The organism is Streptomyces sp. PA03-3a (genome assembly GCF_033792735.1).
Lineage (GTDB): Bacteria > Actinomycetota > Actinomycetes > Streptomycetales > Streptomycetaceae > Actinacidiphila.
This window is the reverse complement of record NZ_JARAVM010000044.1, coordinates 1-55,137: the sequence shown is the minus strand read 5'-3', so window position 1 is coordinate 55,137 and position 55,137 is coordinate 1. Positions and strand designations below refer to the sequence as shown.

Annotated in this window: 50 protein-coding genes, 1 tRNA gene and 4 pseudogenes (1 of these 55 only partly in view); 31 read left to right on the top strand and 24 right to left on the bottom strand. The window is 72.4% G+C overall.

What is annotated here, in order from left to right; translation table 11 throughout:
* Positions 1-953, bottom strand: partial view of a M20/M25/M40 family metallo-hydrolase gene (locus PV342_RS35740; protein WP_386995241.1) — the 5' portion only. It extends 376 nt beyond the left edge of the window; the window shows 953 of its 1,329 coding nt (coding positions 1-953); it begins with the start codon at positions 951-953; its stop codon lies off the left edge, out of view.
* 173 nt (positions 954-1,126) lie between these two features.
* Here PV342_RS35740 and PV342_RS35735 point away from each other — a divergent pair.
* A tRNA-Leu gene (locus tag PV342_RS35735) sits at positions 1,127-1,214 on the top strand.
* A gap of 109 nt (positions 1,215-1,323) precedes the next feature.
* On the opposite strand, the gene PV342_RS35730 is transcribed toward PV342_RS35735, so the two are convergent.
* Positions 1,324-1,638, bottom strand: a complete 315-nt coding sequence (locus tag PV342_RS35730; protein WP_400807392.1) for an SHOCT domain-containing protein — start codon at positions 1,636-1,638, stop codon at positions 1,324-1,326.
* A 235-nt stretch (positions 1,639-1,873) separates the two neighbouring features.
* Between PV342_RS35730 and PV342_RS35725 the strand changes: the two genes are divergently transcribed.
* Complete coding sequence (locus PV342_RS35725) at positions 1,874-2,227, top strand: hypothetical protein (RefSeq protein WP_361009083.1); 354 nt, start codon at positions 1,874-1,876, stop codon at positions 2,225-2,227.
* 7 nt (positions 2,228-2,234) lie between these two features.
* Here PV342_RS35725 and PV342_RS35720 read toward each other — a convergent pair whose 3' ends face one another.
* Together PV342_RS35720 and PV342_RS35715 are read right to left on the bottom strand one after the other, a co-directional pair.
* A complete protein-coding gene (locus PV342_RS35720) occupies positions 2,235-2,660 on the bottom strand; it encodes a DUF6325 family protein (protein ID WP_037731620.1) in 426 nt (141 codons plus the stop codon).
* 145 nt (positions 2,661-2,805) lie between these two features.
* Positions 2,806-3,450 (bottom strand): GAP family protein, encoded by a 645-nt coding sequence (locus PV342_RS35715; protein ID WP_400807395.1) that lies wholly within the window; start codon positions 3,448-3,450, stop codon positions 2,806-2,808.
* Between the two features lie 201 nt (positions 3,451-3,651).
* Between PV342_RS35715 and PV342_RS35710 the strand changes: the two genes are divergently transcribed.
* On the top strand, positions 3,652-5,052 hold the full coding sequence (locus PV342_RS35710; RefSeq protein ID WP_500320318.1) for a DUF2252 domain-containing protein: 1,401 nt from the start codon (positions 3,652-3,654) through the stop codon (positions 5,050-5,052).
* 46 nt (positions 5,053-5,098) lie between these two features.
* On the opposite strand, the gene PV342_RS35705 is transcribed toward PV342_RS35710, so the two are convergent.
* Positions 5,099-6,421, bottom strand: a complete 1,323-nt coding sequence (locus tag PV342_RS35705; RefSeq protein WP_500320330.1) for a chloride channel protein — start codon at positions 6,419-6,421, stop codon at positions 5,099-5,101.
* A 196-nt stretch (positions 6,422-6,617) separates the two neighbouring features.
* Here PV342_RS35705 and fahA point away from each other — a divergent pair, with 196 nt between their 5' ends.
* The 3 genes from fahA to PV342_RS35690 all read left to right on the top strand — a co-directional run bounded on the left by fahA (position 6,618) and on the right by PV342_RS35690 (position 10,901).
* A complete protein-coding gene (gene fahA, locus PV342_RS35700) occupies positions 6,618-7,877 on the top strand; it encodes a fumarylacetoacetase (RefSeq protein ID WP_500320316.1) in 1,260 nt (419 codons plus the stop codon).
* Between the two features lie 137 nt (positions 7,878-8,014).
* Positions 8,015-9,433 (top strand): MFS transporter, encoded by a 1,419-nt coding sequence (locus tag PV342_RS35695; RefSeq protein ID WP_500320314.1) that lies wholly within the window; start codon positions 8,015-8,017, stop codon positions 9,431-9,433.
* A complete protein-coding gene (locus PV342_RS35690) occupies positions 9,423-10,901 on the top strand; it encodes a pyridoxal phosphate-dependent decarboxylase family protein (protein WP_500320312.1) in 1,479 nt (492 codons plus the stop codon). Before PV342_RS35695 ends, PV342_RS35690 begins: the two co-directional genes overlap by 11 nt.
* Positions 10,902-11,101: 200 nt before the next feature.
* On the opposite strand, the gene PV342_RS35685 is transcribed toward PV342_RS35690, so the two are convergent.
* From PV342_RS35685 to PV342_RS35670, 4 genes are all read right to left on the bottom strand, one after another.
* Complete coding sequence (locus tag PV342_RS35685; protein ID WP_500320311.1) at positions 11,102-12,070, bottom strand: pirin family protein; 969 nt, start codon at positions 12,068-12,070, stop codon at positions 11,102-11,104.
* A gap of 7 nt (positions 12,071-12,077) precedes the next feature.
* Positions 12,078-13,835: an acyclic terpene utilization AtuA family protein gene (locus PV342_RS35680; protein WP_400807407.1), complete on the bottom strand. Its 1,758-nt coding sequence runs from the start codon at positions 13,833-13,835 to the stop codon at positions 12,078-12,080.
* A 61-nt stretch (positions 13,836-13,896) separates the two neighbouring features.
* Positions 13,897-15,258: an NAD(P)/FAD-dependent oxidoreductase gene (locus PV342_RS35675; RefSeq protein WP_500320310.1), complete on the bottom strand. Its 1,362-nt coding sequence runs from the start codon at positions 15,256-15,258 to the stop codon at positions 13,897-13,899.
* 193 nt (positions 15,259-15,451) lie between these two features.
* Positions 15,452-16,828, bottom strand: coding sequence for a cytochrome P450 (locus tag PV342_RS35670; RefSeq protein ID WP_500320308.1), 1,377 nt, complete (start codon positions 16,826-16,828; stop codon positions 15,452-15,454).
* A gap of 134 nt (positions 16,829-16,962) precedes the next feature.
* Between PV342_RS35670 and PV342_RS35665 the strand changes: the two genes are divergently transcribed.
* On the top strand, positions 16,963-17,499 hold the full coding sequence (locus PV342_RS35665; protein WP_500320306.1) for an NUDIX hydrolase: 537 nt from the start codon (positions 16,963-16,965) through the stop codon (positions 17,497-17,499).
* On the opposite strand, the pseudogene PV342_RS35660 reads toward PV342_RS35665, so the two are convergent.
* Together PV342_RS35660 and PV342_RS35655 are read right to left on the bottom strand one after the other, a co-directional pair.
* Positions 17,447-18,220: pseudogene (locus PV342_RS35660) on the bottom strand (DUF817 domain-containing protein); the annotation flags it as partial. The gene PV342_RS35665 and the pseudogene PV342_RS35660 overlap by 53 nt on opposite strands.
* A 57-nt stretch (positions 18,221-18,277) precedes the next feature.
* Positions 18,278-18,853, bottom strand: a complete 576-nt coding sequence (locus tag PV342_RS35655; protein WP_400807416.1) for a TetR/AcrR family transcriptional regulator — start codon at positions 18,851-18,853, stop codon at positions 18,278-18,280.
* Between the two features lie 112 nt (positions 18,854-18,965).
* Between PV342_RS35655 and PV342_RS35650 the strand changes: the two genes are divergently transcribed.
* The 3 genes from PV342_RS35650 to PV342_RS35640 all read left to right on the top strand — a co-directional run bounded on the left by PV342_RS35650 (position 18,966) and on the right by PV342_RS35640 (position 20,229).
* A complete protein-coding gene (locus tag PV342_RS35650; protein ID WP_400807419.1) occupies positions 18,966-19,370 on the top strand; it encodes a YidH family protein in 405 nt (134 codons plus the stop codon).
* Positions 19,370-19,705 carry a DUF202 domain-containing protein gene (locus PV342_RS35645; RefSeq protein ID WP_400807421.1) on the top strand — a complete coding sequence of 112 codons (336 nt, stop codon included), beginning with the start codon at positions 19,370-19,372 and terminating at the stop codon, positions 19,703-19,705. The genes PV342_RS35650 and PV342_RS35645 overlap by 1 nt, the downstream gene beginning before the upstream one ends.
* Before the next feature lie 65 nt (positions 19,706-19,770).
* A complete protein-coding gene (locus PV342_RS35640) occupies positions 19,771-20,229 on the top strand; it encodes a MarR family winged helix-turn-helix transcriptional regulator (protein ID WP_391579429.1) in 459 nt (152 codons plus the stop codon).
* On the opposite strand, the gene PV342_RS35635 is transcribed toward PV342_RS35640, so the two are convergent.
* The gene (locus tag PV342_RS35635; protein ID WP_400807423.1) at positions 20,172-21,167 is read right to left on the bottom strand and encodes a hypothetical protein; all 996 of its coding nucleotides are present in this window, start codon (positions 21,165-21,167) and stop codon (positions 20,172-20,174) included. The genes PV342_RS35640 and PV342_RS35635 overlap by 58 nt on opposite strands.
* Before the next feature lie 154 nt (positions 21,168-21,321).
* Here PV342_RS35635 and PV342_RS35630 point away from each other — a divergent pair, with 154 nt between their 5' ends.
* A complete protein-coding gene (locus tag PV342_RS35630) occupies positions 21,322-21,858 on the top strand; it encodes an AAA family ATPase (RefSeq protein ID WP_386995272.1) in 537 nt (178 codons plus the stop codon).
* Positions 21,859-21,909: 51 nt separating this feature from the next.
* Here the strand turns inward: PV342_RS35630 and PV342_RS35625 are convergent, their stop codons facing one another.
* Entirely contained in the window at positions 21,910-22,617 is a 708-nt protein-coding gene (locus PV342_RS35625; protein WP_329188743.1) for a FadR/GntR family transcriptional regulator, read from the bottom strand.
* Between the two features lie 190 nt (positions 22,618-22,807).
* On the opposite strand from PV342_RS35625, the gene PV342_RS35620 reads away from it, so the two are divergent.
* From PV342_RS35620 to PV342_RS35610, 3 genes are all read left to right on the top strand, one after another.
* A complete protein-coding gene (locus PV342_RS35620; RefSeq protein WP_400807476.1) occupies positions 22,808-23,281 on the top strand; it encodes a gluconokinase in 474 nt (157 codons plus the stop codon).
* Positions 23,282-23,359: 78 nt separating this feature from the next.
* A complete protein-coding gene (locus PV342_RS35615) occupies positions 23,360-24,763 on the top strand; it encodes a GntP family permease (protein ID WP_400807430.1) in 1,404 nt (467 codons plus the stop codon).
* A gap of 75 nt (positions 24,764-24,838) precedes the next feature.
* On the top strand, positions 24,839-25,759 hold the full coding sequence (locus PV342_RS35610; RefSeq protein ID WP_386995276.1) for an MBL fold metallo-hydrolase: 921 nt from the start codon (positions 24,839-24,841) through the stop codon (positions 25,757-25,759).
* 12 nt (positions 25,760-25,771) lie between these two features.
* Here the strand turns inward: PV342_RS35610 and PV342_RS35605 are convergent, their stop codons facing one another.
* Entirely contained in the window at positions 25,772-27,061 is a 1,290-nt protein-coding gene (locus PV342_RS35605) for a glucarate dehydratase family protein (protein WP_500320302.1), read from the bottom strand.
* Positions 27,062-27,165: 104 nt separating this feature from the next.
* Positions 27,166-28,083 (bottom strand): ADP-ribosylglycohydrolase family protein, encoded by a 918-nt coding sequence (locus PV342_RS35600; RefSeq protein ID WP_386995279.1) that lies wholly within the window; start codon positions 28,081-28,083, stop codon positions 27,166-27,168.
* Positions 28,084-28,214: 131 nt separating this feature from the next.
* Here PV342_RS35600 and PV342_RS35595 point away from each other — a divergent pair, with 131 nt between their 5' ends.
* Positions 28,215-29,240: a phosphotransferase family protein gene (locus PV342_RS35595; RefSeq protein WP_500320300.1), complete on the top strand. Its 1,026-nt coding sequence runs from the start codon at positions 28,215-28,217 to the stop codon at positions 29,238-29,240.
* Positions 29,241-29,243: 3 nt separating this feature from the next.
* Positions 29,244-30,467: an acyl-CoA dehydrogenase family protein gene (locus PV342_RS35590; protein ID WP_386995284.1), complete on the top strand. Its 1,224-nt coding sequence runs from the start codon at positions 29,244-29,246 to the stop codon at positions 30,465-30,467.
* Between the two features lie 498 nt (positions 30,468-30,965).
* Here the strand turns inward: PV342_RS35590 and PV342_RS35585 are convergent, their stop codons facing one another.
* From PV342_RS35585 to PV342_RS35570, 4 genes are read right to left on the bottom strand one after another with little or no spacing between them, the layout of a single operon-like run.
* Positions 30,966-31,952 (bottom strand): NADPH:quinone oxidoreductase family protein, encoded by a 987-nt coding sequence (locus PV342_RS35585; RefSeq protein WP_400807435.1) that lies wholly within the window; start codon positions 31,950-31,952, stop codon positions 30,966-30,968.
* 21 nt (positions 31,953-31,973) lie between these two features.
* On the bottom strand, positions 31,974-32,582 hold the full coding sequence (locus tag PV342_RS35580; protein WP_500320298.1) for a TetR/AcrR family transcriptional regulator: 609 nt from the start codon (positions 32,580-32,582) through the stop codon (positions 31,974-31,976).
* Positions 32,583-32,638: 56 nt separating this feature from the next.
* Positions 32,639-34,294, bottom strand: coding sequence for an AMP-binding protein (locus PV342_RS35575; protein WP_500320296.1), 1,656 nt, complete (start codon positions 34,292-34,294; stop codon positions 32,639-32,641).
* Positions 34,291-35,058: an SDR family oxidoreductase gene (locus tag PV342_RS35570; RefSeq protein ID WP_500320294.1), complete on the bottom strand. Its 768-nt coding sequence runs from the start codon at positions 35,056-35,058 to the stop codon at positions 34,291-34,293. Before PV342_RS35570 ends, PV342_RS35575 begins: the two co-directional genes overlap by 4 nt.
* 182 nt (positions 35,059-35,240) lie before the next feature.
* Between PV342_RS35570 and PV342_RS35565 the strand changes: the two genes are divergently transcribed.
* A complete protein-coding gene (locus PV342_RS35565) occupies positions 35,241-36,545 on the top strand; it encodes a serine-threonine protein kinase (protein WP_400807440.1) in 1,305 nt (434 codons plus the stop codon).
* Between the two features lie 44 nt (positions 36,546-36,589).
* Here PV342_RS35565 and PV342_RS35560 read toward each other — a convergent pair whose 3' ends face one another.
* Positions 36,590-39,337 carry a penicillin acylase family protein gene (locus PV342_RS35560; RefSeq protein ID WP_500320292.1) on the bottom strand — a complete coding sequence of 916 codons (2,748 nt, stop codon included), beginning with the start codon at positions 39,335-39,337 and terminating at the stop codon, positions 36,590-36,592.
* A 188-nt stretch (positions 39,338-39,525) separates the two neighbouring features.
* Between PV342_RS35560 and PV342_RS35555 the strand changes: the two genes are divergently transcribed.
* Positions 39,526-40,125 carry a hypothetical protein gene (locus PV342_RS35555; RefSeq protein ID WP_018558986.1) on the top strand — a complete coding sequence of 200 codons (600 nt, stop codon included), beginning with the start codon at positions 39,526-39,528 and terminating at the stop codon, positions 40,123-40,125.
* A 51-nt stretch (positions 40,126-40,176) separates the two neighbouring features.
* Here PV342_RS35555 and PV342_RS35550 read toward each other — a convergent pair.
* Positions 40,177-41,428: pseudogene (locus PV342_RS35550) on the bottom strand (IS3 family transposase).
* A 51-nt stretch (positions 41,429-41,479) separates the two neighbouring features.
* On the opposite strand from PV342_RS35550, the gene PV342_RS35545 reads away from it, so the two are divergent.
* The gene (locus tag PV342_RS35545) at positions 41,480-41,887 is read left to right on the top strand and encodes a restriction endonuclease (RefSeq protein WP_500320328.1); all 408 of its coding nucleotides are present in this window, start codon (positions 41,480-41,482) and stop codon (positions 41,885-41,887) included.
* Between the two features lie 217 nt (positions 41,888-42,104).
* Here the strand turns inward: PV342_RS35545 and PV342_RS35540 are convergent, their stop codons facing one another.
* Positions 42,105-43,619: an MFS transporter gene (locus PV342_RS35540; RefSeq protein WP_400807441.1), complete on the bottom strand. Its 1,515-nt coding sequence runs from the start codon at positions 43,617-43,619 to the stop codon at positions 42,105-42,107.
* A 367-nt stretch (positions 43,620-43,986) separates the two neighbouring features.
* On the opposite strand from PV342_RS35540, the gene PV342_RS35535 reads away from it, so the two are divergent.
* A complete protein-coding gene (locus PV342_RS35535; protein WP_400807443.1) occupies positions 43,987-44,895 on the top strand; it encodes an NADP-dependent oxidoreductase in 909 nt (302 codons plus the stop codon).
* A gap of 296 nt (positions 44,896-45,191) precedes the next feature.
* On the opposite strand, the gene PV342_RS35530 is transcribed toward PV342_RS35535, so the two are convergent.
* Positions 45,192-45,758 (bottom strand): TetR/AcrR family transcriptional regulator, encoded by a 567-nt coding sequence (locus tag PV342_RS35530; protein WP_500320290.1) that lies wholly within the window; start codon positions 45,756-45,758, stop codon positions 45,192-45,194.
* A gap of 128 nt (positions 45,759-45,886) precedes the next feature.
* On the opposite strand from PV342_RS35530, the gene PV342_RS35525 reads away from it, so the two are divergent.
* The 10 genes and pseudogenes from PV342_RS35525 to PV342_RS35480 all read left to right on the top strand — a co-directional run bounded on the left by PV342_RS35525 (position 45,887) and on the right by PV342_RS35480 (position 53,895).
* The gene (locus PV342_RS35525) at positions 45,887-46,774 is read left to right on the top strand and encodes an NmrA/HSCARG family protein (RefSeq protein WP_500320288.1); all 888 of its coding nucleotides are present in this window, start codon (positions 45,887-45,889) and stop codon (positions 46,772-46,774) included.
* Between the two features lie 413 nt (positions 46,775-47,187).
* Complete coding sequence (locus PV342_RS35520) at positions 47,188-47,748, top strand: DoxX family protein (protein ID WP_500320286.1); 561 nt, start codon at positions 47,188-47,190, stop codon at positions 47,746-47,748.
* A gap of 81 nt (positions 47,749-47,829) precedes the next feature.
* Complete coding sequence (locus tag PV342_RS35515) at positions 47,830-48,744, top strand: zinc-binding dehydrogenase (protein WP_400807453.1); 915 nt, start codon at positions 47,830-47,832, stop codon at positions 48,742-48,744.
* A 282-nt stretch (positions 48,745-49,026) separates the two neighbouring features.
* Entirely contained in the window at positions 49,027-49,524 is a 498-nt protein-coding gene (locus tag PV342_RS35510) for a cupin domain-containing protein (protein ID WP_400807456.1), read from the top strand.
* A 66-nt stretch (positions 49,525-49,590) separates the two neighbouring features.
* A pseudogene (locus tag PV342_RS35505) lies at positions 49,591-50,284 on the top strand (SDR family NAD(P)-dependent oxidoreductase).
* Positions 50,285-50,418: 134 nt separating this feature from the next.
* Positions 50,419-50,940, top strand: coding sequence for a VOC family protein (locus PV342_RS35500; protein WP_400807461.1), 522 nt, complete (start codon positions 50,419-50,421; stop codon positions 50,938-50,940).
* Positions 50,941-51,063: 123 nt separating this feature from the next.
* On the top strand, positions 51,064-51,786 hold the full coding sequence (locus tag PV342_RS35495) for an SDR family NAD(P)-dependent oxidoreductase (RefSeq protein WP_400807462.1): 723 nt from the start codon (positions 51,064-51,066) through the stop codon (positions 51,784-51,786).
* A gap of 127 nt (positions 51,787-51,913) precedes the next feature.
* On the top strand, positions 51,914-53,014 hold the full coding sequence (locus PV342_RS35490) for an NADH:flavin oxidoreductase/NADH oxidase (protein WP_500320283.1): 1,101 nt from the start codon (positions 51,914-51,916) through the stop codon (positions 53,012-53,014).
* A 48-nt stretch (positions 53,015-53,062) separates the two neighbouring features.
* On the top strand, positions 53,063-53,593 hold the full coding sequence (locus tag PV342_RS35485) for an FAD-dependent monooxygenase (protein WP_400807467.1): 531 nt from the start codon (positions 53,063-53,065) through the stop codon (positions 53,591-53,593).
* Complete coding sequence (locus PV342_RS35480) at positions 53,488-53,895, top strand: aromatic-ring hydroxylase C-terminal domain-containing protein (protein WP_500320326.1); 408 nt, start codon at positions 53,488-53,490, stop codon at positions 53,893-53,895. Before PV342_RS35485 ends, PV342_RS35480 begins: the two co-directional genes overlap by 106 nt.
* Before the next feature lie 97 nt (positions 53,896-53,992).
* On the opposite strand, the gene PV342_RS35475 is transcribed toward PV342_RS35480, so the two are convergent.
* Positions 53,993-54,559, bottom strand: coding sequence for a TetR/AcrR family transcriptional regulator (locus tag PV342_RS35475; RefSeq protein ID WP_400807470.1), 567 nt, complete (start codon positions 54,557-54,559; stop codon positions 53,993-53,995).
* Positions 54,560-55,032: 473 nt separating this feature from the next.
* Between PV342_RS35475 and PV342_RS35470 the strand changes: the two are divergent.
* Positions 55,033-55,137 (top strand): annotated as a pseudogene (locus tag PV342_RS35470) (ketol-acid reductoisomerase); the annotation flags it as partial.

The window sequence follows — 55,137 nt, the reverse complement described above, 5'->3', positions numbered from 1 at the left end:
TCGACGTGCGCGGTGGCCTGGCCGGGAATGACGTTCACCTTGTAACCGGCGCCCAGCATCGTGGGGGCGGCGGTGTTGCGCAGCGTGGCCCCGATGATCTTCGCGATGCCGCCCAGCTTGGCCAGCGTCACCTCCATGTCCTCCGGGTCGAGCTCGGTACCGAGGGCGTCGCCCAGCTCGTCCAGGAAGCCGCGGACGGACTTGGTCACCCGGACCGGGAACTCGTGCCGGCCGAGCCTGCCGACCGCCTCGCAGAGCTCTGTGATGGCGTTGTCGGTGTTGGTCATGGAGCCGTGGCCGGCGGTGCCGTCCACGGTCAGCCGCATCCAGTGCATGCCCTTCTGGGCGGTCTCGATCAGGTACAGGCGGACGTCCTCGTTGACGGTGAAGGAGAAACCGCCGACCTCGCCGATGGCCTCCGTCACCCCCTCGAAGAGCCCGGGGTGCCGGTCGACCAGATGCCGCGCCCCGTAGACGCCGCCCGCCTCCTCGTCGGCGAGGAAGGCCAGCACGATGTCGCGGGGCGGACGGCGGCCGCTGCGCAGCATGTCGCGCACGACGGCCAGGGTCATGGCGTCCATGTCCTTCATGTCGACCGCACCGCGCCCCCACACGCACCCGTCGGCGATCTCGCCGGAGAAGGGGTGGTGGGTCCAGTCGTCCGCGTTCGCGGGGACGACGTCGGTGTGGCCGTGGATCAGCAGGGCCGGACGGGAGGGGTCCTCGCCGGCGATGCGCGCGACGGTGGAGGCCCGCCCCTTGTGCGACTCGAAGATCTGCGGCTCCAGGCCGACCTCGGCGAGCTTCTCCGCCACGTACTCGGCGGCGGCCCGCTCACCCGGCCCTGAGTGGTCGCCGTAGTTGCTGGTGTCGATCCGGATGAGGTCCCGGCAGAGGTCGACGACCTCGTCCTCTCCGGTGGTCGTACGGGCGGCCGAGCTCGACTCACTCACGCTGTCTCCTTCGTTCGTCGGTCCCGGCCATCCTCCCCCGCGTGCTCCGCGGCCCGCGAGGGCCCCGGGGCGGCCGTCACGTTTCCGCCTCGGGAAGCGTGTGATCGGGGACCTCCGGATGTTTGCTATTGTTTTCCACGTCGCCGGGCCGAGTGCCGGGCGGCGAACACCTTGTCCGGGTGGCGGAATGGCAGACGCGCTAGCTTGAGGTGCTAGTGCCCTTTATCGGGCGTGGGGGTTCAAGTCCCCCCTCGGACACCATGCAGACGCCTGTGGGCGGCACGACCGGGAGACCGGCGGTGCCGCCCACAGGCGTCTGTGGCGTCTTCGGGTCCTCCGCCGGGCTTCGGCTTCCGCGGGACCGGGGCCGTCAGGCGCCGAGGATGGCGCGTTTCTGCGTCTGGAACTCCTCCTCGGTGAGGATTCCCTGCTCCTTCAGCTCGCCGAGCTGCTTGAGCTGCTCCAGCTTGCCCGCCATGTCGGCCGTGGGGGCGGGCGGCGGCGGCGCGGCGGCGGGCGGCGCGGCGGCGGGCGGCGGCGCGGGCGCGGGCTCCTGGACCGGGGCCTGTCCGTAGTCCTGCTGGGCCCACCGGCCCTGCTGCCGTCGCGCCACACGTTGTGAGACCGCGGTGGCCGTGCCCGCGACGACGGCCGTGCGTACCGCTCCACGCAGTAGACCGGGCATGATGCCGTCCCCTTCCGGTGGCTCCTGGGCCTCCATTCGACCACCGCGCCGGGCGTGCCGCACGCCGTGCCGGGGCCGGCACGTGGCTCCGCCGGACCGGGCATCGGGAGGACCGTCGCGAGCGGGAGGGGGTGACGGGCGATTGCGCCGACTGGTCGCGCCCGGCATGACAGGGCCGGCGCTTCGGGGCAGCGTTGCCTTCGCACCGCTCTCCGCACAGACGAGGACGCTCACCATGGCAGATCTCCGGCGGCACGGCATCCGCGCCGGCGCCCTGTTCCTTCTGCTCGGCGCCGCGGGCTGCTCCGGCCTGACCCCCAAAGCGGTGGGCTCGCTGGTGTACACCACCCCCGACAACAAGGTGGTGCAGCTCGACAGTCCGTCGGTGGACGGCTGCCACCAGCTGCCGCCCACGGGTGCCCGGTCCGTCGCCAACAACACGCTCAGCGACGTGATCCTGCACACCGGCCCCGGGTGCACGAACCTGGAGGGCACGGAGAGCTACTACCTGGCGACGAAGACCAGCAACTCCGGCATCCCCGACGCGGAGCCGTGGATGAGCTTCACCGTCGTCGGCGGCAACGCCTGACCGGAGGTCACCGGGGCCCGGGCTCGCCGGCGTCCAGGGAGGCCAGCACGGCCTGCACGGGGATCCTGCCGCTGGCGACGAGCCTGCCCCCGCCTCGTCGAACCGCGACCGCGAGGGGCGCGGCCCACAGGTTCTCGTAGACCAGGACGGCGGCGGAGCTGCCCGGTTCGAGGACGGCGGCGGCGTCCGCGAGGTCGTCCTCGCCGAGCAGGCCCGAGGAGGCGCCCTGGAACACCTCGAGTTCACCGAGACCCTCGGCGGTGAGGTCGGCGATCTCCAGGCCGGCGACGCTCCCGTCCGCGTCCTTGCGGACGAAGGTGAGGTCGAGGATGCGGATGAGCCCGCGGTCCACCAGGTCGAGCAGGAGGGGGAAGGCCTCACCGGTCATGCGGTTGCCGGGGAACTCGATCACCACGTAGTCGATGGGGCCCATCTCGTCGATCGGGTCGCTCACGGCACCGCTCCCTTCCCCCTGCGCGATCCCCCGTGCCATTGGACCACCGGGACGGGTCCGGCGCACCTCGGCACGGGCCCCGCCCGGGAGCTGACGCGCCGCCAGTCGGCGCGCGCCCTCGGGCTCAGGCGGTGAGCTGGTACAGGCTCTTGGAGACCAGCACCAGCCCGATGACCAGGCACAGCCCGATGATCGCCTGGTCCTGGTGGCCGTCGAGCCAGGTGCGCAGGGCCCGCAGCCGGACGCGGGCTGAGTGCGGGGCGACGAGGGTGTAGACCTCCATCGTCAGCAGGCTGGAGCTGGCGATCAGGCAGTAGGCCAGCAGGGCCAGATAGGACTCGAGGTGGGACAGATCGGCCTCGACGACGGTCGCGGCGCCCGCCGCCACCAGGCCCCACGGCTGGAGAAGCACCGCGAGGCCCGCGGACGACCAGGCCGAGACCCGCTCCAGGCGGTTCGCCATGCGGGACGGCCGGTGGGGACGCGCCGCGCGGCGCCTGCGGTGCTCGGCGTAGCCCACCAGCCCGACGCCGACGGCGAGTTTGCCGGCGAGGGCTGCCGCCGACGGAGAGGACTTCGGCTGCGGCGGCTCGCCCCCGGTCAGCAGCAGCACCGCCGCGACGACCGCGACCAGGCAGGCGAGCCAGGCCACGATGAAGGCCAGGCCCTTCCAGACCCCGCCGCGGGTGCTCAGCACCAGCACGAACGCCATCAGCGGGAACGGGAACAAGGTGACGGCCAGCCCGATCAGGACGAGGTCAAGGACCATCGCCGCCCCCACCGGGAGTCGGGGGCACGGGGGAACGGCCGGCCGCGTCCATGCGGTCATGGTCACCGGGGCCGCCGGCGGGCACAACTCCACGGCTCCGGGTCCGACTCGCCGGGCCCATGGGGCGGGCTTACGTTTGAGGTGGCCGGCGCACCCGCTCACCCCCGGCGGGGCCGTGCGGCCCGGAGGACGGTGACCGCGATGACCGTGGACGCCCGGTGGCGATCCCCCGGGGAACGGGCCGCGCACGGCAAGGCGGCCCGCAAGAGGGCGCCGCGTTCCGCGCACGCCGGTTACGAGCCCGCGGCCGACCGGGCCGATCCGGTGGACGTCGTGGCGGAGCAGTCGGAGCGGCGCGTGCCGGAGCTGGTGCCGATCCGCTACGGCCGCATGATCGAGTCGCCGTTCCGCTTCTACCGCGGGGCGGCCGCCGTCATGGCCGGGGACCTGGCGCAGACGCCCCGCTCGGGTCTGCGGGCCCAGTTGTGCGGGGACGCGCACATGCTGAACTTCCGGCTGCTGGCGTCGCCGGAGCGGCGGTTGATGTTCGACATCAACGACTTCGACGAGACCCTGCCGGGCCCCTGGGAGTGGGACGTCAAGCGCCTGGCCGCCAGTCTGGTCATCGCGGGCCGCGCGAACGGCTTCTCGGCGGCCGAGCGCGCCCGGGTGGTGCGGGCCGCCGTCGGCGCCTACCGCCGCCGGATGCGCGGCTTCGCGGGGATGGGCAACCTGCAGGTCTGGTACACGCGTTTCGAGGCGGACCAGTTGCAGCAGCAGTTCGCGCCGATGCTGGGCGGCGAGGACGGGGCACGCTGGGAGCGCGCCCGGGCCCGGGCCCGGGCGCGCGACACGCTGCAGGCCTTCGACAAGCTGACGCGGGTGATCGGCGGCAGACGTCTGATCGCCCCCGATCCGCCGCTGTTGGTGCCGCTGCGCGACCTGCTCGACGGTGACGCCCGCGCCGCGCTGGAGAAGGAGATCGCCCGGCTCGTCGAACGGTACGGCCACACCCTGCAGCCCGACCGCCGCATCCTGCTGGAGCAGTACCGGCTCGCCGACTGCGCGCGCAAGGTCGTCGGGGTCGGCAGTGTGGGGACCCGCTGCTGGATCCTGCTCCTGCTCGGCAAGGACGACGAGGATCCGCTGTTCCTGCAGGCGAAGGAGGCCGAGGAGTCCGTCCTGGCCCCGTACGCGGGGCCGGGCCCGCACCGTACGCAGGGCGAGCGGGTGGTCGCCGGTCAGCGCCTGATGCAGGCGACCAGCGACATCTTCCTCGGCTGGGAGCGCCTGTACGGGGTGGACGGACGTCAGCGCGACTTCTACATACGGCAGTTGCGCGACTGGAAGGGCATCGTGGTGGCCGAGAACCTGAGCCCCGGCACGATGACGCTCTTCGGTGAGGTGTGCGGCGCCACGCTGGCCAGGGCGCACGCGCGGTCCGGGGACCGGATCGCGATCGCCGCCTATCTGGGGGGTTCGGACGTCTTCGACCGGGCGGTCGCCGGGTTCGCCGAGGCGTACGCGGACCAGAACGAGCGGGACCACCGTGCGCTCGTGGAGGCCGTCCGCGGCGGACGCCTCCGGGCGGAGAGCGCCTGACGCCCTCCCTGAGACCCATGAGACGCGGTCGCGCCTGCGGCGCCCGTCACGGCCGTGACGACGCGGGACGAGGTGCCCGCCCGGCCGGCGGACGTCCGCCGCCGAGCGGCGGCAGGGGTGGGATGTCCGGGCCCTGCGGCAGCAGTTCGGCCGCCACGAAGGCGACGACCACCGCGAGCACCACGACCGGCACCGACTCGATGTTGCCGAGCAGGAGCACCACGAGCACCACGCTGCTCACGGGCAGGCGCATCGCGGCGGCGGTGGCCGCCGCCATGCCCGCCGCCATCGCCGGCACGACCCCGAAGCCGGGCAGCGGGGCGGCCAGGAGCCCGGCGGCGCCGCCGAGCAAGAGCGAGGGGAAGATCGGGCCGCCGCGCAGGCCGCCCAGGCACAGCGCATAGCCGGCGCCTTTGCAGAGCAGCACCCCGACCAGGGCCCCGGCGGGCCACAGGTGCGGGTGGGCGGCCATCTGCGCCAGTGCCGTCTGCCCGGAGGAGGCGACCTCCTCCGGGCCGCGGCCGGTTGCCAGCGCGTACACGGCGGCGCAGGCTCCGGCGGCGAGCGCGCAGAGCACGGTGTGCGGCAGCGGCCTGCGGGAGACGAACACCGCCGCGGCCTTGCCGCAGGTGACGGTCAGGTGCACGCCCAGTCCGACCACGAGGGCCAGCAGAACGCCCCACACCACGTCGCCCGCGTCGAGCGTGGGCGGGCGGGGCAGGCCGATGTCGAGGTGGGACGTCTTCAGTCCCGTCCAGCGGCCGAAGCCGGTGAACACGATGTCGCCCACGCCGCTGGCGAGCAGGGCCGGCAGCATCACGGCGAACAGCTGCGGCCCGCCGACACCGGCCACCTCCATGAGGAGCACCGCGGCCACCACGGGGTTGCCGAAGATCGTGGCGATCGCCGCCGCGGAACCGGCCGCGCCCACCAGGGCGTTGCTCTGCGGGGTCGCCGGCGTGCGGACCAGGTCGCGGAAGAGCAGAGCCAGTCCGCCGCCGAAGGCGATGAGCGGGGCCTCGGGGCCGAGTACCGCGCCCAGGGGCAGCGCCGCCAGGGCGGCGATGACCACGCCGGGCAGGGCGGCGGGGGTGAGCCCCACGGTGTGCAGACCGCCCGCCGGGACGTGGCCGCCGCGGCCGGGAAGGCGGGTGACGACCAGGCCCACGATCGCACCGGCGAGGGTGAGCAGCGGCAGCGGCCACCACCACGGAGGCGCCTGCAGGCCGAACTGCCCCGGCAGCACCTGCCACAGCAGCCGCTCCAGTTCGTGCAGCGCGACGAGGAACCAGAAGGCCAGGAAAGACACCGGGATCCCGATCACCGCGGAGAACACGAGCGACCTGCGGTACGCCGGACGGCGCAGCAGTTCGCGCAGCTCGTCGGCTTCCTGGGGCTGGCTCCCGGGGTGGCTGATCGCCGGCCTCCTCGCTCGCGAATGGGGCGGAACGGGTGATGTCCGGCGAGACTACCGACGCGGGGCCGCACGGCGGCGCAGGCCACGCTGGACGTTAGGGTGAGCCGACCGCGCGAGGAAGCGCGGCCCCGACGTATCTGGAGGTGCCATGGCCGCCCCCACCTGGGTCGCCGTGCCGGACGACTCCCCCTTCGGCGTCCACAATCTGCCGTACGGGGTGTTCACCACCGCGGACCGTCCGCAGGAACGCCGGATCGGCGTCGCCATCGGAGACCACGTGCTCGACGTGGGCGCCGCCGCCCGCTCCGCCGGAGCGGGAACAGCCGGGCCCGAGGCAGGGCTTCTGACGGCGCCGACGCTCAACCCGCTGCTGGCGGCGGGGCGTTCGGCCTGGACGGCGGTGCGGTCGCTGATCACCGCGTGGCTGACCGACGAGGCCCACCGGGCGGCCGTCGAGCCGCACCTGCTGCCGCGCGACTCCGTCACGCTCCACCTCGCCTTCGACGTCGCCGACTACGTCGACTTCTACGCCTCGGAGCACCACGCCACCAACGTCGGCCGGATCTTCCGCCCGGACGGGGAGCCGCTGCCCCCCAACTGGAAGCACCTGCCCATCGGTTACCACGGCCGCAGCGGCACGGTCGTCGTGTCGGGGACGCCGGTGGTCCGCCCCAACGGGCAGCGCAGGGGCGCCGGCCTGTCCGCCCCGTCCTTCGGGCCGTGCGAACGGCTGGACTTCGAGGCCGAGATCGGCTTCGTCGTCGGCGGTCCGACGGCGCAGGGCGAGCCGGTGCCGCTGGCGGAGGCCGAGGAGCACGTCTTCGGGGTGTGCCTGCTCAACGACTGGTCCGCCCGCGACATCCAGGCCTGGGAGACGGTGCCGCTCGGCCCGTTCCTCGGGAAGTCCTTCGCGACGTCCGTCTCCCCGTGGATCGTGCCCCTCGACGCTCTGTCGGCTGCGCGCGTCGACCCCCCGCCGCACGACGTGGGGATCCTGCCCTACCTGGACGACCGGGGCGCGGGGACGCCGCCGCGCGGGCTCGACATCGCCGTGGAGGTCCGGCTGCGGGGCGAGGTCGTCTCGCGTCCGCCGTTCTCCACCATGTACTGGACGTACGCCCAGATGGTCACCCACATGACCGTGAACGGTGCCTCGTTGCGGGCGGGCGACCTCTTCGGCTCGGGCACCGTCAGCGGCCCGCGGCGCGAGCAGCGGGGCGCGCTGATCGAGCTGACGTGGAACGGCGAGGAGCCGCTCGTACTGGCGGACGGCACGAAGCGGACGTTCCTGGAGGACGGTGACGAGCTCGTCGTCTCGGCGACCGCCCCGGGGCCGGACGGCACCCGCATCGGCTTCGGCGAGGTCGCGGGCCGGGTGGTGGCGGGACCGGAGCTTTTCGTGAACTGACCTGCTCACAGGTCTGTCCGAGTCCCGGGTCGGCGTGATCTCCTACGCCTGACGGCGCGGCGTCCGGCCACGGCGCGCCGCGCCGTCGCGCAGGTACGCACGCCCGACCCGAGACGACCCGGACCCGCAGGGGGGCCATGTCCGAGACGCTGCCCTCCGCACCCGCCGAGGACGCCGGCCGCGCGTCCGCCCCGCCGCTGCCCCGGCAGGTGCGGATCGGCTACGGCCTGGGGTCGCTGGGCACCGGCACCTTCGGCACGGTGCCGGGGCTGATCCTGCTCTACTACCTCACCAATGTGCTGGCCGTCCCGGCGGCCGTGGCGGGCGCCGCCGTCTTCCTCCCCAAGGCGTGGGACGTGCTGATGAACCCCCTGGTGGGCGCGGCGGCCGACCGCAGCCGGCTGCAGGGCGGTTCGCGACGGCCGTTCCTGCTGGCCGGGGCGCTGACGCTGCCGCCGCTGTTCGCGCTGGTCTTCGCGGCACCGCCGCTGCGCGGGGCCGCGGCCGCCGGTTACGTGGCGGTGCTCTTCCTGCTGGCCGCCACCGCCTACGCGGTCTTCCAGGTGCCGTACGTGACGATGCCCGCGGAGATGACGGAGGACCCGGACGAGCGCGCCCGGGTACTCGGCTGGCGCGTGGGGTTCCTCGGGGTGGCGATCCTGCTGTCGGGGGCGCTGGCACCGGCGGTCGCCCACGAGAACGGCGACACCCCCGCGAGCTACCGGCTGATGGGGGCGGTCGTGGCGGTGCTGCTGCTGGCCGGGATGCTGGGCGCCTGGCGCTTCACCCGGCACGCCCCGTCGGTCGCCCGCAGCGAACCGGAACCCTCGCTGCGGGCGCAGTTGGCGGCGGCCCGCGACAACCGGCCGTTCCTCTTCCTGGTGGGGATGTGGACGCTGCAGGCGCTCGCCGTGGGGATCATGCTGGCCGGGGTGCAGTACTACGCGACGTACACCCTCGGCGCGGCCGGGGCCGTCACCCCGCTGTTCGTCTGCATGATCGGCCCGCTGGTGCTGGTGATGCCGCTGTGGAACCGGCTGGCCCGGGCGCGCGGCGTGAAGTACGCGCAGTGGTGCGCCTCGCTGCTCTTCGTCGTCGCGGCCGCCCTGCTGGCCCTCACCCCGTACGCGGGGCCGGGTCTCGGCTACCCGGCGGTCGCGGCCGTCGGGATCGCCTACGCGGGGCTGCAGTTGCTGCCGCTGACGATGCTCGCCGACACCCTGGCCGCGGACGCGGTCCGCACGGGGCGGCGGCGGGCGGCCACCTTCACGGGGCTGTGGACGGCGGCCGAGACCCTGGCGTTCGCGCTGGGCGCCGGGGCGTTCGCCCTGGTGCTGGCGGTGAGCGGGTTCCGTTCCTCGGACGCCGCGCACCACGCCGACCAGCCGGACTCGGCCCTGACCGGCATCAACGCCGGCATGAGCGTGCTGCCCGCGGTGCTCGCCGCCGCGAGCCTGTGGCTGCTCCACCGCTACCGGGAGGACCCCGCCGGTCCCGTCCCGCAGACCCCCGCCCGTACCGACCCGCCCGAGGACACCGACGACCATGCCCAGTGAGCCCGTTCCCTCTCCCGCCCTCCCGCAGGGCAGCCCCGCCGACGAGGTGCTGGCGCGGCTGGCCGGGCTGCGCGCCCAGGACGCCCCCACCCGCGGCGGCCGCACCTTCGCGTACGTCTACGACTCCGGGCTGTCCGGCGTCGACGAGCTGGCCGCTTCGGCGTACACGGAGTTCGCCACCGTCAACGGGCTGGACATGACGGTCTTCCCCAGCGTCGCGCGGCTGGAGAACGACCTGGTCGCCGCCGCCGTGGCGCTGCTGGGCACCCCCGGCGCCCAGGGCACCTTCACCAGCGGCGGCACCGAGTCGATCCTGCTGGCCGTGAAGACCGCCCGGGACCACGCCCGCGCGGTGCGCGGGGTGACCGCGCCCCAACTGGTCCTGCCCTCCACCGCGCACGCCGCCTTCCACAAGGCCGCCGCCTACCTGGGCCTGGAGACCGTGGTGGTGCCGGTGGACCGGGACACGTTGCGGGCCGACCCGGCGGCGACGGCGGCGGCGATCACCGACCGCACGGCGCTGGTGGTGGCCTCGGCGCCCTCGTACGCCCACGGGGTGGTCGACCCGGTCGCGGAGATCGCCGCCGCGGCGGCCGGCCGCGGTGTGCTGTGCCACGTCGACGCCTGCATCGGCGGCTGGCTCCTGCCCTACCTGCGGCGCGCCGGGCGGGACGTGCCGGACTTCGACCTGTCGGTGCCCGGGGTGACCTCGCTCTCGGTGGACCTGCACAAGTACGGGTACGCGGACAAGGGCGCCTCCGTGGTGCTCTACCGGGACGCCGCGCTCCGCCGCCACCAGTACTTCGCGCACGCGGGCTGGCCGGGCTACCCCGTGGTCAACCCCACGGTGCAGGGCACCAAGTCGGCCGGGCTGCTCGCCCAGGCGTGGGCGGTGCAGCGGCACATCGGCGACGACGGCTACCGGGCGCTCGCCGAGCGCACCGCGGCGGCCGCCGAGCGGCTGCTGCCGGGGCTGCGTGCCGTCGAGGGGGTGCGGGTGCTCGGCGATCCGCAGGCCGGGCTCGTCGCGTTCACGCTGGCCGGCGCCGGCGGCGCGCCGGATCTGAGCCTGCTGCTCCACCTCGCCGACGAGATGCGCGAACGCGGCTGGTACCTGCAGCCGCAGCTGTCCTTCGACGGGCTGCCGCCCAACCTGCACCTGACCCTGACCCCCGCGGCGGCCGGGCTGGTCGACGCGCTCCTCACCGACCTGGACGCGGCGCTGAAGGCGGCGCGCGCCCTGGAGCCGGTGGCGGTGGACCCGGCGATCGCGGAGTTCGCGGCCGGGCTCGACCCGGACACCCTGGGGCCGGAGGAGGTGGAGGCGGTACTGGCCTTCGCCGGTATGGGCGGGGGCACCGCGCTGCCGCGACGGATGGCGCCGGTGCTCGCACTGCTCGACGCGCTGCCCGTCCCGCTCAAGGAGCGGCTGCTCACGGAGTTCGTCGGGGCGGTCTTCCGCGTCTGACGTCGCGCGGCCGGGCCTGCCGGAAGCACCTCGGCCGTGGCCGACCCGGCCACCGCGGAAACCGCCGTCCACGGCGGCGGAGGACGGTGCCCCCGGCCCCGCGCCGCGACCGGCGGCCGCCCGAGGACGCCACGTGGCGCGCACCGCGCAGCGCGTGGGCGGCGGGCAGGGCCGGGGAACTCCGGCTCGGCGCGCAGCGGTCAGCGTTCGCGGCCGCGCGGCTTCAGGGGGGTCGCGGGCATCTCCGGGGCCAGGAGGCGGTCGCCGTCGTAGCCGTGCACGGTGCCGAAGGCACTTCCGGTGTTCCACTCCTCGCGGGCGCGGGCGATCTCCTCGCCGCTGCGGGCGACGAAGTTCCACCACATGACCAGCTTCTCCCCGAACGGCTCGCCGCCCAGCAGCATCAGGCCCGCGTCGGAGTCCGCGCGCAGGGGCAGTCCGGTCCGGCCGCAGCCCAGGTAGAGCATCGATCCGGCCTCCACGGGCACGCCGTCCACCTCGGCCCGGCCCGACATCGACAGCACCGCGTACTCGAAGTCCCGCTCCAGCGGCAGCGTCACGTCGGTGCCCGCGGCGAGGGCGAGGTCGGCGCCGACGATGGGCGTGTGGACGGTGCCGGGCGAGGCCGCGCCGTCCAGCCCGCCGAGGATCACGGTGGCGGTGAGGCCGCCCCCGCCCCGCAGGACCGGCAGGTCGGCGTGGTGCTCGAAGGCGGGCCCGCCGTGGCGTGCGGCCTCCGGGAGGGCGACCCACAGCTGGGCGCCGTGCAGGAGGCGGGCGTGCTCGCGCGGGGACTCCTCCGAGTGGGCGATGCCCCGGCCCGAGGTCATCAGGCCCAGTTCCCGCGGGCGCACGGTCTGCAGGCTGCCGAGGGTGTCGCGGTGCAGCACCTCGCCCTCGTGCAGCCAGCTGACGGTCTGCAGCCCGATGTGCGGGTGCGGGGGGACCTGCATTCCGGGCTGGTCTGCGATGTCGTCGGGACCGTAGTGGTCGACGAAGCACCAGGCGCCGACCATGCGGCGGCCGAGGTTGGGCAGCAGGCGCCGTACGGCGGTGCTCTCGCCGAGCGGCACGAGGCGTCCGGTGAGCAGGTCGCGGACGGGCTTGGCGGACACGTCCTCGCGCCCGCCGCACGTGGCGGGCACGGGATGGACATCGAGGTTGCTCATGGCGCGATCATGCCTCGTGGCGCTGCCCGGGGACGAGCACCGCGGGGATGTCGGTCTCCAGCCCGCGCAGGTACTCGCCGAGCCCCTTGGCCTGCGGGTCGGGGCGGGTGGAGGCGGCGACGCCCTCGCCGAGCAGGCCGTGGACGACGAAGTTGAGGGCCCGCAGGTTGGGCAGCTCATAGCGGCTGACGGGGAGTTTCGCGGCCTCGGGCAGCAGTGCGCGCAGCCGTTCGACGTCGAGCCAGTCGCGCAGCCAGCCGTAGGCGGCGTCGTCGCGGGCCCACAGGCCCACGTTGGCGTCGCCGCCCTTGTCGCCGGATCGGGCGCCGACGAGCAGGCCCAGGGGGGCGCGCACGGTGGGGCCCTCGACCGGACGGGCGGGCGGGGCCGGGGGCTGCGCGGGGACGCGTACCGGCGTGGCGGGCGGGCGCGGCACGGCGACGCGGGTGCCGTCCTGGAGCACGACCTCGGGGTGGACGAGGGCGGCGGGGACGAGGGCCGGCCAGTGCACGCCGTACTCGGTGGGTCTCGGCGAGAAGTGCTCCATGTGCAGCCCGGGGGCGGTGGACAGGCCCGTTCCGACGACGGCGCCGAACAGGGCGCGGCCGACCTTGTCCTTGTCGGCGTCCTTGACGGTGAGGGTGAGCCGGGCTCCGGTGGCGGTGGGCTCGGTGCGCAGGTCGTACGTCCCGAAGCCGGACGGGCCGCCGGTCGCGTCGAGCAGGGACGCCTCGGCGAACCGGGCCTTGGCCTCGATGTCGGGGCCGGTGAGCACGAAGGCGGCCGAATTGCGGTACCCGCCGTGGTGGTTGAGGCACACCTTGAGGGTGTCGGGGGCGGGTTCGCCCCGGGCGCCGCTGACCAGGACGCGGTCCGGGCCCTGCTGTTCCAGGGTCACGGTGTCGAAGCGGGTGACGACGTCGGGATTGAGGTAGGCGGGGCGGTCTATCTCGTACAGCAGTTGGGCGGTGACGGTGTCGACGGTGACCGCTCCCCCGGTGCCCTCGTGCTTGGTGATGACACTGGAGCCGTCGGCCCGCAGCTCGGCGATGGGGAAGCCGGGGCGCACGGGCCTCTCGATCTCGGTGAAGAAGGAGTAGTTGCCGCCGGTGGCCTGGGCTCCGCACTCGATGATGTGCCCGGCGGTGACGGCGCCGGCGAGCCGGTCCCAGTCGTCGGTGGCCCAGTCGAAGGCCCAGGCGGCGGGGCCGACGACGAGGGAGGCGTCGGTGACGCGGCCGCAGATGACGACGTCGGCCCCGGCGCGCAAGGCCTCGGTGATGCCCCAGGCGCCGAGGTAGGCGTTGGCCGTGAGCGGGCGCACGCCCGCGTCGGCGAGCGGGAGTCCGGTGGCCAGATGGGTGAACGGGTGGCCCTCGCGCTGGAGTTCGGGCAGCCGGTCGAGCAGGTCGTCGCCCTCCAGGTGGGCGACGGACGGGTTCAGCCCCGCCAGGGCGGCCAGTTCGCGGAGTCGGGCGGCCAGCCCGGCGGGGTTGAGCCCGCCCGCATTGACGACGATCTTGATGCCGCGGTCCAGGCAGGTGCCCAGGACGTCGCCCATCTGGGCGAGGAAGGAGAGTGCGTAGCCGGCCTCGGGGTCGCGCTGCCGGGCCTTCCAGAGCAGCAGCATCGTCAGCTCGGCGAGGTAGTCGCCGGTCAGTACGTCGATCGGGCCGCCCTCGACCATCTCTCGGGCGGCCGAGAGGCGGTCGCCGTAGAAGCCGGAGCAGTTGGCGATGCGCAGGGTCTCACGTCGCTGGGTCATGTCCCTCGCCGTCAGCGGTGTCGGTGTTCAGATGTGGGTGCGGTGGTGCTCGTGTGCGGGCTCAGGCGACCGTCGCGCGCAGCGACTCGACGTGGCGGCGGATCTCCTCGGGTGTGAGGTAGATGTCGGTGACCTCGAAGTCCTTCAGGGCGGCGGGCCTGCGGGCCTGGAACCCGGTGCGGACGAAGTCGTCCCCGGCGACGGCGTTGAGGAACCAGCCGGCGGCGGCCCGGAAGCGGGCGGGGAAGGTGCGCAGCGCGCCCAGGTGGTAGCCGCGGGCGACGACCTGGGCGGGGAGGCCGCTGAGCGGGATACCGAGCGGCTTGGAGACCGCCTCGACCCCGCCGAGGTCCACCACCAGACCGAGGTCCCGGTGCCGGTACGGCTGAAGGGGGCGACCGCGCAGCGCCGCGACGACGTTCTCGGCGACGGCCTTGCCCTGCCGCATGGCGTGCTGGGCGGTGGGCGGGCAGACCGCGCCGCCGCCCACATCGAGGTCGGGGACGGCGGCCGAGTCGCCGAGGGCGAAGACCCCGTCGGCGCCGGGGATGCGCATCTCGGGGTCGGTGACGAGCCGGCCCTTGACGGTCTCGGTGCCCAGCGTGGCCACCAGGGGACTGGAGACGACGCCGGCGGTCCAGATGAGCGTGCGACAGGGCAGCTTGCGCCCGTCGGTGAAGGTCACGGTGTCGGGGGTCACCTCCGCGACGGACACGCCGAGCGAGACCTCGACCCCGCGCTCGCTGACGATCTGCATCGCCTTCAGGCCGAGCTTCTCGCCGAGTTCGGGCATCAGGCGGGGCGCGATGTCGATCAGGTGCCACTTGATGAGGGCCGGGTCCAGGCGCGGGTAGCGCTTGGCCGCAGCCGTGGTCAGCCGCTGCAGGACGGCGGCCGTCTCGGTGCCGGCGTAGCCGCCGCCGACGACGACGAACTGCAGCCGCGACTCCCGCTCGGCCTGGTCCGTGGTGGCGGACGCCAGGTCCAGCTGGGCGATGACGTGGTCGCGGATGTACGCCGCCTCGGCCAGGGTCTTCATGCCGCGGCCGTACTCGGTGAGGCCGGGGATGTCGAAGGTGCGGGTCACGCTTCCGGGGGCCAGCACCAGGTAGTCGTACTCCCTGACGAGCTCCTCGTCGGTGATCTTCTTGATGACGACGGCCTTGGCGGCCGGGTCGACGCCGATCGCCCGCCCGGGTATGACCTCGCTGCGGTGCACCATGCGGCGCAGGGGGACGGCTACCGCCTGCGGGGTGAGCACACCGGCGGCGACATGCGGGAGCAGGGGCAGGTAGAGCTGGTGGCTCCAGGGCGTGACCAAGGTGATCTCGGCCTCGTCCTGGGTCAGCCGCCGCTCCAGCCGGTGCACGCACTCCATGCCCGCGAAGCCGCCGCCGACGACCAGGATCCTGGGTCGCTTCATCACTCGCCTCCCGTGGGACCGTTCGGGGCCCGATTCCCTACCCGCGGCGTGTGCGGATACGCCTCCGGCCACGCTCGCACACGCCTCGTCGCGGCGCGAACGGAGCGGGGGCGGCCGCGAGCGGCACGCTACCGGCCCTGGTGTGCGCGGATGAAGGATTCGGCGGGACCGGCCCGGGCGGCCGGGACGGAGGTCAGCCCGCCGGTCGCGCCGGGGCCCGGGGCGTGAGGCGGCAGCGGGCCGGTCCGCGCGCCTGGAGGGTGATGCCGGCGCCGAGCGGAACGTCCTGGTCGACGGCGGTCAGTTCGTGGCCGCGCAGCAGGACGGCGAGGGCGAGCACGGACTCCAGCAGGGAGAGGTGCCTGCCGATGCAGGCGCGGGGGCCGCCGCCGAAGGGCAGCCAGGCGTAGCGGTGGCGGGCGGCCTCCGCCTGCGGGGTGAAGCGGCCGGGGTCGAAGCGGCCGGGCTCCGTCCAGTGGCCGGGGTGGCGGTGGATCACCCAGGGGACGACGATGACGTCGGCGCCGGCCGGGACGAGGTGGCCGCCGATGCGGGTGGCGGCGACCGAGCGGCGACCGATGACGGGCGCGGCCGGGTAGAGGCGCATGGCCTCCTTGAGGACCGCCGTGAGGTGGGGCAGGGCGTCGAGGTCCGCGGCGCCCGGGACGCGTCCGCCGAGGACCCGGTCGATCTCCTCCCTGGCCAGCGACTGCGCCTCGGGGTGACGGGCGAGCAGGTGCAGGGCGAACGCGAGCGAGGTGGCGGTCGTCTCGTGCCCGGCGAGCAGGAAGATCAGCACCTGGTCGCGGATCTCGTCGGGGTCCAGGGGGCGGCCGTCCTCGTCCCGGGCCGAGGCGAGCAGGGAGAGCAGGTCCTGGCCGTCGCCGCCCTCCGCGCGGCGGCGCTCGATGATCCCGTCGCAGACCGCGTACAGCTCGGCGGTGGCGGCCGCCGCCCTCCGGTTGCCGGGGGTCGGCCAGTGGCGGGGTGTCCGCGCCGGGGCGAAGCCGCGCCGCCGGACGTGTTCGTCGACGACCGGCATGCAGCGGCCGACAGCCTCCACGGCCTGTTCCACGGCGCCGCCGAACAGCACGCGGGCGATCGTGCGGAGGGTGAGGCCGTGCATCTCCTCCAGGACGTCGACGGTGCCGTCGGGCGCGGCGTGCCAGGCCGCGGAGAGGGCGGCCGCCTCGGTGGTGACGGCGGTCGCGCAGCCGTCGACCTGGCGCGGGGTGAACAGCGGCTGCAGCAGCCTGCGCTGCCGCTGGTAGTCGGCGTCCTGGCTGGTGAGGAGCCCGTTGCCGAGGGACTGGCGGACCTCCTCGTAGAACGCGTTGTCCTTGCGGAAGCCGGCCGCCTCGGCCGCCAGCACCTGCTGGGCGCCCTCGGGCGAGAACACCGCGTGCACCTCGGCGCGGAGCCCCGGCGGGCCGACCGTGAAGCGGACGAGGTCGCCGTGGTCGCGCCGCGCGCGCTCGTAGGTGCCGAGGGGATCGCGCAGCAGGTCGAGCAGCGACCCGAGCAGCGGTGCGCCCGCCGGGCCCGGCACCTTCGTGTGAACGGTCGTCATGACTCGATTCTGCGCGCGGTGCGCCGGCGGCGGGGTCCGGGCCGGGGAGCTTGGCCGGAACCCGTGCCGGGGCCGATCATGGGTCGCTACGGGCACCGCGGCCCCCACGGGCCCCGGAACGGACGGGAGGGACCATGGAGGAGGCTCCGCGCTCGGCGGACGAGCTGCTGGACATCGTCGACGAACAGGACCGGGTGGTCGGCCGGACGACACGCGGCGAGGCCACCGCGCGCGGCCTGCGTCACCGCTGCGTCTTCATCCTCGCCAGGGACGGCGAGGGGCGGGTGTTCGTGCACCGCCGCACCGCGCAGAAGCTGGTCTTCCCCTCCCTCCACGACATGTTCGTGGGCGGTGTGGTGGGCGCGGGCGAGGCGTACGACGACGCGGCGCTGCGCGAGGCGGAGGAGGAGCTGGGGGTCTCGGGTCTGCCGCGTCCGACGGCGCTGTTCAGCTTTCTCTACGAGGGGACGGGGGCGGCGGCGGGTCACACCTGGTGGGCCCGGGTGTACGAGGTGCGCTGCGACCTGCCGGTCGTACCGCAGGCCGAGGAGGTCGCCTGGCACGACTTCGTGACGGAGGAGGAGCTGGAACGCCTCCTGCCGGAGCGGGAATGGGTGCCCGACGGCCTGGAGGCCTGGGAGCGGCTGCGCGACTGGCGACGACGAAGGTGACGCTGATCAGCAGCGCCCAGGCGCCGAACTTGGCGAGGGAGACCGGCACCCAGCCGTGCTCCTGGTCGGGGTAGCGCCAGGCGCCCACGTAGGTAGCGGCGTTCTCCGCGACCCACAGGAAGAAGCCGATGAGGACGAAGGAGAGCGCCAGCGGCATCCGCAGGCGCGCCCCGTCGACCGTGAAGTGCACCCAGGTGCCGGCGGTGGCCCACAGCAGCAGTACGGCCAGCAGCCACCGCGCGTCGGGCAGCCAGTGGTGGGTGAAGAAGTTGAGGTACACCGCCGCGGCCAGGATCGTCATGGCCCGGCGGCGGTAGCCGGTCAGGCCCAGTTCGAACAGCCGCCAGGCGGCGCACACGTAGCTGCCGACGGCGGCGTAGAGGAAGCCCCCGTACAGCGGGACGCCGCCGAACTTGGTGAGCGCGGGCTCGGGATAGCTCCAGGAGCCCAGGTGCACCTTGACGAGTTCGAAGAGCAGCCCGACGGCGTGGCACACCGCGATGACGGCCACGTCGCGGCCGCGTTCCCAGCCGCAGGCCCAGAACAGCGCGCTCAGCGCCACCCCGTAGCAGAGCAGGAGGTCGTAGCGGGCGACGGGCAGCGGGGGCAGCAGCCGCGAGCCGGCCACGCCTGCCATCAGCGCGACCGCGAAGGCGCAGCAGCGCGCCTCCGTCCAGCCGAAGAGCACGAGTCTGCGGATGCCGGTGACGATCGGTCCCATGGGGAGGGGGACACCATCGGACACCGCCCCGGTTCCGGGCGGCGGGGCGCGACGCGATCAGTCCAGGGAGCGCAGGGCGGTGTCGACGGCGTCCTCGACGAAGGCCCTGCCGAGGCGGGCCCGGCCGACGACGCGCAGGCCCTGGACGAAGGTGGTGAGAAAGCGTGCGAGTGCCACCGGCTCCTTGTCGTTGGACAGCTCCCCGCGGGCCCTCGCCTTCTCCAGCGCCGCCGCGAGGGAGGACTCCAGCAGGCGCAGGGTGATCGCGACGCGGTCCACGGTGCCGGGGTCGTCTCCGCGCTCGGTGGCGGCGTTGACCAGCAGGCAGCCCCGCTCCGGGTCCTCCAGGTCCGCCTCGACCATCTGCGTCAGCGCGGCGCGGACGGCGGGGCGGATCTCGTCCGCGTTCTCCAGCAGTTCGACGAGTCCGCCGGCGTACTGGGAGCAGTAGCGCTCCAGGGCGCGGGCGTAGAGCTTGTCCTTGGAGCCGAAGGCCGCGTACAGGCTGCCGCTGCCGATGGAGAGCTCGGTCAGCAGGTCCTGGAGGGACGTCGCCGCGTAGCCGCGGCGCCAGAACAGGTCCATCGCACGGTCGAGGGCCTGGTCGAGGTCGAACTCCCTGGTGCGCGCCATGGCGCGAGCATACCATTTCTGGATCAATTGATACACTATGGATCCCCCGGACCGCCCCTGGCGGGGCCGCCCACGGCGCGCCCGGCCGGAGGCCGCTCGGTACTGTGGGGTCGTGATCAAGCATGCGCGGGCCGCGGCCGGGGCGGTCGCCCTGTGGTTCGCCCCGGCACGGGTGCGGGCCGAGGGGACGACGCCCGACTACCGCTTCTCGCTCGCCAACGAGCGGACCTTCCTCGCCTGGCTGCGTACCGCGCTCGCGCTGGTCGGCGGCGGCTTCGCGGTCGACCAGTTCCTCCGGGACCTGCGCCGGCCGGTCCGGGTGACGCTCGCGGTGGTGCTGGTGGTCGGCGGAGCGATGTGCGCGGTCCGCGCGGTGAACCACTGGGTGCGCTGCGAACAGGCGATGCGGCGCGGGGACGATCTGCCGGTCTCGCGCTTCCCCGCCGCGCTGGCCGTGCTGGTGGCCCTGGTGGCGGCGGCCCTGCTGCTCACGGTGACGCTGGGGTGGGCGGGTTGATGACCGCCCCGGGCGGCGACTCGCCCCGGGATCCGGGACTGCAGCCGGAGCGGACCCGGCTGGCCTGGCGGCGCACCACGCTGGCCTTCGCGGTGGCCGCGCTGCTGGCCGGGCGCGAGGCGGTGCTGCACGGGGTGTCGCCGGCCGGGCTGCTGGGGCTGTCGCTCTGCGCGTCGGCCTGGCTGGCGTTCACCGTCCTCACCCAGCGGCGGATCGCCGCCCTCGGCTCGGCACAGCCCTCCGCGATGGCGGGCGGGACGGCGGCCGGGGCGGTGCTGTGCGTGCTGGTACTGGCCGTCGCGGGCGCGCTGCTGGTCTTCCTCGGCCCGCACTGAAACCGACGCTTGAAGACTTCAAGCTAATGATTTACCATCTCAAGCTTTTGCGTACACTCGCAGACATGAGCGCCCCGACCGCCGCGACGACCACGCAGCCCACCAAGATCGAACTACTGGAGCTGCTCGCCGCCATCGGCACCGCCCAGTGGCAGGACTTCGCCGCCGCCGCGGCCCGGCACGGGCTGACCTCCATGCAGGCCAAGGTGCTCGCCCAGCTGGGCGGCCCGGTGCCGATGCGCGGCCTGGCCGAGCGGCTGGTGTGCGACGCGTCCAACGTCACCGGCATCGTCGACCGGCTCGAGGCGCACGGCTTCGTCCGCCGCGAGGTGAGCGCCGCCGACCGGCGGGTCAAGAACGTCGTGGCCACCGACCTTGGACGCGAGACCATCCGCCGCGTCCGCGACGAGATGCAGGCCACCCACGGGGCGCTGGACACCCTGGACGAGAACGAGCAGGCGGCTCTCTACGCGCTGCTGGAGCGGCTGCGCCCGGTCATGGAGGCCCGCGGCAGGGAGCGCTGACGCGAGCCGGACCGGCCGCGGGAGACCGCACCGGGACGGGAACGGGACGGCGCCAGGCCGCGCAGCGGGGCGACGAGGGCGCGGACCTCGCGGTCCGCGAAACCGGGCTCTCGCGCGATCACCCGCACCAGCTCCGCGCGCACGGACCGGCCGCGCCCCGCCTCGACCAGGGCGAGCGACTCGGCCAGCGCCGCGGGGAGGTCCGGTCCGTGCCAGGGTTCCGCGGCGTACGCGTCGAACCAGCGCGGCGGCGGGAAGGACGGCTGCAGCTTGGCCTGTTCGTCGCCGAAGTACGACCACACCCGCGGATGCAGGGACACCCCCGCGACATGCCCCGACGGCAGGGAACGCGCCCAGCCGCCCGCGGTGTTCTGCTGCCAGCGCCAGGTGTTCGGGCTGGTCCGCCGGCGGTGCGTGACGCCCACGAAGCGCAGCTTGCGGCGGATCGCCGGCCACGGCTCGCGGCTCTCGCGCACCCAGTCGGCGAGTGCGGCGAACAGCGTGTCGTAGGTGCCGCCTTCGGAGACCAGGTCGACCAGCGCCACCGGACGGGTACGGCGGGCCAGGGCGTGCGGCGCGAGTCCGGCCGCGGCGAGGTGCTCGCGCAGCCGGGCCGTGTGGGCGGGCGCCGGGTGCCGGAACAGGCGCAGCGACAGCGGCAGGCGCAGCGGCGGCCCCTCCCGGGAGGAGCCCTCGAAGGCGCCGGTCAGCAGGTCGTACATGCTGTCCAGGGAGCGGCCGACGAAGCACAGGTCGGCGCCGCCCGAGCGGGCGAGCACCTTCCCGGTGCACACGGTCAGTTCGGGCAGGTACCACAGGCTGGGGCGCGCGGCGCCCTCGGTCAGCGCGCCCAGCCGGTCCGGCGGCGCCCCTCCTCGGGCACGCGACAGCGACCAGCGGTACGGCTGGGGCGGCGCGGCCGCCGGTGTGGTCGTCATGATCCCCAGTGCAGCATCCCGACTCCGCGCCGGTCACCTGGTTTTCGGTCCGCCGAAACGTTCCGCTTGACGTGTCTCGAACATAGAGTCGCCCTGGGCGCCGCGCGGTGTCCGGCGGGGTGAGGGAGAGGCCACACGCGGTGAGGTGCGAGCGATGTTCCTGATCACCGGGATCCCCGCGTCGGGGAAGTCGACCGTGGCGCAGGCACTGGCCGAGCGGCTGCCCCGCTCGGCGCACGTCCGGGGCGACGCGTTCCGGCGGATGATCGTCGGCGGGCGGGCCGAGGCGCTGCCAGGCGACGGCACGGGGGACGTCGCGGCACTGACGGAGGAGGCGTTGCGGCAACTGCGGCTGCGGCACTCCCTGGCGGCGGCGAGCGCGGACGCGTACGCGGCGTCCGGGTTCACCCCCGTCCTGCAGGACGTCATCCTCGGCGACGAACTGCCCCGCACGATCGCCCTGTTGCGCACCCGGCCGCTGCACGTCGTGGTCCTCGTCCCCTCCCCCGAGGCGATCGCCGCCCGCGAGGCCGGCCGGAAGAAGCGGGCCTACGGCGCGTGGACGCCCGCCGACCTCGACCGCGCCCTGCGGGCGGGCACCCCGCGGATCGGCCTCTGGCTGGACACCTCCCGCCAGACCCCGCAGGAGACCGTGGACGCGATCCTGCGCCACGCAGGACCCACCGGCTGACCTCCAGGCCCCGCCCCCGCTCCCGCCCTGGCCGTACGGCGGGGCGCGCGGTCAGGGGGCCAGTACGTCGAGTTCGCGCAGCGCGCCGAGGCAGATCTCGCGCATCAGGCGCTCCGCGGACTCCGCGTCGCGGGCGCGGACGGCCTCGGCGACGCGGACGTGGAGGGTGACCGCCTCGGGGTCGGGGGCGCTGAACATGACGTGGTGCTCGGTGCGCCCGGTGAGCACCTCCGCGACGACCTCGCCGAGGCGGGCGAACATCTCGTTGCCGGAGGCGGTGAGCATCACCCGGTGGAAGGCCACATCGTGCACCAGGTACTCGTCGAGGTCCGCGGCCCGGCCGGCGGCCGCCATCTCGGCGGCGAGAACGGTCAGTTCGCGGCACTGCCCCGGAGTCGCGGCCGCCGCCGCGAGACCGGCGGCCACGGGTTCGACGGCGGTCCGGAGCATGGTGAGCGAGCGCAACTGCCGGGGCCGGTCCGCCCCGGCCAGGCGCCAGCGGATGACGGCCGGGTCGAAGACGTTCCACTCCTCGGTGCGGCGCACCGTGATGCCGACCCGGCGCCGGGACTCGACGAGGTGCATGGCCTCCAGGACCCGTACGGCCTCACGGACGACGGTGCGGGAGACGCCGTACCGCCGCTCCAGCTCGTCGATGCGCAGCACCGTGCCGGGCGGGTGCGCGCCCGAGGCGATGGCGGGGCCGAGTTCCGCCAGGACACGGGCGTGCAGGCCGCCGTGCTCTCCCTGCCGATCCATGGGCCGATCCATGGGCGACAGCCTATGCGGGAATCGCTTCGTATGACGATTTCATTTCGGGGCCTTGAATAAGTAGTACCTATGGCGTTTCCTGGGTCGGTCACGAAGCAGGGCCAGGCACACGCACAAGGAGGTACCCGTGGTGACCGAGGCAGGCCCGGAGGCCCCGCACCACCCCCTGGTGGTGGTGATGGGCGTGTCCGGCTCGGGCAAGTCCACCGTCGGGGGGCTGCTCGCCGAGCGGCTGGACGTCCCCTACGCCGAGGCGGACGACTTCCACCCGCCCGCCAACATCGCCAAGATGTCGGCCGGGCACCCGCTGGACGACGAGGACCGGGCCCCCTGGCTGGACGCCATCGCGGCGTGGATCGTCGAGCGCGGCGACCGCGGCGGAGTGGTCAGCTGCTCGGCGCTGCGGCGCCGCTACCGTGACCGGCTCCGGCGGGACACCCCCGGGCTGTTCTTCCTCCACCTCGACGGGTCCGAGGAGCTGATCGCCTCGCGCCTGGCGGCGCGGATGCAGCACTTCATGCCCGCCGGCCTGCTGCGCTCCCAGTTCGAGGCGCTCGAACCGCTGGAGTCCGACGAGGCCGGTGCCGTGGTCGCGATCGACGGCGGCCCCCACCAGATCACCGAACGCGCTCTGGCGGCGCTCGCTCACTGAGCCCGCCTTCCCCCCTCCCCTCACACACAGTCCCCCCACGCACAGTCCCCCCACCCCTCCTCCCCCACGGAGTAGAACGTGTCTGCACTCAGCGCCGAGTTGCTGGCCGCGGCCCCCGCGGCGACGGAACCGATCACCAGCGCGGGCGACACCCAGCTGGCCGTCGCCGCCCTCGCCGGCATCGCGGTGATCGTCCTGCTGATCACCCGCTGGAAGATGCACGCCTTCCTCGCCCTCACCATCGGCACCGGAGTCCTCGGTGCCGTCGCGGGCGCGCCCCTCGCCAAGACCGTCGCCAGCTTCACCACCGGCCTCGGCACGACCGTCGCGGGTGTGGGCGTCCTCATCGCGCTCGGCGCGATCCTCGGCAAGCTGCTCGCGGACTCCGGCGGCGCCGACCAGATCGTCGACACGGTCCTCGCCAGGACGAGCGAACGGCGGCTGCCGTGGGCGATGGCGCTCATCGCCGGCCTGATCGGGCTCCCGCTCTTCTTCGAGGTCGGCATCGTGCTGCTGATCCCGGTCGTGCTGCTGGTGGCCCGGCGCGGCAACCACTCCCTGATCCGGATCGGCGTCCCGGCGCTCGCCGGTCTGTCCGTGATGCACGGCCTGGTGCCGCCGCACCCCGGCCCGCTCGCCGCGATCGACTCCATCCACGCCGACCTCGGCACCACCCTCGCGCTCGGCGTGCTCGTCGCGCTGCCCACCGTCGCGATAGCCGGCCCGCTCTTCGGGCGGTTCGCCGACCGCTGGGTGAAGGTCACCCCGCCCGAGCACCTCACCCCCACCCGGGCGTCCGACGAACTGGAGAAGCGTCCGGGCTTCACCGCCACGGTGGCCACGATGCTGCTGCCGGTGGTGCTGATGCTCGGCAAGGCGCTCGTGGACGTCCTCGTCGACGACCAGGGCAGCCTGGTCTTCCGGATCTTCGACGTCATCGGCTCGCCGCTGATCGCCCTGCTGTCCGCCGTCGTCCTGGGCATGTTCACCCTGGGCAGGGCGGCCGGCTTCACCAAGGAGCGGATCTCCACGACGGTGGAGAAGTCCCTCGGCCCGATCGCCGGCATCCTGCTGATCGTCGGTGCGGGCGGCGGCTTCAAGCAGACCCTCATCGACGCCGGCATCGGCAACATGATCCTCGGCTGGTCGGACGGCTGGAACATCTCGCCGCTGCTCCTGGCCTGGCTGATCGCCGTCCTCATCCGGGTCGCGACCGGCTCCGCCACCGTGGCCACCATCTCCGCCGCGGGCCTGGTCGCCCCCCTGGCCGAGGGCATGACCCCCACGCACGCCTCGCTGCTGGTGCTCGCCGTCGGCGCCGGCTCGCTGTTCTTCTCGCACGTCAACGACGCGGGCTTCTGGCTGGTGAAGGAGTACTTCGGGATGAACGTCCCGCAGACCCTGAAGTCCTGGTCCGCCATGGAGACCGTGATCTCCGTGGTCGGGATCGTCTTCGTCCTGCTGCTCTCGCTCGTCTTGTAGGCGACGCCCCCGCTTCGCCGACCGTACGCCCTTCCCTGGTACGTTCCATGCGTCTGACCAGGGAAGGGCATCAAAATGTCACAGCTGCACACCGAGCACCCGTTCACCGAGGAAGTCGCTCCCGGGGTTCACGCCTACGTCCAGCCGGACGGGGGCTGGTGCCTCAACAACGCGGGCTGGGTGAGCGACGGGAGCAGCACGCTGCTGATCGACACCGCCGCCACCGAGCGCCGGGCGCTGATGCTGCGCGAGGCCCTCGCCGCCTCCGGCGCGCCGATGCCCGCACACGTGGTCAACACCCACCACCACGGCGACCACACCTACGGCAACAGCGTCTTCGCGGAAGGGGCCCGGATCGTCGGCCACACCGCGTGCGTCACCGAGCAGGTCGCGGCCGGGCACCAGCTGCACGCGATCTGGCCGGACGTGGAGTACGGCGAGGTGCCGGTGGTCCCGGCGACGGTCACCTACGAGGACCGCCTGACCCTCCACGTCGGCGAGGAGGAGGTGCAGCTCCTGCACCCCGGCGTGGCCCACACCCTCGGCGACACGATCGTCTGGCTCCCGGGGCGCCGGGTCGTCTTCACCGGCGACCTGGTCTTCAACGGGGGCGCGCCGTTCGTCCCCATGGGATCGCTCGAGGGCTCGCTGCGCGCCCTGGAGGTGCTGCGCTCGCTGGACGCCGAGGTCGTCGTGCCGGGTCACGGCGGCATCTGCGACCCCTCGGTGTACGCCACCGTCGAGGGCTACCTGCGCTTCGTGGCCGAGCTGGCGGCCGAGGGCCACAAGGCGGGCCGGACCCCGATGGAGGTGGCGCGGGCGGCCGACCTCGGCGAGTTCGCGACGCTGCGCGAGCCGGAGCGGCTGGTCGCCAATCTGCACCGCGCGTACGCGGAGCTGGACGGCCTGCCCCTCGGCTCGCCGCTGGACCTGCTCCCCGTGATCACCGACATGGCCGTGCTCAACGGCGGCCGGATCCCGGAGTGCCTGGCCTGATCCCCGCCCGGGTCACCAGCGGCGGGTGACCCAGCCGGGCTCGGCCTTGCGCATGGCGGCGGCGTCGTCCCGCTCGTGGAAGGTGCCGTCATCCTCCAGCCAGCGCCGGTGCAGCACGTCCAGAGCCGCCCGGTCGAGCTCCACCCCGAGGCCCGGGGCGTCGGAGACGTGCAGCCGGCCGCCCCGGAACTCGTGGCGGCGGGTGATGACGTCCTCGGCCTGCCAGGGGTAGTGCGAGTCGCAGGCGTGGTGCAGACCGGGCACCGTGGCGGCGACGTGCGTCATGGCGGCCAGGCTGATGCCCAGGTGGGTGTTGGAGTGCATCGACAGGCCGACCCCGAAGGTGCGGCAGATCGCGGCCAGTTCGCGGGTGTTGCGCAGCCCGCCCCAGTAGTGGTGGTCGGAGAGCACGATCTGGACCGCGTCCTTGGCGAAGGCCTCCGCGATCTCCGGGAAGGTCGTCACGCACATGTTGGTGGCGAGCGGTACGTCCGTGCCGGCGGACACCTCGGCCATCAGGGCGGTGCCCGCGGCGGGGTCCTCCAGGTACTCCAGGACGTCGCCGAGTTCCCGCGCCACGTGCAGAGAGGTCTCCACCGACCAGGCGCCGTTGGGGTCCAGCCGCAGCGGCTGCTCGGGGAAGGCCGCCGCGAGGGCCCGTACGGCGGCGATCTCCTGCTCCGGAGCGAACACCCCGCCCTTCAGCTTGAACGACGTGAAGCCGTGCTCGCGCACCAGCCTGCGGGCCTGCGCGACCACCCCGGCCGGGTCCAGAGCGTCACCCCAGTCGTCCTTCTCGCCCCGGCCGTCGGGGTGCTCGGCCCAGCGGTAGAAGAGGTAGGCGCTGTAGTCGACGGTGTCGCGGACCTTCCCGCCGAGCAGGGCGTGCACGGGCAGCCCGAGCGTCTTGCCGAGGGCGTCCAGGCAGGCCACCTCGAAGGCCGAGACCACGGAGAGCAGCAGCTTGTCGGCGGTCTGGACGCCGCGCAGACCACCGGCGTCCACCGCGTCGGAGGTCTCCTCGGGCACCGCGCAGACCAGCGCCGCGAGGGCCGGCAGGTTGTTGAGGTCGTCGACTCGGCAGCCCTGCAGGGCGTCCGCCAGCGGCCTCGCGAGTTCCAGGTAGCGGGTGTCGCCGTAGGTCTCGCCGACGCCGCTCGCGCCGCCCGCGGTGGTCACCTCGACGATCAGGCGGGGGGTGTAGGGCTGGTGCACGCCCTGGGTGTTGAGCAGCGGCGGGTCGGAGATGAGAACGGGGGTGAGCCTCACCCCGGTGATCGTCAGATCCCTCTGCTGTGCCACTGCACGCCACCCTTCGCGTTCACATATGTGAATACCATGCGTCCACCAGAACGCGACCCTAGGTGGCGTCCGGATGCCCGTCAAGAACGCGCAGGTCGGCGGCGTTACGCCGTTTCACCGGACGGCCCCGGCACCCAGTCGGGCAGCGGCTCCAACGCCGCCCGCCAGGCGGGCGGCAACTCGTCGATCCCGGTGCGGGCGGCGATGACCCCGCCGGCGATGGCACAGGTGGTGTCCATGTCACCGAGCCCGGCGACGGTCTCCCACAGACCGCCCTCCAGGTCGTCCAGGTGCCGCGCGGCGCACCACAGGGCGAAGGGGACGGTGTCCGGCGCGGAGACCCCGTAGCCGGAGCCCAGGACCTCGGCCGCATGCCGGACGGAGGTGCCCTCGGGGAAGCGGCCCGCGGTGCGCAGGCCGGAGCGCACGTCGCTGTCGGGAACCCGGTCGGCCACCGCCGCCAGCAGGTCCCGCGGGGCCGGGCCGCCGCGGCTGCGGGCCGCGAAGGCGGCGGCGAGCGCCACGGCGACCGCTCCGGCCGCGGCCTCGGGATGGTGGTGGGACACGGCGGCCTGCGCGGCTGCGGCCTCGGCGGCACCCTCCGGGTCGGCGGCGAGCCACGCCCCCAGCGGCGCCACCCGCATCGCGGCGCCGTTGCCGTACGATCCCTGCCCGCCGAACTGCTCGGCCACGACGTCCGCCCAGGGCTCCCCGGCGCCGACGCGGCGCAGGACGTCGTGCATGGAGGGGCCGTACTTGCGGTAGGGGTCGGCGGCGTAGGCCCCGGCGAGGCCGGCGGCGAGTGCGTCCTGTCCGACGGAACCGCCGTTCGCCGTCAGGTGCCCGAAGAGCACCAGCGCCTGGGCGGTGTCGTCGGTCCAGTACCAGGGGACGTCCCGGGGGGTGACCCGGTGCGCGATGGCGCCCTCCCGCTCCTCCCGCGAGGCGAAGAACCAGCGGTCGCCGAAGGCGTCGCCGTGCGCCAGTCCGTACAGCGAGTCGAGGGCGGCGGGCGGGATCATGGCGTCAGTCTCGCAGCGCCGGGACTACCGGTCACCTGCTTTTCCGGTCGCGGGCGGGGCGGCGGACTGGACGACATACCGACTGGTCGGCATGATAGCCGGGACAGCTACGGCGGCGGCGAGGAGCAAGGATGAGCGGGACGCAGAACCCACCGGGACTCGACCTGGAGCGGCTGCGGCGGCACCTCGACGCCGAGCGGCCAGGACTGCCGGCGGGCGCGCTTCGGGGTGAGCTCATCGAGGGCGGCCGGTCGAACCTGACCTACGCGGTGACCGACGGCGTCTCCCGCTGGGTCGTCCGGCGCCCCCCGCTCGGCCACGTCCTGGCGACGGCGCACGACATGGCCCGCGAGCACCGCGTCATCAGCGCCCTGCGCGACACCCCCGTCCCCGTCCCCGGGGCGGTGCTGCTCTGCGAGGACTCCGAGGTCATCGGCGCCCCCTTCTACGTCATGGACTTCGTCGAGGGCACGCCCTACCGCACCGAGGGGCAGCTCACGGAGCTCGGTCCGGAGCGCACCCGGGACATCGTGCTGCGGCTGGTGGACACCCTGGTCGCGCTGCACGCCGTGGACCCGCGGGCGGTGGGGCTCGAGGACTTCGGCAGGCCCGAGGGCTTCCTGGAGCGGCAACTGCGCCGCTGGGGCAAGCAGCTCGACGCCTCGCGCAGCCGCGAACTGGCCGGGATCGACGAACTCGCGGCGCTCCTCGGCACGCGCCTGCCCGCCTCGGCGCCCGCGGCGGTCGTGCACGGCGACTACCGGCTCGACAACGTCCTCATCGGCGCCGACGACACCGTCCGGGCCATCCTCGACTGGGAGATGTCCACCCTCGGCGACCCGCTCACCGACCTCGGGCTGCTGCTCATGTACGGCGAGCTGCGCCCCACCCCGGGCACCCCCGTCTCCGTCACCGGGGGCGCGCCCGGCCACCCCTCCCCCGCCGAGCTGATCGAGCGTTACGCGGCGGGCTCCGGCCGCGACGTGTCCTCGGTCGCCTGGTACACGGCCTTCGCCTACTTCAAGCTCGCGGTGATCCTCGAGGGCATCCATTACCGCTACACCCTCGGCCAGACCGTCGGCGCCGGCTTCGACCGGATCGGCGCCGTGGTCCCGGCCTTCATCGACAACGGCCTGCGCACGCTTCAGGAAGGCTGAGCCATGGATTTCGCGTACGACGCCAGGACCGAGGAACTGCGCGGGCGGCTGCTCGCGTTCATGGACGAGCACGTGTACCCCGCGGAACCGGTCTTCCACCGGCAGCGCGAGGCCGCGGAGGGCGAGGCCGTGTGGTCCGCGCCGCCGGTCGTCGAGGAGCTGAAGGCGAAGGCGCGCGAGCGCGGGCTGTGGAACCTCTTCCTCCCCGGTGAGCGCGGCGCCGGGCTGACCAACCTGCAGTACGCGCCGCTGGCCGAGATCACCGGCCGCAGCCCGCACCTCGCCCCGCCGGCCCTCAACTGCGCCGCGCCGGACACCGGGAACATGGAGGTGCTCAGCGAGTTCGGCAGCGAGCGGCAGCGCAAGACCTGGCTGGAGCCGCTGCTCGCGGGCGAGATCCGCTCGGCCTTCGCGATGACCGAACCCGATGTCGCCTCCTCCGACGCGACCAACATCGAGACGCGGATCGAGCGCGCCGGCGACGAGTACGTCGTCAACGGCCGCAAGTGGTACATCTCCGGGGCGATGAACCCGCGGTGCCAGATCTTCATCGTCATGGGCAAGACCGACCCGGCAGCCGAGCGCCACCGCCAGCAGAGCATGCTCCTGGTGCCGCGCGACACCCCCGGCCTCGAAGTGCGCCGCGGCATGCGGGTGTTCGGCTACGACGACGGGGACCACGGCGGCCACGCGGAGGTCGTCTTCCACGACGTGCGGGTCCCCGCGGAGAACCTGGTCGGCGAGGAGGGCGGCGGCTTCGCCATCGCCCAGGCACGCCTGGGGCCGGGCCGCATCCACCACTGCATGCGGCTGATCGGCATGGCCGAGCGGGCGGTGGAGCTGATGTGCCGGCGCGCCACGGGACGGGTCGCCTTCGGCAAGCCGCTGGCGGAGCAGGGTGTCGTCCAGCAGTGGATCGCCGAGGCCCGGGTGGAGATCGAGCAGTTGCGGCTGCTGGTGCTCAAGACCGCCTGGCTGATGGACACCGTGGGCAACCGGGGTGCCCACACGGAGATCCAGGCCATCAAGATCGCGACTCCGGAGAAGGTCGGGCTGATCCTCGACCGCGCCATCCAGTTGCACGGCGCGGGTGGCGTCAGCCAGGACTTCCCGCTGGCGGAGCTGTACGCGGCGGCCCGCACGCTGCGGCTGGCCGACGGCCCCGACGAGGTCCACAAGCGCTCCCTGGCACGGCGCGAGCTGAAGCGGTACGCCCGGGAGGGCTGACCCACGGCCTGCCGCGGCGCCTCCCCGGCCAGGTGCGCGGGGAGGCGCTTCGGCGCGCGCCCGCCGAGGCGGGCCGTGCGGAACCGGTCGACACGCCCCGGACGGTGTTCCCGTCGCCGGGCCAGCCCGGCGACGAGCCGAGGCGCACACGATGAGCGCGCCGGCGGCCGCGCGGCCCGGCTGTGGCCTGCCGAGGCGGGCGGCGCGCTCAAGCTGTTCGCAGAGGGCGGGTCCCACGCGACCGGCGTCGCGTCCGCCGGGCGGACGCGCGGATCACGGGGGTGGCACACCGATCGCCGACGCCGGACGCGGGCCGGGAGGAGCGGGATCCGCCGCAGGCACCGGGTGGTGCGGGCCGGAGGCCACCCGGGCGGCGCCCTTCCACGACCGCTCCGGCGAGCTGGGGCGCCGCTGCCGCCCGCGACGTCCGGGCGCGTACCCCGTGGTGCCACCGCGGTGCGACGGCCCGCCCCTCCACCGCGTGGAGCCCGTACGCGGTCAGCCGGGCACGACCACCAGGCGGCCGGTCGTCGTGCCGTCGGCGACCCGCTGGACGGCGTCGGCGGCGCCCTCCAGCGGAACGCGCTCACTGACGAGGGGCCTGATCGCGCCCTCCGCGGCGAGGCGGGTGAGCTCGTCGTGGCAGCGGCGCACGGCGGCGGGGTCGTGGGTGTTGTACAGGCCCCAGTGCAGGCCGACGACGGAGTAGTTCTTGACCAGGGCGTGGTTGAGGCCGGGGCTGGGGATCGTGCCGCTGGTGAAGCCGACGACCAGGATGCGGCCCTCGAAGGCTATGCACTTGGTCGACCGGGTGTAGGCGTCGCCGCCCACCGGGTCGTACACGACGTCGGCGCCGCGTCCGCCGGTGGCCTCCTTGACGACGGCCACGAAGTCCTCGCAGGTCCGGTCGACGACGACGTCGGCGCCCAGCTCCCGCGCCGTCTTCGCCTTGTCGGGCCCGCCGACGACGCCGATCACCGTGGCGCCCGCCGCCTTGCCGAGCTGGACGGCTGCGCTGCCGACACCGCCCGCCGCGGCGTGCACGAGCAGGGTCTCGCCCTCGCTGAGCCCCGCCCGCCGGTGCAGCCCGAACCAGCCGGTCTGGTAGCCGATGTGGAGGGCCGCGGCCTCGGCGTCGTCCAGCGCGGGAGGAGCGGGAAACACGCCCGCGGCGGGGACGACGGCGAGTTCGGCGAAGGCGCCGCCGGGCAGCGCCGCCGGGGTGACGACCCGGTCGCCCGCCGCGTGCCCGGTGACCCCCTCGCCGACCGCGACGACCTCGCCGCAGAACTCGACACCCGGGGTGAACGGCAGGGGCGGCCGCACCTGGTAGTGCCCGCGGCAGAGCAGCGCGTCGGGGAAGTTGACGTTCGCGGCGCGGACCTTCAGGAGCAGTTCACCGGGGCCCGGCTGCGGGTCGGGGACCTCGTCCAGGCGCATCGCCGCGCGCGGCTCCCCGTTCTCGTGCACTCGCCATGCCTTCATGCGGTCTGCTCCCGGTTCGGTTCAGGGCTGCCGCACGGAGTGCAGCAGCATGTCTGCGAAGTCGGCGGCGACCTGGCCGGCGGACAGCGGCCCGTCCTCCCGGTACCAGGTGCCGAGGTGGTGGACGGCGCCGAAGAAGAAGTCGACGACGAGATCCGGCCGGACCTCCTGCCGGAACAAGCCCTCGCGCTGCCCCTCCTCGACCAGTGCGCGGAAATTCTCGTGGTAGCGGCGGCGGTCGGCCCGCACCGCCTTCTGCTTCTCCGGGCTGAGCTGGTGCATCGACCGGAAGAAGATCTTGGTGTCGTCGAGGTTGCCGATGCTGGTGACGACGACGTCGGCGGCGGCCTCGACCAGGCGCTCCGCCACCGGCGTCGCCTCCTTGCCGGCGATCGCCTCCAGGCGCTGCATCTGCAGCCGCAGCACGCGCCCGTAGATCTCGTGCAGGAGGTCGTCCTTGCTGCCGAAGTAGTGGTAGAGCGCGCCCTTGGTGACGCCGGCGGCCTCGACGATCTCCTGCACCGACGTCCGGTCGTATCCGCGCTCGGCGAAGAGGCGGGTGGCCTCGGCGAGCAGCCGCTGGGGTACCGCGGCCGCGGTCGCCTTGGGTGGGGTGGTGCTCCGTGCCATGGCCTGCCCTCTCTCCGTACCGGTGCGCCCCGACAGCATACCGACCGGTATGTGACTCACTCCCGCCGTGCGCGCAGCTCCCTGCGGAGGATCTTGCCGGTGGGCGTCTTCGGCAGTTCGGGCAGGATCTCGATCTCGCGCGGGTACTTGTACGCCGCGAGGCGTTCCCTGCAGTGCCCGATCAGCTCGGACGGCTGCGCCGCGGCCCCCGGCCGGAGGCTGACGAAGGCCTTCACCGACTCCCCCCGGTAGGCGTCGGGGACCCCGACCACGGCGGCCTCGCGCACCGCGGGGTGCGTGTACAGGACGTCCTCGACCTCGCGCGGCCACACCTTGAAGCCGGACGCGTTGATCATGTCCTTCTTGCGGTCGACGACGTAGAGCCAGCCCTCCTCGTCCATGAAGCCGATGTCGCCGGTGCGCAGTTCGCCGCCGGGCAGCGCCTCCTCGGTGGCCTCGGGCCGGTTCCAGTAGCCGGGCACCACCATGGGTCCGCGGACGGCGATCTCGCCGTGCTCGCCGAAGGGCACGTCGGCGCCCTTGTCGTCCACGATGCGCACCATCGTGCCGGGGCCGGGGACGCCGACCGAGAGCGTCCCGGAGACGGGGTCGACCGGGGCCTCCAGCCCGGCGGGCACGGCGGCGCAGGGCGCGGTGCACTCGGTGAGGCCGTAGCCGTTGCGCAGGTAGTGGCCGAAGCGCTCGCGGAAGGCGGCGACCAGCGCGGGCGGCACGGGCGCGCCGCCGGAGTAGAGCAGACGGAAGGAGGAGAAGTCCTCGGCTGTGGCGTCCGGCCGGGCCATGAGCGCCATGTAGGCGGTCGAGGGGCCGACCATGTACGCCGGGCGGTGCTCGCGCAGGGCGTCGAGGACGACGCCTGACTCGAAGCGGTACGCGAGCGCGACGGTGGAGCCCGCGACGATGCCGGCGGCCAGCTGGCAGACCATGCCGGTGATATGGAACAGCGGGGCGAGCGCGAAGAGCGTGGCGCCGTCGGGCAGGACGCTGTGCGCGCGCTGCCGATCGGCGTTGTAGCTGATGTTGCCATGGGTGTTCATCGCGCCCTTGGGAACGCCGCTGGTGCCCGAGGTGTAGCTGATCAGCGCGATGTCGTCGGCGGTCAGGCCGGGATCGGGCGGCGGCGGGCCGGGGGTGCCCTCCCTGGCGGCGGCCAGCAGGTCGTCCGCGTCCTCGGACGGGGTGCGCCGCCCGGGCAGCACGCGCTCGTCGTCCCTGGTCTGCAGGTCGAGTTCACTGGTCGTCAGCGGGATCCGCACCGGCGAGCCGGCCGCGGTGGCGCGGATGTGCGCGTCCCAGGCACGGTCGGAGCAGACGAGGGCGGTGACCCCGGCGTCCTCCAGCACGTGGGCGAGTTCGCGCTCCTTGTACATGGGGTTGACCGGCACGACCGTGCCGCCGGCCTTCCAGGCGCCGAGCAGCGCGACCGCGAACTGCGGCACGTTCTGCAGGACGATCGCCAGCCGGTCGCCGCGCGCGAAGCCGCGGGCGGCGAGGTACCGGGCGAGCCCGTCGGACAGCTCGTCGAGCTCGCGGTAGTCCACGCGGCCGTCGAAGTACGCGAGCGCGGTGCGGTCGGGGACGCGGGCGACGACCTCGCGGAACGCGTGCAGGAGCGTGACCGGCGGGTCGGGGAGGGTCTGCAGCTCCTCGTCGAAGTGCCGCAGCCACGGTTTGCTCTCGTACGGGCTCACGCGCCGGACCCCTCCTCCAGCCTCCGCTGCACCCGGTTCATGCCGCCGATCCATCGTTCGGTGTCCCCGGCGCGGGCGGCGTAGTAGGCGCCCGTCCCGGGGTGCGGCAGGATCAGGAAGCGCTCGTCGGAGATGCCCTGGAACACGGCCTCGGCGACGTCCTCCGGCTCGATGGCGTTGGGGGCGAGCACGAGGTCGCCGGCGGGCCCGGCCGCGCGCAGCATGTCGGTGCGCACGCCCTCCGGGCAGACGGCGTGCACGCGCACGCCCCGGTGGCGGTAGGTGACGGCGAGCCACTCGGCGAAGGCCAGGGCGCCGTGCTTGGTGACCGAGTACGGGGCGTCGCCGACCATGGTCAGCAGCCCGGCGGCGGAGACGGTGGCGACGAAGCGGCCCTCGCCGCGCTCCAGCCACTCCGGGAGCAGCGCGCGGGCGGCGCGCACATGCGCCATGACGTTGACGTCCCAGACCCGCTCCCAGACGGCGTCCTCGGCCTCGGCCCCGGCCATGGCGCCGATGCCGGCGTTGGCGCAGAACACGTCGACGCCCCCGCCGAGTGCCGCGCGGGCCGGCTCGACGACCGCCGAGGCGTCGCCTGGGACGCAGATGCCCCCGATCTCGTCGGCGACGGTCTTGGCGGCGCCCTCGTCCAGGTCGTTGACGACGACGCGCGCGCCCTGCGCCGCGAATCTCCGGGCCAGCGCCGCCCCGATCCCGCCTCCGGCACCGGTGACGACCACCCGGGCATCGCGCAGCGCTTCCATCGCGTCTCCTTCGGCTCGGAACGGGCTCCCGTCGGCATACTAAGCAGTCGGTCAGGGCTTGGGAAGGGCACGCCGGGGAGGCGGCGGAATTCCCCCCGCGCGGTGTATGGCCGCATCCGCGGCGGATTGGGATGATGCGACGGCATCGGTCCGGGAGAACCAGGGGGACGGTCATGCCGGGGATGAGTGTCGAGCCGTACTGGGAGATCACCTTCGACGCGGACGGCGACCCCGACCTGGCGCAGCGCGACCGGCTCACGGCGGGCGTCGGCGCCAGGGGCGTCACCGACCTGCTGGTCTTCTCCCACGGCTGGAACAGCGACCGCTCCGGCGCGACCGCCCTGTACGACCGTTTCCTCGCCCCCGTCCCCGGACTGCTCGCCGGGCGCGCCCGGCCCGGGACGGTCATGGGCTACGCGGGGGTGCTGTGGCCCTCCATGCGCTTCTCGGACGAGCCCATCCCCGACTTCGGGACGCTGCTGCCCGGCCCGGAGCCGCTGCGGCCCGAGCCGGCGCTCGACGCGGTCACCCGTGACGCGCTCGTGGCGGTCTTCCCCGGGCACGAGGACGACGTCCGGCGGATCGCCGGGCTGCTGGAGGAACGCCCTGACGGTGAGGAGCCGTTCGCGGAGTTCGCCGCGCTGGTGCGGCGGCTGACCGGGGTACCGCCGGAGGCCGTGGCCGGGCTGTGCGCGGACGACACCTCGGACTCGGCGCCGGGGGCGGAACCGGCCGTCCTGTGCGGCGACCCCGTGGCCGCCTGCGAGGAGTACGCGGCGGCCCTGGAGGGCGGCACCGGGCTGCCGCCGGCGGGCGGCGGCTGGACACGGCTGTGGAACGGCGCCAAGGAGATGCTGCGCCAGGCGACGTACTACGCGATGAAGCGGCGGGCCGGCGCGGTCGGCGAGCGCGGGCTCGGCCCCCTCCTCGGCGGGCTCGCCCGCGCCCACCCCTCGCTCTCCGTCCACCTGGTCGGGCACAGCTTCGGCGGCCGGCTGGTCTCCTACGCGCTGCGCGGACTGCCCGACGGGGTACGTGCCGTGAAGTCGGTGACCCTGCTCCAGGGCGCCTTCTCGCACTACGCGTTCGCGTCCCGGCTTCCCCACGACGGAGCGCACGGCGGCGCGTTGGGAAGCGCCCGGCTCAAGGTCGCGGGCCCCGTGGTGTCCTGCTACTCCCGCCACGACACGGCGCTCGGCACGATGTACCCGATCGCCTCCCGGCTGGCGGGCGACGACCGCGGCTTTGGACCGGACCTCGGCGACCGCTGGGGGGCCACCGGCCACGACGGCATCAAGGCGGTCGACGACACGATGGACATGCCGCTGGCCGAGGCGCTGCGCGGGGCGTTCCCCCGGGCCGGGTGCGTGAGCGTGGACGCCTCGGCCGTGGTGGCCCGCGGGGGGCCGCCCTCCGGGGCGCACAGCGACATCTGCCACCCCGAACTGGCGCGGATCGTGTTGCGCGCGGGCCGGCTCCTGGCCTGAGGCCGTGGGCCGGTCGCCGGCCCGCGCGGGCCGTGCACGACGGGTCAGCGGTGGGCGGGGAACTCCACGACCTGCTGGTAGGTCGGGCGGTTCTGCCAGCTGATCTTGCCGTGCTTGATGCCGCCGAGGGTGCGGTGGATGACCGTGTCGGCGCACCACTGATCGCCGGCCGAGCAGTTCTCGTCACCCGGGTACACCTGGGCGGCGATCCTCGCGGCGGCCTGCTTGAGGGTGCCGGTCAGCACGTCCCGGCAGGCCGCGAGGTCTCCGCCGCCGCAGTAGGTGCGGGCGAGGCCGCCCCGCACGGGTTCGCCGAGCACCGCCCGTATGTCCTTGTCGACATAGGACCACCAGCCGTACTGGAAGGCGCTGCCGGCGTGCGAGCCGGTCGGGCCGTGTGCGGCCGACGGCGCCTCGTCCACCGTGAGGTTGGCGGTCAGCGCCCCGTACAGCTCGCTGCCCAGGCCCGGTTCGAACTGGGCCCTGACCAGCAGCGGCCACCACGCGTCCATGATCCGCACCGCGTCGGCGTTGGCGTAGGTGTGCGAACCCGGCGAGGTCTCCCGGCGCTTGGCACCGGCGGTGGCCCAGTCGGAGAGCTTGGTGACGGCCGCAGACACCGCGGGGTCGGAGACCGTACCGCTGCGCAGCACCTTGAGCAGGTCGGGCAGCACGTCCTCGCCGCGCAGGTCGGTCAGCGCCGCGTCGGCCATCGCCCCGGTGAGCTGGGCCCGTGTGACACCGCCCGCCGCGACCAGCTTCTTCACCCGGTCGTCCAGGAGGTTGCCGCGGTGCACCGAGCCGTTGCCGAACCCGGCCGCGTCGTACTCCTTCGCCTGCCGGTTGTTCCAGGACACGTAGTAGTCCTGGCCGACGGACTGCGGGTGCTCCGAGGCGGGCGTGTAGTCGGCGGTGTTGTGGGCGGGGTCGAAGCCGCTCCACTCGTAGGCGGGCTCGGCCCGCACCGGGAAGGTGGGGTCGACGTCGGCGGCGCGCACCGGGTTGGCGCCGCTGTTGAAGTAGGCGGCCTCCCGGGAGTCGGCGTAGAACCAGTTGAAGGTGTAGTTGATGTGCTGGACCGCCCGCTGGAACGAGGCCGCGTCGTTGACGGCGGCCGGGTCGTTGAGCATCTGGAAGCCGACGACCGAGTCGGCCTCGTGCATGTAGGAGCTGCGCAGCGCCACGTAGGCGACCTTCTTGCCGCCGACCGTCGCCCGGTGCGTCACCGGGCCGTACTTGGTGCGGTGGATCTGCATCCGGTAGGAGCCGGCGGCGGTTCCGTCCGCGGTGGTGGGCTTCCAGGAGTTGCTGCGCTCCAGCTTCTCCATGGCCGTGCAGGTGCCGCGGTAGAGGTAGTGCACGTCGTCCTGGCACAGCTCCACCGTGTAGGTGTCGGTGATGTCCTGGGCCGAGGTGGTCGCGCTCCACGCGTAGTCCTGGCCGCGGCCCAGCTCCACGTACATGCTCAGGCCGGCGAAGGAGGCGCCGCGGGCACTGATCCCGGGGCCCTGGATCTCCTGGAGCATGAGCAGCTGTGGCGCGAAGTAGCCGGTCTGCGGGCCGAAGACGGCGATCGGGTGGCCGCTCGCGGTGTGCGCGCCGCTCACCAGCAGGGCGTTGGACATGCCCCGGGTGTTCGCGGAGAGCGCGCTCGTGGTGGCGCTCTTCGAGGCCGCGGACGCCTTCGCGTTGCCGGCGCTGCCGGTGCGGTCGTGGACCAGCGGCTCCACCGTCACGCTCCCGGCGTCGGGCAGTGCCAGCCCCCGCGGGTTCTCCGGCCGGACCGCGTAGGGGAAGCTCTCACCGTCGTGGACGGTCAGGACCGCCTCGGGGTCGTTGCGCTCGCGGAAGGACTCCCAGACCCGGGTGCCCTCGGTGACGCCGTACTTCTGCTGGGCGGCCAGCAGGGACAGGGCGTTGGTCACCTCGCCGCCGCCCCCGGTCCCGAACAGCGCGCCGATCACGGACGCCAGGGCGATCAGGTCGGTGGACTTGAACCGCTCGATGGTGCCGGCGTTGGTGATGGCGTCCTTGTGGCCGGTCAGCACGTACTCACCGGGGAAGTAGCGGCCGCTGTCGGAGGCCGCGATGTAGGCGTTGATCCCGTCGACGTAGGCGTTGACGTCGGCCAGCGCCTGCCGGCCGCGCTCCCCGTTCTGCGTGGCGATCCAGTCGATCTGGGCCTGCAGGTCCTCCTCGGTGTACGGCGCGGCGCGCCAGAACTCCTGCTCCAGACCCTGGTTGGCGGGGGCGCCGCCGGCGAACGAGGTCAACTGGCCGCGTCCCACGTGCCGGAACAGGTCCATCAGCCACAGCCGGTCCTGCGCCGCGGCGTACCCGGCGCCGAACTCCGTCCCGTACCGGGTGGTGCCGGAGATGTGCGGCACGCCGGTCTTCTTGTCCCGGGTGATCGTCACGTCGCTGCGGGGGGAGGTCGTCGAGGCGACCTGTCCGGCCGGGACCCCGAAGGAGGCGTCGTTGAAGAAGTTGTTGATCGTGGCGTCGGTGAGGTTCTGGTACCCGCCGGCCAGGTTCGCGTACGGCCCGAGCTGGTCCTCCGCGTGCTCCGGCTGGGTGCCGAAGATCTGGTTCAGCAGGATCTGGGCGAGGGTGGCGTTGCCGTTCTCGCCCGGCGGCAGGATGTCCGAGCACCGCCCCTGGCAGTAGTCGGTGACGGGGGCGGCGTGCGCCGCCATGGGCAGCGGCGCGACGAGGCTCGCACCCAGCGCGAGGACGGCCGCCGCGGCGCCCGTCCTTATTCTTGTTCTGAACCTGCCAAATTTCGATCGCATGACCACTCCTCCCGAAGCGCGGTGTGACGCAGGTTACTTCGAGATATGACCGCCGAGTAAGGTGAACATGCGTCACGTTTCAGCTACGCCATCCCGGCTGGAAGTCGCCGCCCCGGGGATGGATCCGGAACGCCGTCCGTTACGTCCATTCGAGAGCGATGCGACACCGACGACGAAGGTGGCACACCATGGCCGGATTCCGGAGCCTCGCCAGACAGGTGCGCGATCCCAGGCGCTCCCCCACCCAGCGCCGCACCTACCTGCGCAGGTGCCTCGAACGCTTCGCGCCCTACGGGCACCGCGCGACCTGGGACCACCTGTGCACCGGCGCGGGGATCGCGCCCGACGACCGCGAGCCGGACCCGGTCCGGCTCGTCACGGCCCTCGCGGAACTGGAGGAGGCGCGGGCGGTCTGGCTCACCTACGAGCGGGAGTTCGCGGCCCGCCGCAAAGAGGAGAAGTTCTACGGCATCCGGCAGCCCGGCGCCCTCGACGACTGGCACCGGCGCACCTGGGGCGGCAACGGCGTCGCCTGGTGCGAGGACCCTCGCGTCCACCCGGACGACCGGCTGGCGGACGTGCTGCGGCGCCTCATCGCGGCGATCGACGCGGGGCCCGGGGCGGGGTGCCCGGTCTGCGGCGAGGAACGTCTACGGTGGCGGAACGGGCTCAACCACTACCCCGGGGCGGGGCCCGTGTGCGGGCGGTGCGGGATCGTGGTGCCGGTGCCGGTGCTTTGCGAGTCCGCGTTGGCGGGGGCGCGGGGGGCGCTCGTCCCTTCGGGGTGAGTCCGTGGGGGGCCGCGTGGCGGGTGAACCGTTCCGGGTTCGGTAGAGATCTCAGTTGTTGGTTGTGACCTGGGTTTTCGTGGCGTTCAGGTAGTGGTTGGCTTCGTATTCGGCGGGCGGGATGTGCCCTATCTCACCGTGGAGCCGGATGTGGTTGTACCAGTCGGTCCATTCGGCGGTGGCCAATCGACCTGGGCGAGGGATCGCCAGGGCCTCTGCGGCTTGATCACCTCGGTTTTGAAGAGGCCGATCGTGGACTCCATCAGCGCATTGTCGTACGCGTCGCCGACCGATCCGATCGAGGCGGCGATGCAGGCCTTCTCCAAGTGCTCGGCCAGCGTGAAGGACGTATATTGCGAGCCCGCGTCCGAATGGTGGACCAACTCCCCAGGCAGAGGCGGATATTGCTCGCGGTCGCGTTGCCACAGTCCCATGTCCAGGGCGTCCAGGACGAGCCGGGTCTGCTTCGTGGTCGAGGCGGACCAGCCAACGATCCGGCGGGAGAAGGTGTCCACGACGAAGGCGACGTAGACGACCCCGGAGAACGTGGCCACGTGGGTGACGTCGGCGCCCCAGCACCGGTTGGGAGCCGCGGCGAGGAAGTCGCGGTCGACCAGGTCCGGTGCCCGTGGCGCGGTCGGGTCAGGGATCGTGGTGATCACCTTCTTGCCGCGGACGGCGCCGGTGATCCTCAGCTCGCGCATGAGACGTTCGACGGTGCAGCGGGCCACGTCATGGCCCTGCCGGTTCAGGTGCCGCCAGATCTTCCTCGCTCCGTAGACACGGTAGTTGGCGTCGTTTGCGTCCTGAATCAGGACCTTCAGCTCGGTGTCGCGGACGGTGCGGGCCGAGGGTGCCTGCCGGCGTTTGTGGTGGGCGTAGTAGGTGGACGGGGCGATCTTGCACGAGTGCTCGGTCAGAACACGGCAGATCGGCTCGACTCCGCCGAAGCGGTCCCGATGCTCGTCGATGAACGCTACGAGCGTGTGTGTGGCCGGTCGAGCTCGGCCGCGAAGAAACTTGCCGTGGCCTTGAGGATCTCGTTGGCCCGCTTCAGCTCGGTGTTCTCCTTCTTCAGCCGCTTCAGCTCCGCCGACTCCTCCGTAGTCGTCCCCGGCCGGGTCCCGGCGTCGATCTCGTCCTGACGGACCCACTTGCGCAGTGTCTCGGTCGTGCCAATACCGAGCTTCGCGGCGACTGCTTTCATCGCGGCCCACTCGGTGTCGTAGTCGGGCCGCACCTCGGCGACCATGCGCACCGCACGACGGCGCAGCTCAAGCGGGTACTGGGAAGGACGTGCCATGACTCGATCCTCTCAAATGATCGAGTCCCTACCTAACCCGGAACGGTTCAACTGCTCAAACTGAGCCCTACGGAGTTCGAGCACCTCGTCCGCCAGCTCTTCGAAGCGATCGGCATGGAGGCATGGAACACCCAGGCCTCGAAGGACGAGGGCGTCGATGCAGTGGCCATCAGCAAGGATCCCGTTTTCAACGGCGAGTGCATCATCCAGGCCAAGCGCTACAGCAAGATCGTTAGCGTCGAGTCCGTCCATGCGCTAGCCGGCCTCGTGGAGCACAATCACTGCGCCAAAGGCATCCTGATCACCACTTCATGGTTCGGCAGAGTGAGCCACGACTTTGCCCGTCAGCATGGTCGGCTCCAGCTGATCGAAGGCCCGGAGCTGAGGTACCTGGTCAAGGAGCATCTCGGCAAGGACGTGATCCCAGGACCGGTTCCTCCGAAGCGCCCATCGCGTTGAGTGGCGCGCGATGCGCACCTGCCGCCAGGCCTCACAGTCCCGCTACTGCAGGAGCCGCGATCAGCGCGCGCTCCGGCCAGCATCTGCAGCAACCGTCGGGGGCCAACCGCTTCTTTCCGTGGGCCACGCCTCCCACGGAGACCGGCTGAACCGTGGGTCCTGCTGCCGAGTCAGGCAACAGGACCCAAGGATTGGGAGCACCGCGGGTGGCCGCGGATCAGTGCATCGCGGTGGGGGTGCTGGCCTCGCCGACGACGTCGCCGGTGCCGGCGGCGACCGTCGTGGAGCCGGGGCGCCCGACGTTGATGAAGGTGAGGGCGATGAGCGCGGCCAGGGCCTCGATGCCGACCGCCCACCAGGTCGCACGTGCGTACCCGTGCACCAGTCCCTGCGCGTGGAGGAGCCGCTCGTTGCCCGCGCCCGCGGTGTGTCCCGCGAGGTAGGCGGTGGTCGCCGAGGCGGCGATGGTGTTCAGCAGCGCGGTGCCGATCGCGCCGCCCACCTGCTGCGAGGTGTTGACCATCGCCGAGGCGACTCCCGCGTCCTGCGCCTCGACCCCGTACGTGGCCAGCGACAGGGCGGGCATGAAGGCGGCACCCATGCCGATGCCCGCGAGCGCCAGGCCGGGTCCGGACAGGGACCAGTAGGAGGAGTCGACGTCCAGCTGCGTCAGGAGCAGCAGGCCGATGCCTGCGACGGCGAAACCGGGAGCCATGATCATGCGGGCGGGCAGCCGCGTGGCCAGTCGGGCGCCGATCTGGGTGGAGCCGACGACGAAGCCGAGGACCATGGGCAGGAAGGCGAAGCCGGTCCTGATCGCGGAGTACCCCTGCACCACCTGCAGGTAGTACGTCATGAAGAGGAACACGCCGAACATGCCGATGATCGCCAGGCCCAGCGACAGGTAGATGCCGCCGCGGGTGCGGTGGGCGATCACGCGCAGCGGCAGCAGCGGCGCCTTCACCTTGGACTCCACGACCGCGAAGGCGGCGAGCAGGACGCCGGAGGCGACGAACAGGCCGATCGTCGAGCCGTCGGACCAGCCGTCGGTCTCGGCGCGGGTGAAGCCGTACACCAGCGCGACCAGGCCCAGGGTGGAGAGCACGACACCGGGGACGTCCAGCGGCGAGCGGTTGCGTCCGCCCTGCGGCTCGCGGATCACGAAGTAGGCGCCCAGCGCCGCGATGACAGCGAAGGGGATGTTGACGAAGAACGTCCAGCGCCAGTTGAGGTACTCCGTCAGCACACCGCCGAGCAGCAGACCGACCGCCCCGCCGCCGCCGGCGATCGCGCCGTAGATGCCGAAGGCCTTCGCCCGCTCCTTGGCGTCCGTGAAGAGGACCGCGAGCAGGGACAGCGCCGCAGGCGCGAGCAGGGCGCCGAACGCGCCTTGCGCCGCGCGGGCGCCGAGCAGCAGCGCCTGGCCGGTGGCGGCACCGCCCACCGCGGACGCCAGCGCGAAGCCGGACAGGCCGAGGACGAAGGTCCGCTTGCGGCCCCACAGGTCGGCGATCCGGCCGCCGAACAGGAGCAGGCCGCCGAACGCCAGGGCGTAGGCCGTGATGACCCACTGCTTGTTGGCCTCGGAGATGTCGAGGGCGTGCTGGGCGCTCGGCAGGGCGATGTTCACGATGGTCGCGTCCAGGACCACCATCAACTGGGCGAGGGAGATGAAGACCAGGGCCTTCCAGCGCCTGGGGTCGGAGGTGACGTGATCGGCTGTATGAGGCATGGGGGGTATCCACCTAGGCGTGCGAGACGCACGGGAGAAGAGCGAGTGATCAGGGGACATGTCTGGGTGTGAGCTACGGACGCCGCGCCGCCGACCTTGGTGAGGTCGCGGTGACCGGCCGCGGGCGTCTGCTCGGTCCGGCACTGCTGCGGACTTCCGCAAACCGGGCACGGGATTGGCCCGTTCACGACCGCCCCAGGACAAGCGGAGCATCGCTCCGCCATGTGTCACACTATACGGAGCAGCGCTCCGACGGTCAAAAGACTTGCAGTACAGCGATTTCGTGGGGCTTTGCACCATCGAATCGGGGCCAAGGTGCGGGGCGCCGCGACCCAGAGAACACTCAGCCAGCAGACGGGAACAGACCATGCCCAGGGCGGTGCAGTACAGCAGGTACGGCGGGACGGAGGTCCTGCAGGTGGTGGAGGTGGGCATACCGGAGCCCGCCGAGGGAGAAGTCCTGGTCAGGGTGAAGGCGGCCGGCATCAACCCGGGTGAGGCCAAGACCCGGGCGGGAACGTTGCAGCAGCGCTCGCTCCCCTCGGGCCAGGGCATCGACCTGGCCGGCGTCGTGGTGCGCACCGGGCCAGGCGTGACAGGGCTCGCCGCCGAGGACGAGGTGATGGGCTTCACCTGGGAGCACGCCAGTCACGCCGACTACGTGGCCGTCGAGGCCGCCAACCTGATCGCCAAGCCCGCGGGGCTGTCGTGGGAGGTCGCGGGTTCGCTCTTCGTCGTCGGCACGTCGGCGTACGCGGCCGTGCGCGCGGTCGCGCCGCAGCCGGGCGAGACGGTGGTGGTCTCGGGCGCCGCGGGGGGCGTGGGCTCGCTGGCGGTCCAACTGGCCCGGCGGGCGGGGGCCGACGTGATCGGCATCGCGGGACCGGCGAACCACCGGTGGCTCTCCGAGCGCGGCGTCATACCCGTCGCCTACGGGGACGGGGTCGCGGAACGGCTGCGCCAAGCCACCGACCGCGTTGACGCGTTCATCGACACCCACGGCGACGGCTATCTCGAACTCGCGGTCGCCCTCGGTGCGGCTCCCGCCCGTATCAACACCCTCGTCGACTACTCCGGAGCCGCCCGAATCGGCGCCAAGACGGAAGCGAGCAGAGCCGCCGCTACCGGCGGCATCCTCACGGAGCTCGCTCAGATGGCCGCCTCCGGGGCACTGGACGTGCCGATCGCCGCGACCTATCCCCTGGACCAGGTCCGGGCGGCGTACGAGGAACTCGCCGGCCCCCACCCCCGGGGCAAGATCGTCCTGCTCACCTGACCAGTAGGCACAAGGCACTTCGCAGTCCCTGCCGAGGGCTTCCTGCACATGGCCGACCGGTGGAGAGTTCCGACGAACCGTGCACGCCGACTCTCGGAATCACCCGTCGTGCCGCCAGCACTGGCCCATGCCAGTGCTGGCGGTGCGGCTAGAGAGGCCGCCGAAGCACTCGAAGATCCGGTCGCCGGCAGGAAGCGCCGTCCTGGATCTGGACGGGGACCGTCTTCATCTCGGTCCCGGCAGCGTGAGTGCCGCCGCGCGGAAGCGGCTGCCAGGACCCTCGGCATCAAGGGACCTCAGCGGCCGCGTTCGGCGAGTCCGTAGGTGGCCGTGGAGAGCAGCCGGGCGGCCAGGTCGGACGCCTCCGACGCCTTCTCCGACGCCCAGGCGAGCCCCAGCGCGAGGGAGATCACGTCCCCCAGCGACACGTCCGACCGAACACTGCCGTCCTTCTGCGCCCGCTCCAGAAGCAGCCCTCCGGCAGCGCGCATCTGGGCGCAGGAGGCATGCAGGCGGGACTCGTCGTCAACCAGGGCGTCCCTGATGGACTGCGGCAGCCCCTGATACGAGGCGGCACTCTCAGCCCTCTCCCGGAGCCACGTCAGGAACGCCTCGCCTGGGTCAGCAGCGGTGAGCAGGCGCTCGGCCCGCGCCTGCAGCGCCGTGAAGCTGGATTCCAGCAGTGCCTCGAGCAGTGCCTCACGGGTGGGGAAGTGGCGGTACAGGGTGCCGATGCCCACTCCGGCGCGCCGGGCGATCTCACGCAGGGAGGTATCCGTTCCGTTCTCGGCGACGGCTTCTTTCGCGACCGCAAGGAGCAGGTCACGGTTCCGGATCGCGTCGGCGCGATGGGGCTGCGGCAAGATCAACACCTTACGGAAAGCGGAGCAGCGCTCCCCGGTTTGACTACCGGAGCAGCGCTCCGTATGTTCGGAGCCACCACATCGTACCGGAGCACTGCTCCACGGTGAACCATCCCGGAGAGAGGACAATGACCACGCAAACCGCGACCGTGCTGGTCACCGGGGCCACAGGCCGACAGGGTGGCGCCACCGCACGACACCTTCTCGCCGACGGGTGGAACGTACGAGCACTCGTCCGCGACCCCGCCACACCCGCGGCCCGGGCACTGGCCGGGCTCGGCGCCGAACTGGTCCGCGGCGACATGGACGACCTGGCGTCTGTGGAAAACGCGGCCCTGGGGGCTTACGGCGTGTACAGCGTCCAGCCCTCGTTCATCGCGCCCGACTTCGCCGAGAACGAACTGCAGCGCGGACTCAACGTCGCGGAGGCTGCCGCCTACGCCAACGTGGAACACCTCGTCTACTCGTCCGTGGCAGGTGCCGACAGCAACAGCGGTGTACCCCACTGGGAGGTCAAGTGGCGGATCGAGCAGCACATCCGCTCACTGGACATTCCCTCCACGGTGCTGCGCCCCGTCATGTTCATGGAGGTCCACGCGGACCCGCTCTACGGCCTGACCGGCGCACAGGCGGCAATCCGCAGCATCCCGGCCCACGGCACCGTGCAGCTCATCGCGGTGCAGGACATCGGCGCTTTCGGAGCACTCGCCTTCGGCTATCCCGAGCACTACGTGTGCAAGACGATCGAGATAGCCGGCGACGAGCTCACAGCGGAGGAACTTCTCACCGCAACGAGCCGCGCCATCGGCCGATCACTCCCCCCACCACACGACCCAACGCAACCGAGCGGACGATCGGACGTCGGCCAGCGGGGCTTCTTCGCCGGCTGGCAGGCGGACATCACGGCACTCCGCGAACAGCACCCCGGCCTCATGAGCTTTGACACCTGGCTGGCCAGAGAAGGTGCAGCCAGGATCGGGGCGCTCTTCGACCAGCACCAACGACATGACCTCTGAGCTCCACACCGGTTTTTTGCAAGCCAAGACTTGAAGCTTCAACTCTCTAGGGCCACGTCTCCCATAACACGGACCACAGAAGGGCAGAACCCGTGATCCCGCACCACGCCCCGCAGACGTCCAACTCGGCCCCGCAGTCCGAGCAGAGAAGTCCCGCCGATCGGGAGCACGTCGAGGCCGCCACCCCGGATTCGCCGGCGGATCGATCAGCGTGCACCGGCCACCGGAACGCGCCCGCGCAGCCACTCTGCGCGAACCCCGACTGGCCTGTCGACGGCCCGCGTTGGGTCCTGGAGGCACTGGGCGGCGTGGCCGCGTGACAGGAACACCGGCAGCCTGACACCCCTTTCCCTCCTCTCCGCTGAACCGGCACCGATGTCGTTCACGGACGCCCCCCAGAAATGAGGTACCTCATGTCCTTTTCGCCCGGCGACGCGCTGGAGCACCCGGCCTCCGACGTCCCGCACCTACGGGATCGGACAACCCCGCTGCACGCTTACGACGCCGGACTGCTCCTGCTCCGCCTGTCCCTCGGACTCATTGTGGCGAGCCACGGGTCGCAGAAGCTGTTCGGATGGTTCTCCGGCCCCGGGCTGACGGGCACGGGACAGCTCTTCACCTCCCTCGGATACCCCTCGGGCAGGACGATGGCGGTCATCGCCGGGTTGAGCGAGCTGCTCGGCGGCCTGGGCCTCGCCTCGGGGCTCCTCACCCCCCTTGCCGCCGCAGCTGTCGTGGGGATGATGGTCAACGCCATCTCCGTGAAGTGGCACGGCGGCTTCTTCATCCCGAACGGCATGGAATACGAGCTCGTACTGGCGGCAGGGGCGACGGCACTGGCCCTGACGGGGCCGGGCCGCCTCGCGGCCGACCGCCACGTACCCGGCATACGCGACCACAGGATCGGATTCGGCCTCCTTGCCGTCGCCCTCGGCGTGCTGATCGCTGTGGTCGTTCTGCTGCTCCGCAACTGACCGCGTCCGTGGGGCGCCCAGCCTCCGGACGCAAGAGCAGCCAGCTGACCAGCCCTCTCTCCAACAGTAGGAAAGACACAGATGCGCGCCCTGCTCATGACCCGCCCAGGAGAAGCAAACGGCTTCACCCTTGAGCGTCTCCGCGACCCGCGGCCCGCCCACGGCCAGATCCGCATAAAAATGGCGGGAGCGGCGGTCAACCCCGTCGACCTGCACGTCCTGGACTTCTGGGCGAGGGGGACGGCGGGAGCCGTGCCGGGGCGCCGCCCGGGTCTGGGAATGGACGTGGCCGGCGTCGTCGACATGGTGGGCCCCGACGTCCACGGCTTCCTGCCCGGCGCACCTGCCGCGGCCTTGCACTTCCCGCACGCGCCGGAGTCCGTCGCCGGTGCGGCGGCCGAGTACGTGATCGTCCCCGCCGCGCACGCCGCTCCTGTTCCCCAAGGCGTCGAACTGGTCGACGCCGCCACGATCCCGCTCAACTCCCTGACAGCCGCCCAGCTCCTGGCACCTCTCGGCCCTGCCGATGGCCGACGGCTCCTGGTCACCGGAGCAGCTGGAGGCGTGGGCGGGTACGCGGTCGCCCTGGCAGCGCATGCCGGCTGGGCCGTCACCGGTCTCGCGCGCGCATCCGACGCGGACTTCCTCGGCCGCAACGGAGCGGTGGCCGCGATCACAAGCCTGCGCGACGCGACCGGTTTTGACGTGGTCCTCGACGCCGCCCTCCTCAACGCGGCTGCTCTCCGTGCCGTCCGCGACCACGGCACCTACGTAGGGGTCTATCCCGGCGCGGAGCCTGAGACCGAACGCGGCATCACGATCGTCACGGGCATGGTCACGCCCGACGGACGACAGTTGCGCAGCCTGCTCGAGCTGACGGCTCAGGGAGTACTTGAGGCCCGCAAGGCCGGCATCGCTCCACTCCATCAGGCAGCACGCGCCTATCAGGCACTGCGTGGCGGCGGACAGCGCGGCAGATGGGTGCTCACCCCCTGAGCACTCGCACCCGCCACACGCCGACAGCGACTCCGTGGGCCCGGTGTCCGGATGACGGCAGGGCACTCGCTGGCGCGCCTGGAAACTGATCGCAATCACTACACGACCCATCTCGGCGACCGTCAATAGGAAAGGTTGGGAGTCAACCAGAATGCGAGACTGCTTGACGGGTCAATAAACTCGGTGATGGGTTGAAAAGGCGGCCACGCGGCGCCACCCACCTTTCGACGAGAAGACCGACATTCCACCCTCAGGGTCCGCCCGCTCATTTAGGAGACAATCTTGTCCATTGCACATTCGAAGCAGTACAAGAGCGGTTCAATGCACGTCCCCTCCGCCGAGGGTCAAGTCAAGTGGATGGCCGGCGACGAATACACCATCAAGGTCAGCAGCAGGCAGACCAACGGCTCACTCGGCTTCATCATCGCCACCGTCCCTCCGGGCCAGGGGCCGATCGCCCACCTCCACAAGCACAACGACGAGTCGTTCTACCTCCTCGAGGGTGAGCTGGAGTTCCTGGACGGCGAGAACACGTTCGTGGCGTCGGCGGGCGACTTCGTGTTCGTACCACGCGGCATCCGGCACCGGTTCAAGAACATCAGCGACCGCGACGTCAAGATGGCCTTCTTCTTCACTCCGGGCGGTCCGGAGAACTTCTTCCTCGACTTCGCGGACGATCCGCTTCGCGGGCATTCGCCGCGCCTGTGGACCCCGGAGGACTTCACCCCGGAAATGATCGCCGTCAACGATGCGATGGGAAACATCATCCTCCCCGAGTGACGGGACCGCCCGAAAATCGGCGAACCCGGAACACAGCAGCACAGCCACGATTGAGGAGATTCCAGAATGAAGCGTCTCATGGGACGTGCCGCCCTCGTCACGGGCTCGACCAGCGGCATCGGGCGCGCCGCGGCTCAGGCCCTGGCCGCTGAAGGCGCCACCGTAGTGATCACCGGACGCCACGCGGAGCGCGGCGCGCAGGTCGTCGATGCCATCTCCCCACAGGGCGGCCGCGCGCACTTCGTCCGCGCCGACCTGTCCGCCGGAGGACCCGAGGTCCGCCGACTCGCGCATGAGGCTTCGGCCGCTGCGGGACGTCCGATCGACATCCTGGTGAACAACGCCGCCTACCTGGTGCCGCCGCAGTCCATGCTGGAGGCGACCGAGGAGCAGATCGACGAGGCACTGGCAGGGCGCGGGGTCGGTGATCAACATGGGGTCGATCAACGGTGTCGTCGGTATGGACTTCGCGGCGCTCTACGGGGCCAGCAAGGCCGGTCTGCACTCGCTGACGAAGTCCTGGTCGGTGGAACTGGCCTCCAAGGGAGTGCGGGTCAACACCGTCGCTCCCGGCCCCACGCTCACCGAGGACAACGAGACCTACCACGCCCTCCTGGAAAAGGTCGCCGGCCAGTACCCGGCAAAGCGTCCCGGCACCGCCCAGGAGGTCGCCGCCGCAGTGGTCTTCCTCGCCAGTGAGGACGCAGCGCACATCCACGGCGCCACCCTCCCCGTCGATGGCGGAGCCCTCGCCCTCTGAGACGGATCGGTGCTCACCCTCTTGAGCCCGTATGCCCCGCACCAGCCACAACCCCACGGCCGGCGTCGCCAACCGTAAGGCGCGGAATCCGCGTCATCCTCGGCGGCCGCAGGAGAGACGAAGGAAAAAAGGCCATGACTCAGCCAGAAGGCACGGAATTGCAGCGGTTGGTGGGTCGTCGAGAACAGCTCAAGCAGACCCACGTCCGGCCCATGAAAGAACGCACCACCACCGCACGCGGCGTCCACCATGCAGCTTTCATCTGCCGCGATCTCGAGGAAACCATTCTGTTCTACACGGAGGTTCTGGGATTTCCTCTGGTGGAGCTCGTGGAGAACCCCTCCTACCCGGGTTCGTCCCACTTCTTCTTCGACCTGGGGAACAGGAACCTGCTCGGGTTCTTCGACTTCCCAGGCCATCCTCACCCGGGTTACGAGGAAGCACTCGGAGGGATCCATCACTTCGCCGTGTCGTTCACGCCCGATGAACTTTCCGCAGTCAGGCAGCGCATGGACGATCGAGGAACCGCCTACAAGGTCATGCAGTTGGGCGTGCGGCCGAGCCTCCATCTCGCCGATCCGAACGGCCTCAGGCTGGAGCTGAGCCAATCCGTCCCGGGCTTCATCGGGCGGACCGAGGTAGTGCTGGACTCGTAGTCCCTGTCAGCCCTCTGACAGCCCACCAAGAATTGAGTGGATCCTCGTCCGCCGAGGTCACCCATCACACGCGAAATCGGTAGGAACACTGTGAACGAGAATCTTGCAGGAAAGGTCGCCCTGGTGACCGGTGGGTCACGGGGGATGGGAGCCGCCATCGCCGCCAGACTGGCGGCCGACGGGGCCGATGTGGCGTTCAGTTACACGGCGGACCCCGACGAGGGCCGGAAGACCCTGGCGGCCATCGAAGCGGCCGGCCGCCGCGGCCTGGCCGTCAAGGCCGACCAGGCCGACGAGCAGCAGGTGCGGACCATGGTCCAGCGGGTCGGGGAGCACTTCGGCCGACTCGACATCGTGGTCAACAACGCCGCGGTGTACCTCCAGGGGGTCGTCGACGCAGCCGATCGCGACCAGGGGGCCTTGGACCGTCAACTGGCGATCAACCTCCAGGGAACCGTCCGTACGGTCGTCGCAGCGATGCCGTTGCTCTCGGAGGGCGGGCGCATCATCTCCATCGCCTCCACCGGTTCGACGCACACCAAGGTGCCCTTCCCGGGTATCGCCGACTACATGGCGACGAAGGCGGCGGTCGTCACCTACGCCAAGGGCTGGGCGCGGGACCTCGCTCCGCGCGGCATCACCGTCAACGTCGTCGAACCGGGCCCGATCGACACCGACATGAACCCGGCGGACTCGGAGCAGGCCTCATCCGTCCGTTCCCTGGTCCCGCTCGGTCGGTACGGTCGCCCCGAGGAGATCGCTGCAGCCGTGTCCTTCCTCGTCGGACCGGAAGCCGGATTCATCACCGGGGCCACCCTCACCGTCGACGGCGGAGTCAGCGCCTGACACCCGGCGCGGGCGATGGCGTCCCGGCGCCGCGCCCGCCGCGGTCGCCGGCCGGGATGCCGCCCCCAGAGGGGCACCCTTCCCCGGTGTGCGACCCACCCCGACCTGTACATAGGAGAACAGTTTCGTGACCACCACCTTGTTCGAGCCCTTCACCCTTCGGTCGCTGACCATTCCGAACCGGATCTGGATGGCCGCGATGTGCCAGTACAGCGCCGCGCCCGACGGCGAGCAGGCGGGCGTGCCGAACGACTGGCACTTCACGCACCTGGCGACCCGGGCCACCGGCGGCACCGGACTGATCATCACCGAGGCCACCGCGGTCAGCCCCGAGGGCCGGATCAGCCCGTACGACCTCGGCATCTGGAACGACACCCAGGTCGAGGCCTTCCGCCGGATCACCGCCTTCCTGACGTCCCAGGGCACCGTGCCCGGCATCCAGCTCGCCCACGCCGGCCGCAAGGCCTCCACCGAGCGCACCTGGGTCGGCGCCGCTCCCATCGCCCCTGGGGAGCAGCACGGCTGGACGCCCGTCGCCCCGAGTGCGGTCGCCTTCAGGGAGGCGGCGACGACACCGGAGGAACTCACCACCGAGCAGATCGCGGCGATCGTGCGGGAGTTCGCCGACGCCGCCCGTCGCGCGCTGGACGCCGGCTTCCAGGTCGCCGAGGTCCACGGGGCCCACGGCTACCTGGTCCACCAGTTCCTTTCCCCGCACACCAATCGCCGCACCGACGGCTACGGCGGGGACTTCGCCGGCCGCACCCGTTTCGCGCTGGAGGTCGTCGACGCCGTCCGCGCGGTGTGGCCCCACGACCTGCCGGTCTTCTTCCGCATCTCCGCGACCGACTGGCTGAGCGAGAACGCCGACGACGACCGGGAGGGCTGGACCGGCGACGACACCGTCCGCCTCGCCAAGGAGCTGCAGGCCCGGGGCGTGGACCTGATGGACGTCTCCACGGGCGGCATCGTGCTCGACGCCAAGATCGTCGATGCCCCCGGGTACCAGGTGCCGTTCGCCGAGCGCGTCCGCAACGAGACGGGCATGCCGGTGGCCGCAGTGGGGCTGATCACCGAGCCCGACCAGGCGCAGGCCATCGTCGGCTCCGGCAGGGCCGATGCCGTCCTCCTCGGCCGCGAGCTGCTGCGCGACCCCTACTGGGCGCGCCACGCGGCCACCGCCTCGGGCGGGAAGGTCACCACCCCGGTCCAGTACCACCGCTCCTGACAGGCTTCGCGCCGCGTCCATGTCGCCTCGGGGTGCGGCACGGACGCGGTGCGCCCAGTGGTGGACGCGGCTGGCACGGGGGCCCACGCGAGCGCATGGACGACCGACGCCTACAACCTCTGCTGGAAGCTCGCCGCCGTACTGGAAAAGCGCGCCGGGGACGCCTTGCTGGACACGTACACAGCCGAGCTCCGTCCGGTCAACCTGAACACCATCGAAACCGTGCTCAAGATGGTCGGCAACCAGGCCAACATGTCCTCGGCGCTGGGACTTTCGCCCGGCAAGTCCGCCGAGGAGAACTGGGTGGCGCTGCGCCTGTTCTGGGACGACGACGCTCCCGGCGCCGGCGAACGACGGCACGAGTTCAACGAGTGGGTCGGCGCGAACACCGTGGAGTACCACCAGCACGGGCTCGACTTCGGTTACACGTACGACTCCGCCGCGGTCGTCCCGGACGGAACTCCGGCACCGGAATCCCCCGACGAGATCCGTTTGCACGTACCGAGCACGAGGCGGGTCACCCGCTGCCGCATGCCTGGGTCGAACGATCCGGTGAGCGGCTGGCGCTCCGCTCGCTGATCCACGGCGGTCACTTCGCGCTCATCGCCAGTGAGAACGGTCAGCCTTGGATCGACGCTGCGGACAAGCTCGCACGGGCACGAGGGATCGCGCTGCGCAGCGCCCGAGTGGGTCTCGGCAAGGTCGATCTCATCGACATCCGGTCGGCCTGGCAGCGAAACCGCGCGATCTCCGCGGAGGGTGCTCTCCTGATCAGGCCCGACGGGTACGTGGCCTTCCGTTCGACTGATGCAGCCGACGACCCACTGACCGTGTTGACCGACGTCTTCAACCAACTTCTCGCCGCCAACGGGAACGGCTGACACGCGTCGACGGCGGGGCCGGTCACCGCGCGCTGAGCGGCAACGCCGGGCCTGTCAACGCCAAGAGGTGCGTGCCGATGTCGCGGGCCCCTGGCCGTCAGCGGCCGCGTTCGGCACGTCCGTAGGGGGCCGTGGAGAGCAGCCGGGCGGCCAGGTCGGACGCCTCCGACGCCTTCTCTGACGCCCAGGCGAGCCCCAGCGCGAGGTCGATCACTTCACCGAGCGACATGTCGGACCGCACGCTGCCGTCCTTCTGCGCTCGTTCCAGGAGCAGGCCTCCGGAGGCCTTCATCTCCGCGCAGGACGTGTGCAGGCGGGATTCGTCGTCGGCCAGGGCGTCCCTGATGGACTGGGGCAGCCCCTGATAGGCGGCGGCCCCCGCTGACATTTCCCGGAGCCACATCAGGAACGCCTCACCTGGGTCGGCAGAGGTGAGCAGGCGCTCGGCCCTTGCATGCAACGTGGCGAAGTTGGATTCCAGCAGGGCCTCGAGCAGCGCCTCACGGGTGGGGAAGTGGCGGTACAACGTGCCGATGCCCACTCCGGCGCGCCGGGCGATCTCACGCAGCGAGGTATCCGTTCCGTTCTCGGTGACGGCTTTCTTCGCGACCGCCAGGAGCAGGTCACGGTTACGAACCGCGTCCACGCGGTTTGCCTGCGGCATGATCAACACCTCGCCGGGGTGGAGCAGCGCTCCGCGGTTTGACTACCGGAGCGGCGCTCCGTATGTTCGGAGCCGTTGACATGGTACCGGAGCGGCGCTCCACGGCGAAGAACCCCTACAGGGGATGACCTCGCGGCCAGGTCGCGGGCCGGCCCGGAGGGCCCTTTCGGGTTAATTGCATGCACTCGACAAATATGTATACTCCAAGCATTGAAGGCGACCGGTCGCCTGGGTCCCGATCGGACCGACCAGCCGACGCAGCTCCCTCCGAGCCGGGTCGCCGTCGCGGCAGCGGCCGAGGACCACGGCTCCGCGCTCCCTCCACCACTGCCATTGCCGCCGCCCCATCCCTGAAGGTCCGCGGGCGGCTGGCCTCCCTGAAATCCAAGTCCGCGCAAAGCGGACGAACAACATCCTTCACGCAAGCCTGCCTGACATGGCAACGAGGCTTGCACCATGGAAAGGCTTCCCCTGTGGCTGAGCTGTTCTACGACGACGACGCCGACCTGTCCATCATCCAGGGCCGCAAGGTCGCGGTCATCGGCTACGGGAGCCAGGGCCACGCGCACGCGCTGTCG

Bases quoted from the DNA above. Each gene is read 5' to 3' on its own strand.
- PV342_RS35555 (WP_018558986.1), top strand. From the start codon at position 39,526: ATGGCCGGATTCCGGAGCCTCGCCAGACAGGTGCGCGATCCCAGGCGC.
- PV342_RS35710 (WP_500320318.1), top strand. From the start codon at position 3,652: ATGACCGTGGACGCCCGGTGGCGATCCCCCGGGGAACGGGCCGCGCAC.
- PV342_RS35585 (WP_400807435.1), bottom strand. From the start codon at position 31,952: ATGAAGGCATGGCGAGTGCACGAGAACGGGGAGCCGCGCGCGGCGATG.
- PV342_RS35580 (WP_500320298.1), bottom strand. From the start codon at position 32,582: ATGGCACGGAGCACCACCCCACCCAAGGCGACCGCGGCCGCGGTACCC.
- PV342_RS35635 (WP_400807423.1), bottom strand. From the start codon at position 21,167: ATGACGACCACACCGGCGGCCGCGCCGCCCCAGCCGTACCGCTGGTCG.
- PV342_RS35630 (WP_386995272.1), top strand. From the start codon at position 21,322: ATGTTCCTGATCACCGGGATCCCCGCGTCGGGGAAGTCGACCGTGGCG.
- PV342_RS35675 (WP_500320310.1), bottom strand. From the start codon at position 15,258: ATGAAGCGACCCAGGATCCTGGTCGTCGGCGGCGGCTTCGCGGGCATG.
- PV342_RS35670 (WP_500320308.1), bottom strand. From the start codon at position 16,828: ATGACGACCGTTCACACGAAGGTGCCGGGCCCGGCGGGCGCACCGCTG.
- PV342_RS35525 (WP_500320288.1), top strand. From the start codon at position 45,887: ATGACCACGCAAACCGCGACCGTGCTGGTCACCGGGGCCACAGGCCGA.
- PV342_RS35595 (WP_500320300.1), top strand. From the start codon at position 28,215: ATGAGCGGGACGCAGAACCCACCGGGACTCGACCTGGAGCGGCTGCGG.
- PV342_RS35680 (WP_400807407.1), bottom strand. From the start codon at position 13,835: ATGACCCAGCGACGTGAGACCCTGCGCATCGCCAACTGCTCCGGCTTC.
- PV342_RS35715 (WP_400807395.1), bottom strand. From the start codon at position 3,450: ATGGTCCTTGACCTCGTCCTGATCGGGCTGGCCGTCACCTTGTTCCCG.
- PV342_RS35610 (WP_386995276.1), top strand. From the start codon at position 24,839: ATGTCACAGCTGCACACCGAGCACCCGTTCACCGAGGAAGTCGCTCCC.
- PV342_RS35640 (WP_391579429.1), top strand. From the start codon at position 19,771: ATGAGCGCCCCGACCGCCGCGACGACCACGCAGCCCACCAAGATCGAA.
- PV342_RS35645 (WP_400807421.1), top strand. From the start codon at position 19,370: ATGACCGCCCCGGGCGGCGACTCGCCCCGGGATCCGGGACTGCAGCCG.
- PV342_RS35620 (WP_400807476.1), top strand. From the start codon at position 22,808: ATGGGCGTGTCCGGCTCGGGCAAGTCCACCGTCGGGGGGCTGCTCGCC.
- PV342_RS35570 (WP_500320294.1), bottom strand. From the start codon at position 35,058: ATGGAAGCGCTGCGCGATGCCCGGGTGGTCGTCACCGGTGCCGGAGGC.
- PV342_RS35725 (WP_361009083.1), top strand. From the start codon at position 1,874: ATGGCAGATCTCCGGCGGCACGGCATCCGCGCCGGCGCCCTGTTCCTT.
- PV342_RS35515 (WP_400807453.1), top strand. From the start codon at position 47,830: ATGCGCGCCCTGCTCATGACCCGCCCAGGAGAAGCAAACGGCTTCACC.
- PV342_RS35695 (WP_500320314.1), top strand. From the start codon at position 8,015: ATGTCCGAGACGCTGCCCTCCGCACCCGCCGAGGACGCCGGCCGCGCG.
- PV342_RS35685 (WP_500320311.1), bottom strand. From the start codon at position 12,070: ATGAGCAACCTCGATGTCCATCCCGTGCCCGCCACGTGCGGCGGGCGC.
- PV342_RS35535 (WP_400807443.1), top strand. From the start codon at position 43,987: ATGCCCAGGGCGGTGCAGTACAGCAGGTACGGCGGGACGGAGGTCCTG.
- PV342_RS35590 (WP_386995284.1), top strand. From the start codon at position 29,244: ATGGATTTCGCGTACGACGCCAGGACCGAGGAACTGCGCGGGCGGCTG.
- PV342_RS35730 (WP_400807392.1), bottom strand. From the start codon at position 1,638: ATGCCCGGTCTACTGCGTGGAGCGGTACGCACGGCCGTCGTCGCGGGC.
- PV342_RS35520 (WP_500320286.1), top strand. From the start codon at position 47,188: ATGTCCTTTTCGCCCGGCGACGCGCTGGAGCACCCGGCCTCCGACGTC.
- PV342_RS35540 (WP_400807441.1), bottom strand. From the start codon at position 43,619: ATGCCTCATACAGCCGATCACGTCACCTCCGACCCCAGGCGCTGGAAG.
- PV342_RS35600 (WP_386995279.1), bottom strand. From the start codon at position 28,083: ATGATCCCGCCCGCCGCCCTCGACTCGCTGTACGGACTGGCGCACGGC.
- fahA (WP_500320316.1), top strand. From the start codon at position 6,618: ATGGCCGCCCCCACCTGGGTCGCCGTGCCGGACGACTCCCCCTTCGGC.
- PV342_RS35625 (WP_329188743.1), bottom strand. From the start codon at position 22,617: ATGGATCGGCAGGGAGAGCACGGCGGCCTGCACGCCCGTGTCCTGGCG.
- PV342_RS35665 (WP_500320306.1), top strand. From the start codon at position 16,963: ATGGAGGAGGCTCCGCGCTCGGCGGACGAGCTGCTGGACATCGTCGAC.
- PV342_RS35565 (WP_400807440.1), top strand. From the start codon at position 35,241: ATGAGTGTCGAGCCGTACTGGGAGATCACCTTCGACGCGGACGGCGAC.
- PV342_RS35500 (WP_400807461.1), top strand. From the start codon at position 50,419: ATGACTCAGCCAGAAGGCACGGAATTGCAGCGGTTGGTGGGTCGTCGA.
- PV342_RS35690 (WP_500320312.1), top strand. From the start codon at position 9,423: ATGCCCAGTGAGCCCGTTCCCTCTCCCGCCCTCCCGCAGGGCAGCCCC.
- PV342_RS35475 (WP_400807470.1), bottom strand. From the start codon at position 54,559: ATGCCGCAGGCAAACCGCGTGGACGCGGTTCGTAACCGTGACCTGCTC.
- PV342_RS35560 (WP_500320292.1), bottom strand. From the start codon at position 39,337: ATGCGATCGAAATTTGGCAGGTTCAGAACAAGAATAAGGACGGGCGCC.
- PV342_RS35720 (WP_037731620.1), bottom strand. From the start codon at position 2,660: ATGGGCCCCATCGACTACGTGGTGATCGAGTTCCCCGGCAACCGCATG.
- PV342_RS35655 (WP_400807416.1), bottom strand. From the start codon at position 18,853: ATGGCGCGCACCAGGGAGTTCGACCTCGACCAGGCCCTCGACCGTGCG.